Here is a 57,671-nt window from a genome sequence, read left to right on the forward strand (position 1 = left end):
CAAGATATGGAACTAACTGGGGTGTCCCCTATAGTGTAAAACCTAATTATCTAAAAACAGACACTTCTAAAAGCCCTATTTCACTTTTTATTATTGAAAAAGATTTGCGAGATTGGTCACGATATATTAATGGTAATCTTGGAGATAATCTACAATATTGTCCTGCACCTGGTTTTGAGAAAAAAATTACAAAAAAAAGAGTTATTAGGGAATTGCCTCATGATTTTGTCCTTGATGAATCTTGGATAAGACGTTTGTATGATATAGCTGTTTCAAGCAATTACAGATCTGAACTGCAAGGAAGGTGCGGGATTTGTTTCCTACAAAGCCTACAAATGATTGCTGAGCTTCAAGAACACAATGGACAAGGACCCTTACAAAGGACAGGATATTTCTTTGACACAATGCCTGGTGTGAATCCTTTTATTTCATTTAGAAATCGCTTCCCGCTCTTGCATGATAGTATTTCAGAAATATTTGATTGGTACCCACCCATACACCCAGCAGAAACACCTATGAGCATTCTGAGAAGGTCATTTTCTGCAGTGGCAATATCAATGCTACCTCAATACGAATTGATACCTTCAAACATAGCCTATAACCAATCAGATATACTTGCTGAATTGGGTGTGCTTTTAAATTCATCTCCTGGCAGTTTATGGATAGCAGCTTTCAGTCAAATCCTCCCAGATGGAAGGACAAATGGTCATGCAGTACCAATTATTAGAACTACACAAGGTTTAGTCATCTTACAAGCAAATGTGAATATCACTTTAGCACGATACAGAGAACTTGCTCAACCAACTACTGACTTGCAAACTGTCTTAAGTAATTTGGCTCTTCCACGAGCAAGGATAACAACTTTCTTTACTTACCATGTCACAACATTACCTCAAAATAGATTTGATATGATTGTTTCTAATAACAATTGCACAGGCGATGGCGACGACAGAAGAGGAACACTATCATTCCCTTCATCAGCTTCTATTAATCAATGTAAAAGCGGAAGGTGTGCTTGGTAAAATTTTTCAGATAAAACTTACTCAAAGTCTATAAATAAAAAGGCTTGAGTAATTATTATTTTCAAAACTTGCTAAAATTAGCTTATAAAATCAAAGCAAAGAGTATTGATGACAAAAAAATCTTATCTTTTAGATACTTCTATTATTCTTGATGATATAGAAAATATCCTGCATCTATATCAAAATGGTCAAAATCATCTCTTTATCAGTGACATTGTAATAGAAGAACTAGACAAGAAAAAAGAACTTCAGAATGAGACGGGTTATTTTGCTCGTGAATTTTTTCGATGTATTAACAGCGATCAAGTTGTTAAAAAACCTTCCAAAATCCGAAAAATAGAAGGTGATTTTTTCAAAGAAGTGATTTTTTCAAAAAATCCTTACAATATTCCTATCACATTAATTTACCGCCAAAAATACAAGACGCCACAAACTCAACACTCGCTTAATGACAGCAAAATAGCAGAAATTGCTAATGACTATGGATTTGTCCTCTTAAGCAATGATATTTCTTTAAAAATCCGTTCTCTTGCAAGAGGCATTAAAGCACAATCGCTCTTTCGAGACCGTGTCGAAAATCCAAATGATATTGATTTTTGGCATCATTTCAATATCCACAAAAATGAGGATTTTAATTCACTCAAAAAAGATAAAAATTTTTCAAAATTAAAAAGCTGGAGCCTTATAGAGATAAATCAACAAGACAACACTGATAGCTCACTTTATTTTACAGGGAAAAAACATTTTGGCATCAAAATAGATGAGGATTTTGAAGAACTCAAACTAGATGAGATCCTAGAAAATACTGATCCTTATATCAAACCCATCAATTTAGAACAAAAAATGCTCTACACGATGCTTATTCATCCAAAAAACTCAATCACTATTGCGACTGGCTCTACTGGTAGTGGTAAAACCCTCATCGCACTCCAAGCAGGTATTTATTTAGTCAAAAAAGGCATTGTAGATGGTATTATCTATATACGCAACACAGTAACTGCAACCGATAGAGAATCTGAATTAGGATTCCGCAAAGGAGATGAAACACAAAAACTTAGTTATTTTATGTATCCCCTCTATAGTGCAATCAATTTTACTATCAATAAACTCCAAGAACAATCTTTGTCTAAAAAAATTGAATATCACGGGGATGTGAATACTATTGAAAAGAGAGACGCAACCGAATATTTTTTAAAAAAACACAATATTGAAATTATTGATATTGCTCATGCAAGAGGAATCACTATAGGAAAAAAATTTGTGATATTTGATGAAGTGCAAAATGCTTCAAATGCTACAGTCAAACTCATTGGTACACGTATTGGAGAAGAAAGCAGGATTGTATTTCTTGGGGATTGGGCACAAATTGATCATCCTTATTTAAGTAAATTTCGCAATGGTGCAGTCAGTCTTTTACAAAAAGCCTTGAAGGATAATATTTTAGCAGGTATACAGCTCAGACAAACCATAAGAAGTGATATTGCTGCTTATTTTGGAGAAAGCTTTTAATATCACTAAAATCTTTTATCATCAAAATAACGTTGCAAGATTTTACATGCTGCCAAAGAGTCTGATTGACCATTTTTTTGAGCTTCTCTCCTTTTCTTTCTCCCCATATAAAGTAAATCTTCAAATGCCTCTATACTTGAATAATCCTCATTTATATAAACAATTTTTCCCTCAAAATTTACAAGCCCTACAAAATGCCTGATACGATTGGACATGCCTGGATTATGAATTGGCAAACCAACAACAAGCGTGTGAGCATTTTTCAAATGTAAAAAATCAGAAAGTTCTTCACTAGCTTGCCTTCTATTCCTACGCACAATAGGCTCTAATGGAAGAATAATTCTATTGATAGAGCCAGCTAAACCTATCTTCTTTAACCCTAAATCACAAGCAATAATCATAAAATTACTTTCAGATAACCATCTTGACGTTTGATTTTACCCTCAAGCTCATATTCTAAAATCTTATCACCATATTTAGAATAAGCTTCTTCAAAGGTTGGTATTTTTTCACAAAAATTCAAAATTTCATCATTGGTTTTTTCTTGTTTACCAAAAATCATTTCAAGGAATATATCAATATCATAAATAGCCCTTGCCAAAGAATTTTGAAGTAAAAAATTCGTCCCACTACTTTCATCAATACGTTGAGGTAAAACAAAAATAGGTTTTTTACAAAACTCAGCAATCTGAGCACTTTGCATAGATCCACTATTCATATCTGCTTGTGGGATGACTACCCAATCACTTAATGCAATAACAATGCGATTGCGTTCAATAAAAGAATATTTTTTTGGAATATAATTTTTTTCATATTCACTCAAAATCAATCCATTTTTAGCAATTTGAGAAATAATACGAGCATTAGTAGATGGATAGATAATATCTAAACTAGCTGGAGAAACCATAATCGTATCTGGAAATGCTGCACTTTGTGCTACAATATCTATCCCTAAAGCACCTCCACTCACCACAATACCCCCAAGTGCTGAAATTTTTTTTGATAAAGCAAAGGTAAAATTTTTAGCATATGGTGTTGGACTTCTAGTCCCTACAATAGCAACTTTAATAGGCATTTCAAGGAGTTTTTTATTGCCTGTATAATAAAGTTTTTTAGGAATTTTTTTTAAAATATTCAAAGATTTAGGGATAAATTCCAAAATAGAATAATCAAAATTACTTTGCATATCTACCCCTTAACCAAGTATCAATTTCTTTTATATCAACCAAATCTACATCTTGAAACCATTCATTTTTTTTGGCTGTTTTAAGTGCTTTAAAGGTCGTTTGATGGGGGTGACAAATTGCAATCACATAACCATTCTTTTTAGCCATAACGACAGATTTCTTAATTTGTTTTAAAATACTTTCAAGGGAACTTTCATTATCTAAAAATATTTGCCTAGAAAGCAATGTTTTGTTCATTTGAGCATAAATTTCAGGAGCTTTGGTCTGTGGAGTTGTGCGAGAATCAACAAAAGTAATATGATATTTTTCTAAAATATCTATAAAATTTTTCATATCAATATAGCTAGCAGTAAATTTACTACCTGTATGATTATTGATATAAGCTACTGCTGGAAAATCTTCTTTTATTTTCTTTATATAAGCTTCTATTTCCTTCTTACTTTCACCTATTTTCAACCATTTATGAGGAGACTGATAAAAATGCAAGGCTTCCATAGGCAAATGGATCATATAAAAAATTTCATTTTTTGCCATTCTTGGCGTGAGCTTATTGTCTTTATTGTAAGGAAAGAAAGAAGGCGTAATTTTTAATTTTAATTGATGTAAAGATTCTAATTGCCATGGATATGCAATATCATCCATGATAATGGCTAATTTTGGCTTTTTATCTATCATAGAATGGTCAGACAAAGATTGGTTATTATACAAAAAATTAAGATGATGTTCAAAGGGTAGTTTCTCTTGGGGTACATCCAAATCAAGATGATCAGATTTAGAAACATAAAACCAATAACCACTCATCCCCCCTACAATCAGACATATAAAAAAGAATAAAAATATTTTTTTCATTGTCTGCCTAAGACGATTTCAACCTCTAATGTATCAATATTTTGATTAGAATCTGCCTTAATGTCAATCCTTGAAGCATGGGTATATTTTTGTACAACTTCTAAAATTTCACGTTTCATCTCTTCCATATAGGGCAACTTAACACTCCTTTCATGAGCTAAAACAATCTTGAGTCTATCTTTTGCACATTTTGCACTCCCTTGATTTCCAAACCACTTTGTCAATAAACTCATTGGAATAACCTCTTAAATACTTTTAAAAACTTGCCTTCAGTTCTAAATTCTGGGAAAACAACCTCCTGCCCTAAAATTCGTTGTGTAATTCTTCTGTAAGCTTCACCACTAGGACTATTACTATAAATTACAGGTTCTCCAGAATTGGTCGCTGAAACAACTTTGCTATCTTCAGGCACCAAACCTATTAATGGCAAAGCAAGGATATTCAAAACATCTTCATTCGAAAGCATCTCTCCTCTTTCTACAAGTTCAGGCTTTAGGCGATTAATAATGATATGTTTTTGAACTTCTAATCCATTTTTAGATTTATCAGATTTTGCATCAATAATACCAATCACCCTATCACTATCACGAACAGAACTTACTTCAGGGGTAACAATAACAAGTGCACGATCAGCCCAAAAAATAGAATGCTCAAAACCACTCTCTATCCCAGCAGGCGAATCAAGCAAAATATAATCAAAATCTCTTTTAAGATTTTCAATCAAAGTTTTAACTTTTTCTTTATCTAAAATATTTTTATCTTTGCTTTGGGAAGCAGGAATGAAATAAAGATTTTTTGTTTTTTTATCATTAATGAGTGCTTGAGAAAGATTACACTTCCCCTCCATTACATCGACAACATCATAAACAATTCGATTTTCAAGCCCTAAAATCATATCCAGATTTCGTAAGCCGATATCAAAATCTACTGCAACAACTTTTTTGCCACTCTGTGCCAAGCCTACAGCAATATTTGCTGTGGCAGTGCTTTTACCTACACCGCCTTTTCCAGAAGTTATTGTGATTACTTCAGCCATTGATATCCTTAGTTTTTACTTTTATCAACAAGTTTATCTCCTCCAATCCAAGGCATCATAGCCCTTAAACGTTCTCCAACTTTTTCTATTTTGTGCTCACTCAAATTTTTACGCTCTGCATTCATCCTAGCATAACCTGCTTTTCGCTCCAAAATAAAATCTTTAGCAAATCGTGCTTCTTGAATATCCTTAAGGATAGCTTTCATAGCTTTCCTTGAAGCCTCTCCAATAACTCTAGGTCCACTGACCATATCACCATATTCAGCAGTATTAGAAATTGAATACCTCATATCTGCCAAACCTCCCTGATAAATCAAATCAACAATCAGCTTAAGTTCATGGAGGCATTCAAAATATGCCATTTCTTCAGGATATCCTGCTTCTACAAGTGTCTCAAAACCTGCTTTAACTAAAGCACTAACTCCTCCGCACAAGACTGCTTGCTCGCCAAACAAGTCAGTTTCAGTCTCATCCTTAAAGGTTGTTTCAATAATACCACTTCTCCCACCACCAATTGCACTTGCATAACTCAAAGCAATTTCTTTAGCATCTTTTTTGCTTGTATCTTGTTCAATGGCAATCAAATCTGGAATACCTGCACCCTTAAGAAATTCACTCCTCACAGTATGACCCGGTGCCTTAGGAGCAATCATAATCACACCGACACCCTTAGGAGCCTTTATTTGCCCAAAATGGATGTTAAAGCCATGCCCAAAGGCAATAATTTTATCTTCTTTAAGATATGGGGCAATATCCCTTTCAAAGACATCTCCTTGCAATTCATCTGGGATGAGTATCATTATTATATCTGCCCACTTTGTAGCTTCTGCAACTTCAAGGACTTTGAAATTCTTCGCCTCTGCCTTTACCCAGCTTTTGCCACCTTTGTATAATCCAATAACCACCTCAACACCACTATCCCTAAGATTTTCTGCATGAGCATGTCCTTGCGAACCAAAACCAATAATGGCTACTTTTTTCTTTTGAATCAATGCTAAATCACAATCTTTATCATAATAAACTTTCAATGCCATGTTTTCTCCTCTTTTCAATAAATATATAAATATTGATTATACGATTATATGTTAAGAAAACTTAGTCATCTCTTTGTTAAAATAAAATTTGTTTCCAATTTGCAACAAAAATACTTTATGATGCGTATGTTATAATCTTTAAAAATAACCAAAAAAGAATTAAAATGGACAATCGTTTTGAATCTGAATTGAACTTTATCTATGAAATAATGATTGAAATGCTTAGCGAACTCAATCCGAAATGTTTGGATTTTTTCTTAAAACTACGTGAACAAATCTTACAAACACATAAACCTGAAAAAAAAATAAAATCTATCCTCCAAAACATTACTTTATCAGACAATACACTTGAAGTTATCAAAGCTTTTTCGCTTTATAATATTTTGCTTAATATCATTGAAGAACGTCATTATCTCAAAAATCAAGCAACGCTATCTACCATAAAAAAATCTTATAATGAACTTTTGAATGAAGGTTTTGACAAACAAGATATTGATAAAATTTTAAACACCATACAATTTTATCCTGTCTTCACCGCCCATCCAACAGAATCAAGAAGACGAACTTTTCTTGAGGCTCACCACGAGATCAGTAATGATTTGCACAAAATTTTTGAATTCAATGATGAAGAGGCAAAACAACACTTAAAATATCGCCTCAGACTTTTATGGCAGAGCCATCTAGTAAGGAGTGAAAAACTTGAAGTTCTTTTTGAACTTGACAATCTCTTATATATTATAGAAAGCTCTATTTTAAAAAGCAGTCAAAAAGTTTTAGATTACATTCAAAATCTCCTTCAAAAACCACTGCAATCTTCTCCAATACATTTAGGAAGCTGGATAGGAGGGGACAGGGATGGCAATCCATTTGTTACTAATGAATTGATGACTCAAACAATGCGAACCCAACATGAACTCATCATAAAAATTTACTTGAATAAAATCAAAAAACTTAGCCGAGAACTTTCTATCTCTACAGATTTTATACCCATCAATGCAGAGCTTGAAGATTCTCTAAAAAAAGAAAAAAATGAACAAAGCAGGGTTGAAATAAAACTTCATAATCGAGAACCTTTTCGTGCCAAGCTAAATTTAATGGCAAAAAAACTCAAAAATCGCTTGATAGCAGTCAATTCACTAAATTCTATTGATTTTAGTTATAAACATCCTCAAGAACTCATTGCAGATATTGATTTACTTATCAATAATTTGGACAATGTTAGTGCCACCTACCTTAAGGAATTCAGGAACCTCGTACTCTTAGGGGGCTTTCACTTAATGTGCATTGACTTTAGAGAGCATCGTGATGTTTTTGTAGATGCGATCAGTGAAGTTTTTTGTCTTTTGAATATATCAGATAGCGATTTTGGAACTTTCAGAGAAGAAAAAAAGATACAAATACTCAATACAGCACTTGAGATGCCAAAATTAGAACTCAATAGCATTCTTGACAAAGTAAGTAAAAGTACTCAAAATATTTTAGAAGCATTTTTAAGGATTGATTGGGCAAAAAAATATATTTCTGAAGATATTATCAAATCTGTTATTATATCAATGACCACTCAAGCTAGTGATATATTATGCGTGCTTTGGCTTACTAAACAGAGTGGATTGTGGGAACCAAGCAAGAAAAATAATACTCATAATAAAATAAACACCAAAATTCGTATCACACCACTATTTGAAACAATTCAAGATCTAGAAAAAGCAAAAGATATTATCAATACTCTAAGTCAAAATCCTCATTACGCTCATTATCTGCACGATCTAAATATGACTCAAGAAATCATGATAGGTTATTCAGATTCTAGTAAAGATGGTGGCATCTTTACTAGCAACTATAGTCTTTATAAGGCTATATTCGAATTGATGGCTTTGGGGGAAAATTTGGGTATAAAATTTATCTTATTTCACGGCAGAGGTGGAAGTGTGAGTCGAGGTGGTGGCAATCTTGAATCTGCTTTGCTTGCTTCACCTCCAAAAAGCGTTTGTGGCTTTTTGAAAACAACTGAACAAGGTGAGGTTATCAGCTCAAAATACCTTAATCCAAAAAATTCCCAATCCAACTTATCAAACACAATAGGAGCATTGCTAAAAAAATCCGTGCATGATAGTTTCTGTTCTAATACAACATCAAATACCAAGACAAATAAAAATATCTGCCATATTGCTCCTATACATTGGGAAACTATGCAAGAAATTTCACAAACCTCTCACAATACATATCGAAAACTTGTATATGAAACAGATGGTTTTATTGAGTATTTCAAACAAGCCACTCCTATTGATTTCATCCAACAGCTCAATCTTGGTTCAAGACCAGGAAGACGGAAGGATAGTGCAAAAGTTCAAGACCTCAGAGCCATCCCTTGGGTATTTGCATGGACACAAAATCGTAGTATTATTCCAGCTTGGTATGGATTAGGCAGCGGATTAGAATCCATACATAATCAAAACAAAACTAAAATTTGCTATCAAGAATCAGAATTTTTCAAAACCACTATTGATAATATTTCACAAGCTTTATTAAAAGTAGATATAGATATCGCTGGACAATACAATCAGTTCGCTCAAGATCAATTGACCTCACAAAAGATTTGGAAAATGATTCAAAATGAATACCATAAAACAATGGATTTTATATTATGGGTGCGAGACGAAAAAGAACTGCTTGAGAATCAACCTAAAACGAGAGAATCTATTTTATTGAGAAAACCATACATTACAGCACTCAATTTACTTCAAATTGAACTCATAAAAAAATATAAACTCTCAACTGATATGCAACAACAAGACAGACTAATAGAACAAATTCACAGCACTATAGTAGGGATTGCACAAGGGATGAGGAATACTGGGTGATTATTGAAAATCTAATTTTATCTGTTCTTTTTGACTGCCAAAATATTTTAAAACAAATTCTCTTTCAATTCCGTAAAGTTCATAACGAATATTTTTAAAAAGTTCGCTTTCTCCAAAAATTTTCAACTCTTCATATTTTAGATATTCCTCTAAAACCCTACAACTTTCTTGAGATCTTTTAAAATTCGCTGATACGATTTGCTCAATATTATCTCTACATCCCTCAGATAAAGTTGTTTTTCGTAAAATATCTCCATGTGTATTACGCTGGGTCAAAAGGGTGATGGGATGGTTTAAAGAAGCTCTATGGCGTAAATCTTTCAACACTGAAGCAATCATTTTATCATTTTGAAGATACCTTGCAGTATCCTCAACAACTCTAATACCTTCTTTTAAACGATTGAGGTTTGCATCAAGTATCCTTTGTGCATTTGAGGTATTAATCGTCTCTGCCACCCAAAAGACCAATAAGTTGTAAAATTGAGATAAAGATGTTTAAAAAATCTAAATACAAGCTAACAGCAGCCTCTACAGGACTATCATACAAACCTCTGACCATATTTTGAGTATCATATGCAACATAAACACTAAACAATACAGCACAAGCACCTGCAATCACGGCTTGAAAAACAGGTGATCCCAAAAATATATTTACTACTGAACAAACTAAAACAACAATCACAGCAATAAATAAAGTCTTCCCCATATTTGCCAAATCTGCTTTAGTTTTTAAGGCAAAAATACTCATGAGTCCAAAAATAATTGTTGTCATCCCTAATGCTTGCCAAATTGCTCCTACACCAGCTTTTGTAATCACGAATCCAAGCAAAGGAACTAATGTTACACCTGATAAAAATGTAAAAATAAACAACATTGAAATATTCAAGCCTGGTTTATTTTTTGAAAACATCAATCCAAAAAATGCTGCAATCTCCGCAATAAAAAATACCCAACGATATTGAATGACTGCTTCAAAATATTGAAAACCTATCAAAGCTCCTATAGTAGCAAGCAATAAACTGCCTGCGAATAATTTATATGTTGTTTTTACAAAATTGACTAAAGCAGTTTCGCTAAGAACTTGCTTGTATTCTTGGGTTCTTTCGTTCATATAATTCCTATCATACAATCCCATTTTAAACCCCTTTCATTTCTCTAAGATTTCAAAGACTTTTTGAGACTCAGATTGTATATTATTTATGTCAAGAAATTGTAAATTGAGTAAATCACTTTTTGTCAATCTATAAGATAAAATAACACTAAAAATATTTCACATTAATTAAGCCTCATTTAGGAGCGAGTTTATGTCTGAATTAAAAATTGCCATTAATGGTTTTGGAAGACTCGGCAGAACTATTGCAAGAATTATAGCCAACAGGCACAATGTAGAACTTGTAGCTATCAATGATGCAAGTGATTGGGAAATCCTTGCCTATCTTCTTGAATATGATACCACACATGGGCATTTTCCAAAACCCATTTTTTATCAAGATAAAAAACTATTCATTGACAACAAACCTATACAAACTTTTTCCTTTCAAAATCCTCAAGAACTTGATTTTGCTGCCTGTGGTGCAGATATAGTTATTGAATCATCTGGTAAATTCCTGACCCAATCAGAAGTAGAACACCATATAAAAAAAGGAATCCAAAAAGTAATATTTTCTGCTCCTACCAATGATGAAACACCTACTTTCGTTATGGGAGTAAACCACCACCTCTATGCAGGTCAAAAAATAATTTCAAATGCCTCCTGTACAACTAATTGCTTAGCACCAATCTGTCAAGTTATCAATGAAAATTTTGGCATAAAAGCAGGCATCCTTACTACTATCCATAGCTATACCAATGATCAAAATTTACTTGATTCAGCACATCAAAAAGATAAAAGACGTTCCCGTGCAGCAGCAGTAAATATTATACCAACCACAACTGGAGCTGCAAAATCACTTTATAAAATCCTCCCTGAACTTAAAGGTAAACTTCATGGTCATAGTGTACGTGTCCCTGTTATTGATGTTTCAATGGTTGATTTAAACCTTCAACTCAAACAAAACACAGATACTCAAAAAATAAATGAAGTTTTACAAGAAGCTTCTATAGGATACCTTAAAGGTATTTTAGGCATAGATGAAAAATATGGAGTGAGTACGGATTTCCTTCAAGATACTCGAAGTAGCATTGTTGCTAAAGATATGACCTTCAATATCGGAGAAATGGTAAAAATAATGGCTTGGTATGATAATGAATGGGGATACTCTAATCGCATCATTGATTTGGCAACTTTTATCATGCAATAAAATCTAATTGGTTTTATTGCTTAAATCTGACTTTCTGGGAATATCTTAGCTAAAAAATTAATCATCCTAACAAAAAAACTAGTGTCAGGAGAATGTGTTTCACAAACAAGTTTTCCATCTTCATTACCCTCCCAAACAACTTTATGATTTTTTAATACAAGATGCCAAGATTTTTGCATATCTATTTGCATTAATTTTTTAGTCTCTTTGGCAAAATCTGCATTATCAAATATAGCAACAACTTCTGTATTAATGCCTTCAGAGCGAGGATCAAGATTAAAACTTCCTACCCAAGTAATTTTGTCATCAAAAACGATTGTTTTACTATGCAATGATGCCCCAGAACTAATCCTCCCTCGAATCTTTATCTTCCCCTCATTCCTCTTATATTCATAGACATTTACACCCATTTTAACAAAATCATCACGATATCTTTCCCAAGCACTATAAACAACCAAAGCATCAGTAGAAGAAAGTGAATTGGTTAAAATACTAATATTAATACCCTTATCTATAGCCATTTTAAAATATTTTACACCTTTTTTTCCAGGCACAAAATAAGCTGAAGAAATATAAATAGAATCTGTTACATTTTGCCAAATTTTTTTCAGTGCTTCTGATAAAGGGTTTTGTATCTTTTTTTCTATTTTTTCAGGAGAGTCAGCAATGAGTTTTGCATTCCCCCAATAAATAATATTTTGATGATTTTTATATTTAAAAATAAATTTTTCAATCGCTTCATTATATATTTCCCAGTCTTTTTTAGAACCCTCTATTTTGGTTATATATTTAGGATAATTTTTTAAATATTTTTTCATTTTGGACTTTGAAGGCAAAAAAGATGCGGGAATAGATCGATGAAAATTCCAATATTCATCAAAGCTTTTTGTAGCCTCTTGAGCAATTTTACCTAAAAAAAATACATCAGTATCAGAAAAATTAACATTAAAATTATTATCAAAATAATCATCAGCGATATTCCTACCACCAATAATCAAAGCAATATCATCAACAATAAACATTTTGTTATGCATCCGCTTATTGATCCTGCCAAAATCATATATCATCTCAGGATATCTAAAAAATTTTATCCTATTTTTATATGGATTAAAAATTTTTACACTAATATTAGGGTGATTGTCTAATGCGATGACATCAGAAAAATCAGAATCAAGTCCATTATCATCAATTAGGATACGGATTTTTACACCACGATTAGCAGCTGTCCATATCTCATGCATTAAAATACGCGAAGCTACATCATTTTTATAAATATAAGTCTGAATATCAATGCTTTTTTCAGCCATTCGAGCTAAACTTGCACGATGCAAAAGAGCATAAGAACCATCTTCAATAAGCATTGCACCACTTTTTTGTGGCTCACTTTCTAATTTTTTAACATACACTTTTCCAATAGTAGTTTCTAAAGGACTAAATTTTTCAATCAAAACTTTTGTAGGGAACTTATTTTTAGGGATATTCTTTGTAGAAGCAACTATAGAAGAACATCCGCTTAATACAAAAAATGCTATAAATAGCATTACAGCAATATTGGTTTCGCTCAATACAAATACCTAATTTATAATTTATTTAAAGAATATTTATGATTTTACATTACCTTCTATTAACACTAAATTGTCTATATAAAAGCTAAGATTTTTTATACCCTACTGAAAGCATTTTACGTCTCAAATAAGCAATTTTACTCTGTAAGGGCAGTTCTTTAGGACAAGTATCATGGCAAGCTATCAAACTCATACAACCAAAGACTCCATCATCATTACCTATAAGCTCATAAAAATCATCATCACTTCTCTTATCATGTGGGTCAATCATAAACCTTACAGTTCGATTCATACCAGCTGCACCAATAAAATCTTCTCGCATTAGTTTAGTCGCACAGCTTGCGATACAACAACCACATTCAATACACCTCTCAAGTTCAAATATATCTTGAGCAACATCTGGTTCAACTTTTTGCTCAGGCTTAGAAATATCAACAGTTTCATTAGTATGGATCCAACTTTCAACTCGTTTGGTCATACCAGCAAACCACTCCCCAGTATTAACACTCAAATCTTTAATAAGCTTGAATGCAGGTAGAGGCATCAATGTAATGATTCCCTCAGGGAAACTTTTTGTAAGTGTTTTACAAGCGAGTCTAGGACGTCCATTAATCATCATTGCACAACTACCACAAATCCCTGCACGACAAACAAAATCAAAACTTAAATCAGGATCTTGATTTTCTCTAATCATATTTAAAGCAATAAAAATCGTCATTGAATGGGCTTCTTCTAAGCGATACTCTTTAAAATGAGGTTTAGAAACCGCACTTTGAGGATCAAATTTCAAAACTCGAATCGTGATTATTCTTCCCTTTTTTTGTTGTACGCTCATTTTTTATCTCCTAATCGTTGGTTTCTAGCTTTGTATTTAGGTAGCAAATCAAATGGCATTAAAGCTTCTTGAATATCATACCTATCTCCACCATTGGCCTGAATCTCTTGAGTGATTTTTTCTATTTCCTCATCTCGTTTTTGCTTTAAAGGATGAGGGATAAAATTACCTTTAGCACCATAGCCCCTAAAATCAGGAGTTATCTCCATTTTCATGATATCTAAATCTTCATATTCTAAAGTTGGCAATGTTTGCTCAGGATTGCTCCAAGAAGCCAAAGTCCTTTTTAACCAATTTGCATCATCACGTTTAGGATAATCTATCCTAGTGTGTGCCCCTCTAGATTCTGTTCTATCCAGTGCACCTTTTGCGACACAAAGTGCTATTTTAAGCATTCTTGGGATCCTATAAGCATCTTCAAGCTCAGGATTATTGTGCATTTTTTTGTTCTTTACATTGATATTCCTTGATCGCTTATAAAGCTCTTCAAGATCTTTGACAGCTTCTTGCAATAAAGCACCATCTCGAAATACACCAACCTTTTCATCCATAATGATCTTCATTTTATTTTTGATCTCATAGACATCTTCATTTCCACTATTATTAAGCAAAGAAGCAAGATATTTTTCTTCTTTGTCAATAAAAGACTGGATTGTTTTAGTTTCAATATCAATATCTGCTTGCACACAATGCTCAGCAAAATAATCTCCAATAATCATGCCAGCGACCACAGCTTCGCTCACTGAATTTCCACCCAATCTATTAAATCCATGCAAGTCCCAACAAGAGGCTTCTCCTGCACAAAATAGACCTTTTAAATGAGTCTCACCCTTGTAATTTGTCCTGACTCCACCCATTGAATAATGTTGCATTGGCTTGATAGGCACCCAACCTTTAGAACCTTCATCTGCAGGATCAATACCAGCAAAAGTCTTAGCAATATCTTGCACATCTCTAAGATTACGTTCAATATGTGCACGACCAAGTATAGAAATATCCAACCATACATGCTCACCATAAGGGGATTTGACACCTTTGCCATTTTTGATATGTTCTAATATCCTTCTTGAAACAACATCCCTACTTGCGAGTTCTTTTTTTTCAGGCTCATAATCTGGCATAAAACGATAACCATCTTTATCCCTTAAAATACCACCATCACCCCTACAACCTTCTGTCATCAAAATACCACTAGGCACCAAACAGGTTGGATGGAATTGAACTGCTTCCATATTCCCAAGCTTTGCAATCCCTGTTTCCATCGCAATAGCTGCACCCACTCCATCGCAAATTACAGCATTTGTTGTATGTGCATAAACACGTCCATAGCCACCTGTAGCTAAAAGAGTGCCTCTTGAAATATAAGCAGAAATTTCTCCGCTGATTAAATCACGAACAACTGCCCCATAACAGAAACCATTTTCATGGATGATTGACACAGCTTCTTTTCTATCTCTAATATCTACACCATGTTTATAAGCCTCATTAGCAACTGAATATAACATTGAATGTCCTGTAGCATCAGCAGTAAAACAAGTTCTCCATTTCTTTGTCCCACCAAAATCTCTTGATTGAATATAACCGTGTCTATCTGCCTCTTCTGTAATGACAACATGTTCACCATTAATAACAGCTGGACGATCCCCTTTTTTTATCCTCGTCCAAGGCACGCCAAAACTTGCTAATTCTCTAATAGCCTTAGGAGCAGTAGTAACAAACATTCTAGCAACATTTTGATCACAACCCCAATCACTTCCCTTTACAGTGTCTAAAAAATGAAGATCTTCGTTATCTCCTTCACCCATTTTACCATTACCCAAACTTGCTTGCATTCCTCCTTGTGCTGCTGCAGAGTGACTCCTACGAACTGGGACTAAACTCAAAACAATCACATTTAAACCTTTTTTTTTCGCTGCAACTCCTGCACGTAGACCCGCTAATCCTCCCCCTATAATCAATGAATCACAATATGTTACTTTCATTTATTCTCCCTTGCCATATATTTGCACATCAATATGTTTGTAATCAATTGTGGGGTCAGTTTGACTCAATCCTTTTTTGATATAAGCACCATAAGTCAATAACCCTAAAACAATAAAAAATACACTCATAAACCATTTGATACGTCTTAGATTTGTCAGTCCTAATTTTTCAAACCAACCCCATTTTATACACAAGCGATAAAGACCAATAGACCCATGAAGCTCAACTGCAAAAAGTAAAAATATATATAAAATCCAAAAATGTTCGCTGACAAATCGATAAGCTGAACCATTCGGTCCAATAGTATGAGGTTGTGTAAACATTACAAATAAATGGACACTAGCGAGGAAAAACATAGCAAATCCAGTAGCTGCTTGCACAAACCAAAGGCTTGTATCGCTATGTTTCATTAAATGTTTATGTGTTTTTAAGATAATAAATTGCTTATAATTAATAGGAAATTTTCTCATCGCTAATAATGCGTGGGCTATCAATACAATAATAATAATAAATGCGACACCACTAACAATAGCTGGTTCCCCTGCTTTGAATAAAAAACTTCCCTCAAAAAATTTAGCAACTTTATACATCGCCTCATCACTAATGAGTATGCTCGAGACCAAGAACATATGAACTATCATAAAAATAGCTAAAAATAATCCCGTTGCACTTTGCCAAAAATCAAGCTTGGCTGGAACCTTACTTTTTTTACGCTCTGAAGTGATGCCCAAATAACTTTCAATGATTTTGTCTTGCTGCATTTATCTTCTCCTGATGTTGTGTTTGTAAATTTAGACTTTCAAATCCTCTTCCTGATAATCTTAATCAATCATTTTCAAGTCAAATATGAAAATTTTCATATTTGACTTGGATAAAAAGTTTAGAGTTATAGGAAATACCGCTATAAATGAATTTTTGAGACTATCCTTAAAACGAATATATATTCAACCAACATACAATAAAAATCCGATAAACAAGATGTTGTCGATAAAACATTTATTTGTATTCAATCTCCCAAATATTTAAGCGATTGTGTGTATTATAAGACAATTTTTGTTAAAAAATGTCTTAAAAAATCTAAGTTATATAATAAAAAATTCCCACTACAACAAATATGATACTTTTTGTAAATTTTGATAAATAATTGCTACAATAATCTATAAAAAATTTCAAATTAATGGGGTTATATGGAAAAGATTATTGTGGCCAATTTTAAAAGTAACTTGACAAGAGTAAACACTGTTAAATATCTAAGATATCTTGATGCAAAACTTCAAAATCTTCCATCAAGACATATCTACATATTCCCTTCAATGTCATCTCTATGCAAGGATTCATTCAAAAATTTTCAATTAGGAACACAAAATGCCTATCCTGTTTATAATGGAGCTTATACAGGCGAAATAGGTCTAGAAGCATTAGATGAGTTTTGTATCAAAACCATTATGATTGGGCATAGTGAACGCAGGTATATTTTTGGAGAAACACAAAAACTTTGCATTGAAAAATTTGATTTTTTTTCTAAAAAACAATTCACTATTATTTATTGTATTGGTGAAAGTCTATCTATCAGACAACAAGGATTAGAATCTACAATCAATTTCCTCAAAACTCAACTCAAAGGAATTGATTTTTTATATAAAGACCTTATCATTGCATATGAGCCAATATGGGCAATTGGAACAGGTAGAAGTGCAACGATTGAACAAATCAAACAAACCCATCATGCTATCAAAGAAATCTGTTCTGCACCGCTAATTTATGGGGGAAGCGTGAATGAAAAAAATGCTCAAGAAATTTTACAACTCCCTGAAGTAGATGGCATATTAGTAGGAAGTGCATCCCTAAATGCAGAAAACTTTTATCATATAATACAAGGAAAATAAAATGAAACTCTCTACAATGCTTAAATCCATAGGTTTAAATGTCAACCTAAAAAAAGACTTTGAAGTCTCAAATCTCGCACCACTTCAAGAAGCTAAACAAAATGATATTAGCTACATTGATCAAGAAAAATACCTCAATGACCTTTCAGATTCTAAAGCTGGAGCTGTTCTTTTGAGACACAAGCATATTGATAGAGTCCCTAGTCATATTGAAACAATTTGCGTAGATGATCCTCACTTAATCTTTGCACAACTTTCAAGTTTTTTTGCCAAACCTCAGTTTTCACTTGCTGCCTCACACAATGATTCAAAAATACACTTAGAATCCAATCAAAATATAGGTAAAGATACTATTATTATGCCAAATGTCTTTTTGGGGAATGGAATAAAAATTGGGGATAATTGCCTCTTAATGCCCGGCGTAGTGATTAGTGATAATGTAAAAATTGGGGATAATTGTAAAATATACCCCAATGTAGTAATCTATGCAAATACTCAAATTGGTAATAATGTCTTTATCCATGCTGGGAGCGTTATTGGTAGCGATGGTTTTGGATATGCTCATACAAAAAAAGGTGAACATATCAAAATAGAACATACAGGTTGTGTCATCATTGAAGACAATGTAGAAATTGGAGCTAATAATACAATTGATAGGGCAGTATTTGGGGAAACTAGGATAAAAAAAGGTGTAAAAATAGATAACCTAGTTCAAATTGGACACAATTGTATTATTGGAGAAAATTCATTATTGGTCTCACAAGTTGGACTAGCAGGCTCGACAACAACAGGATGTAATGTTGTTATGGGTGGACAATCTGGTACAGGTGGACATATCCACATTGGAGATTTTACCCAAATAGCAGGAAGAGGAGCTGTAGGGAAAAACCTTCCTCCCAATACCAAATGGGGAGGACACCCCCTTATGGAACTTGATGAATGGATGAAATTCTTTGTTATACTAAGGAGATTTGTAAAGAAAAAACTACCTTCTTCAGAAGGTTAAAACACTATCAAATCTCTTGTATTTTTTCATAATAGGCTACTTTATTGAATATCTTTTTTTCAAAAAGCCTTGTCTGAGGTACTAAATCAGCATGCCCTGTATACATCCTACCGTCCATATTCAAAACCTTATAGAATCTCTCAACAGTTTTCAAGCGATAGGTTTCATTAAAATAAATCATCATATTTCTTGAAAAAACAATATCAAAAGAACCCATATCTAAAAATTCATCTTCAAAGATATTCACGCGTTTAAAATCGCTTTCAGGAAGCAAATGTCTCTTGATTGCGTATCCTAAATCTATCTTATCAAAAAATTTATCCTTAAGTGCATTGTCAAGTCTATGTAAAGATCTTTCAGAATAAATACCCTTTAAACTTCTATCAATTGCTTCAGAGTTAATATCAATACCCACAATTTTTATCTTATCTAAATTCATACCTGCACAAGAAATAAGCATCCCTATAGAATAAACTTCTTCGCCACTTGAACAAGGTGCTGAAAGAATCCTAATGGGTTTATTGAATGTTTTTATAAAATCCAATGCAACCTCAAGTTGTGGCAACTCTCTATAAAAATATGTTTCATTCACAGTGATCAAATTGAGAGCCTCTTGTCTGATAAATGGATCTGCCAAAACCTTCTCACTCAAAAGCTTAAATGTCTTTATGTAATGAGCTTGTGCAAAATATGCCAATCTTTTTTTAATCACATCTTGCTTGGGCTTGAGATCGACACCTGAAGTTTTTTTTATTACTTCAATAAATTCCAACAAACCTTCATCATCTTCAGGCAAAGGTATAATTTCTTCTTTTGGACAAACAACTGGAGACTCTTTTTTTCTAAAAAACATTCAAAAACCTCTCAAGCCTCTCTCTTATCTTGTCTAAAGGTAAAACATTGACATTGGGATTAATCTCTCTAGCTCTTTTTGGCATACCATAAACAATAGCACTCTCTTCGCTTTCTGCAATACAAACTGCTCCATGCCTGTACAATTCAAATAACCCTTTTGCACCGTCTTCTCCAATACCTGTTAAAAGTATGGCTAAAATATCAGCATATTCACAAAGATTAACTGCTGATTGGAATAATATATTAATATCAGGATTATAAATACTTTGTGTTTCTTGAGGTTTAATAAAAAAAGGCTCTTTAACTGAAAGCACTGAAGTCTTATCGCAAATAAAAATAGCATTTTTTAAATACTCTTTATCTCCAACTTCTACAACATCTATACTCATTTCCCGCTTGAATTGAGAAACAAAATAAGGAACAAAAACTTCATTCATATGTTGGGCAATAATGATAGGGGCATTATTTTTACTGATACCTTTTAACAATTTAGTAAGATGTCCAGGACCTCCAGTAGAGGCACCTATTAAAACGATTTTTGAATGGCTCAAGTTTTAAACTCTGCCAATTTATTATTGAGTATCTCAGTCATTTTATTTAAGTGCTCTGCAACGCTAGCAATTTCTTCTACACTACGTGCATTTTCTGTAGATATATCATTGATACCAGAAACACCTTGAATAATATCTTCAATGCTTTTTCCTGTATCAATATAATTATCCACAGTTTTATCAGCTGTCGTGATAGCACCACTCATGATTTTATTCATGCTTGTGATTTTATTTTGAACTTCATTAGAAATATGTGTGAGTTCTTCAATTTTTTGAGAATTTTTATTCATCTGATCGCTTGCATCTGCTATTTCTTGTACGATAATATTGATAGTAGAATTAATCTCAGTCAAGCTCTTTTGGGTACGTTCAGCTAGATTCCTAACCTCATCAGCAACCACTGCAAAACCTCTACCATGTTCACCTGCTCTTGCAGCCTCAATAGCAGCATTTAAAGCTAATAAATTGGTCTGATCAGCAATATCATCAATAATATAAAGGATGGATTTTACATCATCAGCATTTTTGCTCAATTGTTCAATTTTACTAGCCAATTCAGATTCTGTCTTCGCAGAAACAACAATTTGGTTAGAAAGATTTTCAATTGCTTCATTAGCAGTTTGCACATACTCTCTAGCTTCTTGCAAATCTTTTTTACTATTTTGAGCAATTTCAATTGAACTCATCATTTCATCCTTGATTGTTTTGCTCTTAGTTGTAACACCTGCAACAATATTGGTAGAATCCTCGACTCTATTTCCTGTCTGCAATGATGTAGAGCTAAGCTCATGTGCAATAGAAGAATTTTCAGTAGAAAGCTGCTTGGCTTCTACAATCAATATCCTTACTTTTTCAATAAAATCATTTATTGCTGCACTTGCTTGAGCAACTTCATCTCTACCTTTGATTTCAAGTTTTCTGGTGAGATCTCCATCGCCACTAGAAAGATTCCTAGCCCGGACAATCAATGTTTTTAATGGATTGATAGTAGACCAACGCACATAGAAAAAAGAAACTACAATGATAATCAATGCAACCACAAAAGCAATAATAAGGAATTTAATCAACCCATCATTTATTGTAGCAGAAACTTCAGTCTTAATCTTTTTGTTAGCCTTTAAAATATCACTAATATAAGCTGTTACAACCACAATATAACCGCCATCTCTATCTATTTGTGCATAAGCTATTTTTTGTTCTGGTTTACCACCACCAATCTTTGGCATTTTGTATTGAACAAAACCTCCTCCATTTTTAGCAGCATTGATATAACCTTTGATATATGCTACACCATCTGATGATAAAGCATTTATAGCATTTCTACCCTGCGTGTCTGGATTGATAGGGTCTAAAAGCACCGTACCATCAGATTTAATAATCAAAGGATAAATTCCATTTTTTCCTTGATTGATATCTTTTAATATTTGAATAATATCATTCTCCAAATAAGGCATTCTTCCATCTCTAGCATATGAATTCCACATTACATGAGTGGCATGATCAATGATATCATAAGCATCTATTAATTGTTGCTTTCTCTCATCAATGGCACTCTGATCAAGCTTTCCAATTAAAAAATTTTCAATCTCGCTATTCAAACGAAAAGAGCTAAAAACTAAAATCCCTGATAGTAAAATCATTGAAACGAATAACATTGCCACAATACGTGAAGCTATTGTCATGAACATCCTTATATCGCAATATTTAAAAATAATAATGACATTCTACCATAAATTCAATTTTTTACCTTTGTAAATATGGACTACAAATCAATATTATCTTTAATAAATAATCATAAAAAATATTTACGACATTATTTTAAATCATCAAAAACGATAACCAACATTAATATTATAAGTCATATTGCCCCTAATATCAGAACTAATATCTGGTGTAATTACAACCCCTTTAGGTTTGTATTTACTTGTAAAAAGCCAAGAAAATCCCCAACCTATAGCACTCCCAACTAAAACCTGCCAAATTGAATGTTTGCGGGCATATACTCTTGAAGCATCAGTAATCAAAGCTAATGCTATGACTGGAATAGCAGGTTTCCATCCATACCGATAAAAAACAAACCCTGCAGCACTAAAAGCACCTCCTGCATGTCCACTTGGCATTCCTTTATAATCATCACAACAAGGACGTTTCGCAAAAGCAATATTATGACCATCCTTATGAGCATAATAAAATCCCCATTTTACACCTTCTATAACCCCCTGAGTGACCAAACTACCTAAAGCAAGTTCTCCAAGACCACGATAGTCTTCCATTCCCAAAGAAACAACCCCGACAAAAACAGGTAACAGCCTAAAAACATCACCAAATTTCTCAAAATCACCCTTTGCAGTCAAATCAATACACCAAAAAATCATTAGAATTAAAATTATTTTCTTCATCAAAAACCTTCTGTTTAGTTATAACCTATCAAAATTATATAAAAAATCTGATTGAGTTTTTTATCTTTTAAAAAAGTCAAAAAGTTTATATAACATTGAAAACATTTTTCAAAGATTCCAAAAACGATATAAAAAACAAAATTTTGAAATATTTTGTTAAAATAGCATTTAAAAGGCTATATAATAATGGAAATTTTAGAAATTTCAAGATACACAGGCATCTTGAATGTCATACTATCTGCATCATTAATTTCTTTTTTCATCACTATAATCATCAAATTTTTTTCAAATAGATTTCATATTTTTATTGACAAAATTGATGAAAAAAAACCACAAAAAATGCATATTATTTCAACACCAAGAGCCGGTGGAGTAGGGATATTTTTTGGATTTTCTTTGGTGTTGTTGAGTCCAGAAAAACAATATTTATATTTTTTTATTGCCCTTACAATTATCTTTTTAAGTGGATTATTGGAAGATTTTTTTGGTTCTTTAGGTCCTAAAACTAGATTATCACTACAGCTTATTGGATGCAGTGTAGCAATATTTGGACTAGATGCCATCATCACAAATTTATCTCCAGTCATCATTTTACCTTATTGGATTGGGATTGTCTTCAGTCTTTTTGGTATCATTGGAGTATGTAATGCAATCAATATTATAGATGGATTTAATGGTCTTTCTAGTGGAATTTGTCTGATGGTATTTACAACTATTGGTTTTGCAGCTTTTAGTGTTGATTCAAATTTTGTTTTGTTTGTCTCTATAATAGCAATTGGATCAACACTAGGTTTTTTTGTCTTAAACTTCCCTAAAGGAAAAATATTTTTAGGTGATGGAGGGGCTTATATGCTTGGCTTTATCATTGCTATCCTTTTAGCAATCTTGACACAAAGCGATTCAAATATTTCAGCTTGGTTTGGATTAGCAGTGATGATTTATCCAGTATGGGAAGTCCTTTTTTCAATCATCAGAAGGATAAAGAACAAACAGCCTGCTATGCATCCAGATAAAAAACACTTGCATACCCTTATTTATCATAAAATTCACAATAATCCTTTGACTGCAGTATTTATATGGTTGCTCAATCTGCCATTTATGATACTTTCTATTATATTTATGCATAAAGCATGGGTATTAATTTGCATTTGTATTGGTTTTATAATTATTTATAATATGATTTATTTATATTTGAAATCTCAAATCAAAGCCATTTAACAGTATCTTCATAAGGCTTTCTATGTTTAGATGAAGCAATACATTTCATGCTATAACCAAAGGCTATCAAACAAACAGGCTCAATACGATCAACGCTCATAAAAGTATCCAAAAGCTTTTTAAGTCCTTTTGCATAAAATCCACCAATAATACAAGAATCTATATCCATTAAAGCAGCTACTTGCGTCATCTGACCAATAGAGATAAAGCACTGTTCCCTTAAATAAGCATTGATCAATTTTTCATCTCCATTCAAACGATTATTACAAATAGAATGAAACATTGATTGTATAGCAAGGAAGGTTTCGTTATCTTTATAAAGCGTTTTTAAATAATTAGATTCTGGTGCAATAAGCTCCGTGATTAAATTGCACACTATTAATAAATGGGAGCAATTTTGTATTTGATTGTGATTCCCAGAAGAATCCTGTGCAATCTTGTTTTTAATATTTTGAGATGTAACAACTATAAACTCCCAAGGCTCTAGTCCTAAGGAACTTGGAGCCAAACGACCAGACTCTAAAATCAATTCAAAATCTTCTTTTTGAATCTTTTTATTCTTATCAAAATCTCTACAAGAATAACGACGATAAAGCAGTCTTAAAATCTCATCTCTTTGCATTTTAATCATTCTTTATACCTTAATATCGCTCCAAAGCTACAGTACCACTACGAATCATTTCTTTAGGATTGAATTTCTTAATAGCCTTTAAAAAACTTGATATCCTGTAAGGCTTATCAGTTACGGTTACAATGATGTATTTTTCATTTGCATTTGCAACATTACCATTATATGCACGGCACAATACTTCAATACTTGCGATATCTTCTTCAATAGGTATTTTTACTAACGCCATTTCTTTTTCTAAAAAATCATCATTCTCTACTACATTTAAAACAGGTATTAGTTTATGGAGTTGCTTGATGATTTGTTCAAAGACTTTTGCATCGCCATCAGTAACGATGGTTACTCTAGAAAGATCGCTTTCGGGTATCGGGGCTACAGTAAGAGACTCTATGTTATATCCTCTACCTGCAAAAAGTCCTGATATTCTTGATAAAACCCCGTGCTCATTAACAACACTCACAGAGATTGTACGCTTCTTCTCCATTTATCTATCCTTCATTCCAATATCATTTTATTCAAAGCAGCCCCGCCAGGTACCATAGGCAAAACATGTTCCATTCGATCAATCACAACATCAAGCATACATACCCTATTGGATTTTATAGCATCATTAAAGGCTTCTTCAAATCCTTCCTTGCTGTCTACTCTATATCCTTTCCCTCCAAAAGCTTCAATAAGTTTGACAAAATCAGGCTGCAAAGAGAGATCAGTATGAGAAAATCTACTTTCATAAAAAAAACTCTGCCATTGCCTGACCATACCCAGATAATTATTATTCAAAATAACATTGATAAGTGGGATTTTTTCTTCTACACAAGTCATCAACTCTTGAATATTCATCAAAATTGAACCATCTCCAGTAATATTGACTACAATCTTATCTCCTTTGGCAAGTTTTGCACCCATACTGGCAGGCAATCCAAAACCCATTGTTCCCAAACCTCCACTTGTAATAAACTGTCTTGGGAAACTAAAAGGATAAAACTGTGCTGCCCACATTTGGTGTTGTCCTACATCTGTAACAATCAAAGCTTCTTTGCCTAAAATTTCTCCAATTTTTTCAATCACCCATTGTGGTTTCAAAATTTCTTCAGAATCCTTATAATTAATTGGATGTAAAGTCATATATTTAATAAGATGTTGTCTCCATTCTTTAATGTTAGAATCATCATAATCTCCAATAAATTCAAAAAGATCTTCACAAACACTTTTTAAATCTCCAACTATTGGAAAATTCACATCAATAATTTTACCAATAGAACTTGGATCAATATCAATATGGATTATCTTTGCATATTTAGCAAACTCACTGACTTTTCCAGTCACCCTATCATCAAATCGCGCACCCAAACAAATCAACAAATCACATTCATACATTGCCATATTTGCAGCATAACTACCATGCATACCTACCATTCCAAGCAAACATGAATGACCATCAGGAAGGATTCCTCTTGCCATCAAAGTTTCAACAACAGGAATTTGAGTTTTTTCTATGAGTTTTGCAATAATTCCTGCAGATCCTGAAATAACAGCCCCACCACCAATATAAAATAAAGGCTTTTTAGCATTTTCAATAACCTGTATAACTTTTTTTATTTGTCTAGAATTTCCTTTTGTAGTTGGCTTATATGTCCTAAGAGAAACTTCTTTAGGATAATCAAAATCCCCATAAGTAGCACTAATATCCTTAGGTAAATCAACCAATACTGGTCCTGGTCTACCACTTTTTGCAATATAAAATGCTTCTTTTAAAATTTTAGGTAATTCAGAAATATTTTTAACCAAAAAATTATGCTTGGTACAAGGTCGTGAAATTCCAACAGCATCAATCTCTTGAAAAGCATCGGTTCCAATTTGCCCAACAGGAACTTGACCACTTATGACAACCAAGGGAATAGAATCTGTGTAAGCTGTTGCAATACCTGTAACTGCATTAGTAAAACCAGGTCCAGAAGTTATGATAGCCACACCTACCTCACCACTTGCTCTTGCATATCCATCCGCAGCATGAACAGCACCCTGTTCATGCCTAGTCAAAATATGTTTGAAATAATCCTGTTTGTAAATTTCATCATACACATTCAAAACAGCCCCACCAGGATAACCAAAAATTACCCTTACTCCTTCCAACCTCAAAGCTTCTATAACCATTTGAGAACCATTCAATCGTTTGGTTGGCATAAAAATCTCCTAAAATCATTAATTCTTTATTATAATATGTTTTGAACTCAAAAAAGACTAAAAATTACTTTTAAAAACACGGAGATTTTCTATGAATCTAGGACTCAATATTGATCATATCGCAACACTTCGAGAAGCTAGAAAAATAAATGACCCCGATCCTTTAGAGGCTGTATTTATTGCTAAAAATGCAGGAGCAAATCAAATCACTATCCATTTGCGAGAAGATAGGCGACACATTCATGAAAGTGATGTGAAACGCATCATAGAATCTTCAATACTCCCTATCAATGTCGAATGTGCTTGCGATGAAAATATCATCGCATTTTTATGTGAACAAAAGCCTCATAAAATTACCCTTGTGCCTGAAAAAAGAGAGGAAATTACAACTGAAGGAGGGTTAAACCTCAATCAAAAAGGGCTAAAAGACATCATCAAAGAGTTTCAAAAATATCAGATTCAAGTAACCACTTTCATTGATCCAAAAAAAGAAACCATATCCATTTCAAAAGACTTAGGCGTTGATGCTGTAGAGTTGCATACAGGTGAATATGCAAATTTACATGCAATGATTTATTCCAATCTATCAAGACATAAAAATTCCATCAAGTCACTCCAACTAAAAAGAGATGTATTAAATTCCTTACTTCAAGAATCTCTAAATAATCTTAAAATCTGTTCGAGCCTAGCCCAAAAACTATCTTTAGGAGTTTTTGCCGGACATGGATTGAATTATTTTAATGTAAGTCCAATTGTCAAAATTGACCCTATCACTGAACTCAATATTGGACAAAGCATCATAGCTCGATCTATTTTTACAGGATTAGATCAAGCTATAAAAGAAATGTTGAGACTTATGAGATGAAGAAAATTGCCATTTCTATTGGAGATTTAAATGGAATAGGACCTCAAATTGCTATAACACAGCATGATATAATTAAAAAAATATGCCATCCTATTTATTGTGTACATAAAACAATACTTGATAATGCTTGTGATATTCTAAAAATTCCTTTGCCTAAATATATGGAATTATCACCACCAAATTCCACTATCCCAGAAATTCATCCCGGTATGATTGAAGCTCAAAGCGGTCGATACAGCTATGAGAGCTTTCTTTTAGCTTGTCAACTGACTGAGGAGAAAAAAACACATAGCGTTTGTACATTACCTATCCATAAAAAAGCATGGAAACTAGCAGGTATAAATGAAATAGGACATACTGAAGTTTTAGCCAAACGTTATAAAAAAAATACAATGATGATGCTTGGATGTCAAGAAATGTTTGTTGCTCTTTTTACAGATCATATCCCATTAAAAGAGACAAATAAATATATCAAACCACAAGCAATTAAACAATTCCTCATCTCTTTACACCAATGCATCAAAATGGAAAAAGCCCTTGTGCTTGGATTCAACCCACATTGTGGAGATAATGGACTAATAGGCAATGAAGATGAATTGATCGCAAAAGGCATAAACCTTGCTAACAAATTGATAAAAAAAGAAGTTTTTATTGGACCTATACCAACAGATACAGCATTCAGCCCAATGAATAGAAAAAAATATAAATTTTTCATTGCTATGTATCATGATGCAGGGCTTGCACCCCTCAAAGCACTTTATTTTGAAGAAAGCATAAATGTAACATTAAATATTCCGATATTTAGAACATCTGTAGATCATGGAGTAGCTTATGATATAGCCTATCGCATACAACCAAACACAAAAAGCTATTTCAATGCAATCACTTTAGCTGCACATAAATGGAGGCTTGATGAATAAAAATAATTTTAAAGTTTTAGAAGCAAAATTAGATGAACAAAAAGTATACATTCAACAACTTGAAAGTCGCCTAAATGCAAAAAGTTCTGAAATCATTGATAATAAAAATTTGCTCATAAAAACACACCAACAAATAAAAAGCCTTAATGAAGAACTCAACCATCTTTTAGATTTTATCTTAATGCTACAAGAAGAAAAATACCTCATCAGACCAAATGAAACACCTAGTTTACAAAAATATATTAGTTCTACAATAATCACTGAAGACAAAGATTTTTTATTTGGAATCAATATTGACAAAAAATTCATTCAAGATAAAAGCATCCCAACCATCAAATATTACCTCTATACATCTGATTGTTTTATTACAGAAGAACACCAACTTCAAAATCTAAAAATTTCACAAAAAAAGGATTTGTCTATCATAGTAAAAACATTCATTGAATACATTAAATTTTGCTTTAAAAGCAAAAAAACTTCTATCAAAGGACTCGTTGAAATCATTCACACTCAAAGTCTTTTCCCTCAAAATCACGAAAATGTAACACTTAGATTCTATGGAAACAAGAGCATAGAAAAAGAAGTTCAAAATTTCATCATACTCTATAGCAAAAAAAATTAATAATCAAAATACTAACAATTCTCTTTTAAGTTTATTAAGATTATCAATTTGTTTTTTGAGGGCATCTATTTGTTCATTAATCTGTGAAAACAAAGACATATTCATATGCTCAGGCATATCCTGGGAACCTCTTTTTATCATAATATAATCAACCAAACTAATATTAGCCATTTTTAGCAAAATTTGTATTTCATCACGAATAGATTCTATATTGATAAAAATCTCATCCATTTTTTCAAACATTTTTTTACCTATTTAATACCTGTACTTATTAAGGTATGCAGGTGAATTGCTCCTTGAATATTTTTATTTTCATCAGTGATGACAAGCAACTGAATCTTATTTTCTTCAATAAACCTTAAAGAATCTACAGCCAATAAATCAGGATTATGGCAATATTTTGGATTATCACAAGCATAAAGCATTATAGGATCATTTAAACTAAAATCTTCCTTCATCATTGCTCGACGTAAATCTCCATCACTAAGAATACCAATCAATTTATTGTCTTGAGCAATAATTGCATTTCCTAGCCTTGATTCACTCATTTTAACAATCGCTTCTTTCAAACAAATTTCAGGACCAACAAGGGGTAAGTTTTGAGTTTGCATTAAATCTTTAACTTTCACAAATAATCTTTTGCCTAAGCTCCCGCCAGGATGGAAAGAAGCAAATTCGTTTTCTCTAAAATTTCTTTTTTTCATCAAACATACCGCTAATGCATCACCTAAAGCTAATGTGAGTGTAGTAGAACTCGTTGGAACAAGGTTTAAAGGACAAGCTTCAGAATCCACATCAATAGAGATAAAACAATCACCGATTTTTGAAATTGAACTATGGCTATCCTTAGTCATTGTGATTATCCCCCCAGAAAGACGTTTTAGATGCGGTAATACTGCTAGCAATTCTTCACTTTCTCCACTATAACTGATTGCAAGGATAATATCATCCTTGCTTACCATACCCAAATCTCCATGTAAAGCCTCTGTTGGATGTAAAAAAAAACTTGGAGTTCCAGTGCTTGCTAAAGTTGCTGCTATTTTAGCCCCCACCAAACCACTTTTACCAACCCCACTCACAATCAATTTCCCTTTTGCTTGCACAATCATTGAAACAATACGATCCCAATCTAAACTTATAGGACTTGAAGCCGCCCTCAAAAGCTCTTTTGCTTCTTTTTGAAGGACTTCTTTAACAATAAAAGAAAATTTTTCCATTCAATTCCTTTAAGATATAAATACATTACTGATAACAGCTGGGTATTTTTTAAGTTTTTTAAATAAAAATTTCCTCACTACATTTCTGATTTCATTTTCTAAAGTTCTTTGATTTGTGAACATCTCTTTTTTTGCTGCTTTAATATACAAATCTAATGTGTTTTCAATTTCTTTAATAAATTCTTTTTCTTCCATAGGGCCAACAATGCCCAAAGTAGAAATCTTGGTATTTTTAAGTAATTTTTGCTCTTGGGCAGAAACAAAAGTTGTAATTATTGCAACACCACAATCTGCAAGATCCTGCCTATCTAAAACTACATTATTATCAATCTGTCGATTCATTTGATTATCAATATAAGTTTTGCCACTTTTAATTGTCCGTACCTTTCTAATATATCCCGGATTGACTTCAACTTGATCTCCATCTTCCATCAGATAAATATTTTTTTCAGGAACTCCACATTTAATAGCGGTATCACGGTGTTTGGACACATGATTATATTCCCCATGAATTGGCAAGAAAAATTTTGGCTTAATCAAACGCAACATTAATTTTTGCTCTTCTTGTGCAGCATGACCACTCACATGGATTTCACTAAAGTCCTGATATGCGACCCTTGCACCAGCTTTCATCAAAAAATTTAACACATTTGAAACAGATCCTTCATTTCCTGGTATTGCTTTTGCAGATATGATTATCATATCAGTAGGCTTGATCTTAATATGACGATGTTCATCAGTAGCCATTCGATAAAGTGCACTCATTGTTTCTCCTTGCGATCCTGTAGTTACAATAAGTATTTCTTCATCTGGATATTTACTGACCTCATGAGCCTCAATAAATAGATTCTGAGGCAATTCAATGTATCCAAGCTCCCTGGCAATATCAAGATTTTTTTCCATTGAACGACCTATGACAGCAACCTTGCGATTATATTTTATACCATAAGTAATAGCCTGATAAACACGATGGATATTGGAAGAAAATGTACTCATAATTACCCTACCTTCAGCACCCTTAAAAAGTGCATCAAATGTAGGTCCTACACTTGCCTCACTTGCAGTAACCCCTGTTTTATGAGAATTAGTAGAATCGCTCAAAAGGAGCATCACCCCTTCTTCTCCATAATGTGCTAATCTATGCAAATCTGTAGGCAAATTGTCAATAGGAGTATGATCAATTTTAAAATCTCCAGTATGAAGGATAATACCAGCCTCCGTACGGATAGCCAATGCAGATGCATCAATAATAGAATGTGTTATATGAATCCACTCCACTTCAAAATCGCCTATCCTAATAGGGTATCTTTTTTGGACAATTTTAAAGAAAGATCGATATTTCTTCAATCCATGTTCATCAAATTTATTGCCTATCATCCCTAATGCAAGCGGAGTACCATACAAAGGAAATTGCAATTGTTTATATAAATAAGGTACTGCACCTATGTGATCTTCATGTGCATGCGTGATAACCACACCCGCAATCTTGTCTTTAATCGCAAACAAATAACTAAAATCAGGGATTAAAATATCCACTCCATGCATATTTTCTTCTGGGAAACTCATACCCACATCAATGACAATAGCAGAGTTTTCTGTCTCCATCACCATCATATTCCCACCTATTTCTCCAAGACCGCCAAGTGGAGTGATACGAACTTTAGCTTTAGTATTGAGATTGAGTTTATAATGAGGATTCAGGCTATTTTTTTGAATGCGATTGTTTGCTTCTACACCTTTTTTAAGGTCTTTATGGAATCCTAAATTGCCTCTTTCATTGACACTTTGAACATTTGTAACACCATTTTTAAACTCAATTGGGTTATCATTTTGAGTCATAGGATTATTGGCATTTTTATTTTTTCCTACCCAACGACGAGGACGGGATTGATGTTGTTGATCTTGTTGTGTCTCTTTATTATTTTCTTTTCTAAATCTTGGTTTAAAAAATCTCTTTTTTTGTCCTTCTACTCCTGTACCCGTTTGGTTAGTGTTGTTGTTGTTATTTTCCATATTCTTTAGCCTTTAGATTTTCAAATATTTGGTGATAAGTCGTTGTTGTAACTTCGTGTGCTCTAATATTTTCTCCAATTGAGAACCTTTCAAACAAAATCTGCAAAAATGTTTTATCATATCTACTTGCAAGATTATTGAATAATTTTTTTCTAGGGGAGCAAAAAGCAACTTTGAGCATCTCTTCAAAACCATCTTGCAATATAGTTATATTTTTCCTCATCATAAATACTGACGAAGTAACCTTAGGTGCAGGATAAAAGGCTTCTTTAGGAACATCAAAAAGCATTTGAGGCTGTCCTAGTGTATGGGTTATAACACTTAAAGCACAAAATTCTCTTTCTTTACTCTTGGCACAAAACTTTTGAGCGACTTCCTTTTGAGTCATCACTACAAAACCTTTACATTGAGGATCTCTCAATACTTTCAGTAAGATATGAGAAGCAATATAATAAGGAAGATTGGAAACCAAAATATATTCTTTTTTATCCAACCAACCTTTATCATAAGATATTTGTAAAACATCCTGACAAATCAGCTCAAGTCTACCAGCAACAATCAGAGGGTCATATTTTTGCACAAGAAGAGAACACAAGTCTTTATCGACTTCATAGGCTTTAAGCTTATAAAGCTCAAGCAACCTATCTGTTAAATCACCCAAGCCAACCCCAATTTCTACTATCTTCTCACCTTGAGATATATTGGGAATGGATTGGATAATCCTATTTATATATGATATATCTTTTAAAAAATTTTGCCCAAATTTTTTTTTAGGAGTATGTTGAATTTCTCTCTCCATATTTCCATATTCTTTGTAATATTTTTAAATTTAAATTCTATCTATTTTTTCTCTATTTGTAAATAGTAAATAAGGTCGGAAAATAATATAATGCTATAAGAATTCTGGAGAAAAAATGTGAATTATTTTGCAAAACGTATCATTCCATGTTTGGATATTGATAATGGAAAAGTTGTAAAAGGTACAAACTTTATCAATATCAAAGAAATGGGCGACCCCACATCAATGGCAAAAAAATACAATGATGAAGGTGCTGATGAATTAGTCCTATTAGATATCAGTGCAACCTATCAAGAACGAAATACAATGATAAATGTTGTTTCTTCTGTGGCAAAAGTTACTTTCATACCCCTAACTATAGGAGGCGGTATTAGGAACCTTGATGATATTTATCGACTCTTAGAGGCTGGTGCTGATAAAATCAGTCTTAATAGCATCGCTATCAAAAATCCAGAGCTTATTACCCAAGCAGCAAAAAGATTTGGCACACAATGTGTTGTTGTTGCGATTGACACTAAAAAAGACCCTTCAAAAGACAATAAAAGAAAAGTATACATACAAGGAGGCAGGCAATATTCAGGGAAAGAGCTTACTGTTTGGGCAAAAGAAGTATACGATCGTGGTGCTGGAGAAATACTACTTACCAGTATGGATACAGATGGTACTAAAAAAGGTTATGATACTCAAGCACTTGAATCCATTAAAAAACTCATAAATATCCCCATTATTGCTAGTGGTGGTGCAGGTAAAAAAGAGGATTTTTTAGAAATTTTTCAAAAAAATATTGCTGATGCTGCACTAGCAGCAAGTATTTTTCATCAGGATGAAATTAAAATCTCAGGACTAAAAAATTATCTTAAAATCAATAAAATACCCATAAGGATATGAATGTTCATTTGTGCAGGAAAAACTGAAAATTTTAATTTTGCAAAATCAGTTGGCATTGGATTGATAGAAAGTGCTATTAATCTAAGTAAAATCTGTAGCTATGATTTTATTGACTCTCTTATCTTTATTGGAACGGCAGGATCTTATGATACACAAAATAAAATCCTTGATATCTACATAAGTACACAATCAACACAAATAGAAGCCAGTTATACAAATCAACAGAGCTATACGCCTATAGACAATCAAATTCAATCTGAACCTAAAAATGTTCCATGTGAAACAAAAAATCTCATCGTCAATTCAAGTAATTATATTCATACAAATACAGATTTTTCTAAAAAAATGTTAACTGCTGGTATAATGCTAGAAAATATGGAATTCTTTTCTGTAATGAAAACAGCACAAAGCTTCAATATTGAGTGTTATGGGATATTTTGCATTACTAATTACTGCAATCCAAATGCTCATCAAGATTTTTTGACAAATCACCAAAAGGCAAAAGAAAAACTAGAATCTTTTGTGCGAAAAAATTATATTTTATGAGACTTCAATGAAAAAAAATATTTATGACTACACACTTAATCAGCTACAAATTATGTTTCAACCTTCTTTTCGTGCAAAACAAATCTATCAATGGCTATATATCCAGTATGAAAATGATTTTTCAAAAATGCAAAACCTCCCAAAATCAATGCGAGAAAATTTGAATAATAATTATATAATCAAAAATTTAGAAATCTTACATATTGAAACTAGTAAAGATGGCAGCAAAAAATATTTATTTAAAACAAAGGATAACTTAACTTTTGAAAGCGTACTGATAAAAATGAGGGATAAAAAATATGACAATAATGGCAAAATTATTGAAAGTGAAAAATGGACTTTTTGCCTCTCTAGCCAAATAGGTTGTAAAGTTGGGTGTACCTTTTGCTACACAGCAAAAGGTGGCTTTGTCCGCAATTTAAGCAGTGGAGAAATCGTCGAACAAGTAGTTCAGCTCAAAAAAGATAATGCAATCCTGCCAGAAAAAAGAATCAATATTGTATATATGGGGATGGGAGAACCTCTCAACAATATTCAAAATGTAACCAATGCAATCAAAATCTTAAGTGAACTAGATGGGTTATCAATATCAACAAGGAGACAAACTATCTCTACAAGTGGTATTACACCTAAAATTAGGGAATTGGGAAATATGAATTTGGGAGTTCAACTCGCTATTTCACTGCATGCTGTTGATAACAATCTCAGGAGTAAACTTATTCCAATGAACAAAGCTTACAATATTGAAAGTGTTATAAATGCTGTAAAAGCATTTCCTATTGATGAACGAAAAAGGGTTATGTTCGAATATTTAGTCATCAAAGATATCAATGATGACCTTACAAGTGCTAAAAAACTCTTACAACTTCTCAATGGAATAAAAGCAAAGGTTAATCTCATCTTGTTTAATCCTCACGAAGGATCAGAATTTCAAAGACCCGAAATAAAAAAAGTAAAACAATTTGCTGATTTTCTAATTCAAAAGGGTCTTTTATGTACAATCAGAGAATCTAAAGGTATTGATATAAGTGCAGCCTGCGGTCAATTAAGAGAAAAAGAATTGGCAAAGACATCCTAAGAAATTGTTCCACGTAGAACATTTAAAAAATAAAAAGGAAATATGATGGATATATTAGATTCTAGTCTGTTAATATTCTTGATATTGGTATTTGTTTTTGGGGTAGGATATTACCTCTGGATTGTCTTAAGAAACAAGGAGTAACAATGTTGGTACATATTTGTTGTTCAGTAGATAGCCACTATTTTTTGAGCGAATTGAAAAAAATCTATCCTGATGAAAATTTTATAGGTTATTTTTATAATCCTAATATCCATCCAAAAAGTGAGCATGACTTACGATTTGCAGATGTCAAAAGAAGTTGCAATATGCTCGGTATTAAACTTATTGAAGGAGAATATGATACACAGAATTGGTTTAAAAATGTCAAGGGACTAGAATGCGAACCAGAAAAAGGAGAACGGTGTACACAATGCTTTGACATTCGTCTGATAAAAAGTGCTTCCATAGCCAAAGCTATGAATGAACAAAAATTTACCACTACTTTACTTTCAAGTCCAATGAAAGAACAAGAAAAACTTTATGCACAAGGGGATGATATTGCACAAAAAAATGGCTTGGAATTCATTAAAGTAAATGTTCGTGCAAATGGGGGGACTCAAAAACAAAATGAATTAGCCAAAGAAGATAAGCTTTATAGGCAAAATTATTGTGGCTGTAAATTTGCTCTTGAACAACAAAGGAATAAACAAAATAAAATTTCTCTTGAAATGATTAGTGATATAGGTTCTCAAATACTTCCAGGAAGTATTGAAGAAAGACGAGAAATTTTTGCCCACAGAGACTATTTAGAAAAAAATAATAAAGAATATATTTTATCACAAAGGAAATATATTGTATGGAGACTTTTGAATGCAAAAATCCTATTAGGTGAAAATCATTTATCTGCATATATTATTGCCAAATCACAAAACAAAAAAGATACCAAAACAGGTTCTGTAATTTGGATAAAACCAAATCTTTTTGAAAATATATCTAAATATTATACACTCAAAGAAAAAATTCAAAAATATGAAAATGAAAAATACCTTGTAGGATATTCAAAAAAAGATGATAGTCTCTTTGTCCATCTCAAATTACTCAACCTTATTTTAGATACTTCTTATCAAAGCATTGAAGAATTATTATATCATCCACCAAAATATGATGAAGAAATATTTTTTAGGAATATTTTATGTGGATATGAAAGTATCAATCCCATTATAATCATTGATAAAATATTTTCTGGGAGTGTTCGCATTAATATTCAATCCATCTTTCAAGAAGAATCAATCTTTAGAGTAATAGAAAATTTGTAATTAGAATATATTTTGCTAAAATTACAAATATTTAAAGAAAGCCAATGTTAAAAAGGTCACAGATGATGGATATCAATAATATCAAAAAAATACTCCCCCACCGTTACCCAATGCTTTTGGTTGATAGGATCACACATTTAGAACCCAATCAAAACATAAAAGCATATAAAAATATTACTATCAATGAAGAAGTTTTTTTAGGGCATTTTCCAAAACAGCCTATTTATCCCGGAGTAATGATTGTCGAAGGAATGGCTCAAGCTGGAGGCGTATTAGCATTTGTGAGTACTTGGGGTGATGATATTAAGGTGGCAGAAGATAAAATAGTCTACTTTATGACAATAGATAAAGTAAAATTCCGCATACCTGTAACACCTGGAGATAAACTTGAATATCACTTAAATGTCATCAAGCATAAAGGTAGTGTATGGCAACTAGAAGGCAAAGCTTTTGTAGATGAAAAAATGGTTGCTGAAGCCGAATTAAAAGCAATGGTGGCAGATAGGAAAAAGGACTAAATTATAATGATGAATCAAAAAATGATAGCTCAAAATGCCATCATCAAAAAAGGTGCAAAAATATCTCAAAATGTTGAAATTGGCGATTTTTGCATTATTGGTGAAAATGTAGAAATTGAAGAGGGTTGTAAACTATACAATAATGTAACGATTCTGGGGAATACCAAAATCGGAAAAAACACAACCATATTTCCTTATGCAGTATTAGGGACAATCCCTCAAGACCTAAAATATGAAGGTGAAGAAGTCGAACTTATTATTGGGGAAAATAATCTTATTCGAGAACATTGTATGATAAATCCAGGCACAAAAGGCGGGATCAACAAAACCATTATTGGAAATCAAAATCTTTTGATGGCATATGTACACATAGCACACGATTGCATTATCGGAAATCAATGTATCCTAGCCAATAATGCAACACTAGGAGGGCATATTACAATTGGGGATTATGTCAATATTGGCGGAATGACACCCGTACACCAGTTTGTACAGATTGGAGATGGGGCAATGATAGCAGGAGCATCTGCGCTTACCCAAGATATCCCTCCATTTTGTATGGCAGAAGGCAATAGGGCAATCATCAGAGGACTCAACAAACACCGTATGAGGAAATTGTTTTCTCACGAAGATATTGACTTTATCAGTCAGCTTTATAAAAAACTTTTTTCAGGAAATGCCCCTATCAGAGAAGTGGCACAAAATGAAATCATAAACGATCCTCAAAATGAATATGTATTAAAAATATGCAATTTTATACTACAATCTCAAAGAGGCATTCCAATCAGAAAAGGTTCGTTAAATGAATAAAAATAGACACTGTAGCTGGTGCGATAAACCGGAAACATTAGAACGAGTAATATTCTCATCAAATACAAATATAAGCGGTATTGAGTCCCATATTTGTCAAGATTGCATAAAAGTCCTTTATGACATTATATTTGGAGAGAAAAAAGCCCATCAAAGCCCATCAAAAGAAATAGCAGATTTTGACAAAATACTTTCTCCAAAAGAACTCAAAAAAACCTTAGATGAATATGTGATAGGTCAAGAAAATGCAAAAAAAGTATTTTGTGTAGCCGTATACAACCATTATAAAAGAATATTATCTAATGATTTAATCGATGAAGAAGATGATATTGAAATTTCAAAATCCAATATCCTACTAATAGGACCAACAGGAAGTGGAAAAACTTTAATGGCTCAAACATTAGCAAGATTCTTGAACATCCCTATTGCAATTTGTGATGCCACAAGCCTCACAGAAGCTGGTTATGTTGGCGAAGATGTTGAAAATATCCTCACCCGATTACTACAAGCTGCAGATGGGGATGTAGAAAAAGCTCAAAAAGGAATTGTTTTTATTGATGAAATTGATAAAATATCAAGGTTATCAGAAAATCGATCTATCACTAGAGATGTTTCTGGAGAAGGAGTGCAACAAGCACTTTTAAAAATCATTGAAGGCAGTTTGGTCAATATCCCTCCAAAAGGTGGACGAAAACATCCTAATCAAGATTTTATCCAAATAGATACAAGCAATATTTTATTTATTTGTGGTGGTGCTTTTGATGGCTTAAGCGAAATCATCAAAAAACGATCCGGCAGCAATACTTTAGGTTTTGAGAGTGATAAAAAAAATATAAATGAAGAAGAAAATGTCCTACACCTAGTCGAACCTGATGATTTGATAAATTTTGGACTCATACCTGAACTCATCGGAAGACTTCATGTCATCACAACCTTAGAAAGTATCACAAAAGAAGCAATGATAGCTATACTAACAAAACCTAAGGATGCTATCATCAAACAATATCAAAAACTATTTAAAATTGATGGTGCTGAATTGATTTTTGAAAAAGATGCTATAGAAAAAATAGCTCAGCTAGCACTAGCTAGAAAAACTGGTGCAAGAGGACTTAGGGCAATTATTGAAGAATTCAGCACTGATATTATGTTTGACCTGCCCGAGCTAGAAGGATATGAGGTTATAATAACAAAAGATTGTGTTACAAAAGCATCAAAACCACTATTGATAAAAAAGAAAAAAATCTCTCAAAATAATAAAGGAGCATAATGATATTAGATAAAATAATAGGGCTATTCTCTCATGATATAGCTATAGATTTAGGTACAGCAAATACTATTGTATTATTAAAAGGGCAAGGGATTATTATTAATGAACCTTCAATAGTTGCTGTCAAGACAAGTAGATATGACAGAGATGGCGAAATACTAGCAGTTGGGCACGAAGCAAAAGAAATGATAGGCAAAACACCCGGGGGAATCCAAGCCATCAGACCAATGAAAGATGGCGTCATTGCTGATTTTGACGTCACAGAAAAAATGATCCGCTACTTCATTGAAAAAGCGCACAAAAGAAAATCACTCATCAGACCTCGCATAATGGTCTGTGTGCCTTACGGTTTGACAGGAGTGGAAAGAAAAGCCGTCAAAGAATCTGCAATGAGTGCAGGTGCAAGGGAAGTATTCCTTATTGAAGAACCGATGGCAGCTGCCATCGGAGCAGGACTACCCATCAGAGAACCACAAGGAAGTCTTATTGTCGATATTGGTGGTGGGACAACCGAGATTGGTGTTATTTCATTAGGTGGGCTTGTTATTAGCAAATCAATACGAGTTGCAGGTGACAAATTAGATGTGGCAATTGTTGATTACATCCGCAAAAAATATAATCTACTTATCGGCGAACGAACTGGCGAAGAAATAAAAATTCAAATCGGTTCAGCCTCCCCTCTAGAAACTCCATTGACAATGCAAGTAAAAGGCAGAGATCAGGTCAGCGGACTTCTCAATACTGTAGAGCTAACAAGTGAAGATATAAGAGACTCTATCAAAGATCAACTCAGAGAAATAAGCAATGCTTTAAAAAATGTCTTAGAATCTGTCCCGCCAGATTTGGCTGGTGATATTGTTGAAAATGGCATTGTATTAACAGGAGGAGGGGCACTCATAAGAGGACTGGACAAATATCTTTCTGATATCGTAAAACTACCTGTGTATGTAGGCAATGAACCATTGCTTGCAGTAGCCAAAGGAACTGGAAAGGCTATTGAAGAACTTGATTTATTGCATCATATTGGTGCGAATGATTGATAAAATAAGTTATTTTGGATGAAATATAAGCCACTTACCCTTATTATAATTTTATTGGCATTGATTTTTATCATTTTCGATTCAAATGATTTTTTACATTCAAAAACACTCCTTCTAGGAGATAAAACAAAAATTTTATTTTTTGAAAGCAAAGAAAATATCAAGCTATTTTATGAAAAATATATGCAACAAGCACATAGCATTGAAGAATACAAAGCAAAGCTTCAAGATTATTCCAAACTCCAACTTCAATTCCAAACTCTTCAGACAAGATTCAATCAACTATCAGAATTTCTAAATCAAAAAATGCCTTATCAAAAACCAGATTTTATACCAACAAGATCTTTTTCATACGTAACCATAGGTAACTATAATCGTATATGGCTAGATTTTGATATTTCTTCTTATCCAAAAAATAAAATTTTTGGGATTGTCCAAGATGGAAATGCTTTAGGTATAGCAACAATAAAAAATAATAGATTAATGGGCTTATTAAATGGGGATGAAAACTCTAGTTATGTAGTCCATATTGGCAAAGACAAAATCCCTGCTATCATCAGATACAATAGCACTGATCCTGAAAAAATATTGGCAGATTTTATCCCTTCTTGGATGAAAGTCAATATTGGTGATGAAGTTATCACAAGCGGTTTAGATGGTATTTTTACACCAAATATCCCAGTGGGGAAAATCACCAACATTATCCAAAACTATGGCTATATCACAGCTGAAATCATCCCTTATGCTAAAAAAAACCATCCTGAATATGTATGGTTAGTCGACACCAAAAAACCACAAACAAATTTTAGTTTAGAAAAAGACAATAAATGAACCAGAACAACTTGATGGAAAATAATCTGATTGAGATCGTTCATTTACTTGAAAATGCCACAAATAAAAATCATATTGACCTAGCCTTCAACCAATACTTAAAGTTATTGGGAAACAATCATCAAATACAAGACAAAACCCAATCAAAAAAACTCATAAACCTATTTAGAGACAAAATATATTCTCTGATTTTTTCAAAAGGTGATATCCTTGATAAAATTTATCTTTACCTCTATGAACTAGTTGATGCGAATAATGAAATAGATTTGAGGTTTGAACCTTTCATAAAAATTGCAGAAAAAAATGTATTTTCTAATAATATTAACGATGAAGAAAATATGATGCTCATTGAACTTGGAAGTATTTGCAAAATACTATCAGGGCATAAGTTTGAAGGCATTACATTCTATATAAAAAATATCTGCCTGATAGACATCCATTCTAATGCTGCCCAACGATCTACAAGCTTTATCATTAAGGTTTTTGAAACACTTATGATCCCAATTGATATTTTTATCCAAGCAATGCAAGAAATTTTAGAAAAAAATTATTTTTTTACCCTACAAACCAAACAAAGACGTTCTATTTTTAACTGGCAACTACATATTTTCTGGAATATAAAACATTTTTTTAATCACAGAGATTGGCTCTTGCTCTACCCCTTATGGAAAGAAATATTTTATGAACTTCTTGATAGTTCTGATACCAAAAAAATTGATGAAGCCCTCTATGTGCAATTTTTCATCTATCATATATGTGGCAATAACTTCACTTCTCAAGAAGAATGGAAAAAATTTAATCAAGATATCACACAAAAAGCTTCCAAAACTTATTCAGAATTTGGAAAAAAATTCAGATTGACACCTTCAAGCAAACATCAAAAACCAAAAAAAATCATTGCATTCTTACGCGATAGGCTAGTAGAAAATTCTCCTTACAAAGTTGAATATAGCTTTCTAAAAACCCTCATACAACAAAAAAAGTTCATGCAAAATTACGAAATCAAAATCTATTTGATGAATTTTTTAGAAAAAAGTGATAATGATCCTTTGATAAAAAAATCTTATGAAGAATTAGGTATTGAGGTCATTGATGTGGTCAGCATTTTCAATCAAGAAGGCTATTACAATTCACACTTTTCTAAAGCACTCAGTATTCGAGAATCTATCATTAAAAATCAAATAGACATTATCATCAGTCCAAATAATGGTTATGGAATCAGCGATTTTATCCTCGCATCTAAAAGTGCACAAAAACAAATATTTTGGAGTCATGGTAATTTTGTGTATGATTTACCTCAAATTGATACCAAAATCACACATATATGTCCACAATCAGGTATCATAAAACACGAAGGGTACGATTTCTTTGGGTTCACTGTGCCAATGGAAGAAAAATTTTACAATCCTCCTATACCTGAAGACATTATCCAAAAAGAAAAATCAAAATACCCACAAAACAAAATCATATTAGGACTCATCGGCAGATTGACAAAAATTGATTCACTCCCTTATCTTGAATCCATCATTAATATAATGATAAAAAAACCCAATAGCATATTTTTAGCTTGTGGTACAGGAAATATACACGAGATAAAACAAAAAATTGCCTCTATTAATATCAATATATTAGAAAGATTTTTTTTCCCTGGATACATTAATCCTTCTATTTATGGACACATCATTGACTTTTGGCCTGACAGTTTCCCGATGGAACAAGGTGAAAGCAAAGTGGAGTTTAATGCCAAAGGAGGGCTTATACTAAACTTCTCAAAAGAGAGTAAAGAATCCTATGAAATCCGTGCAAAAAAATGGATAGAAGAAAACACACATACTATCAAACAAGAATGCGAGAAAATGAATGTTTCATTTGAAGAATTCAAAAAAATTCGCATTCAAGAAACCTCTTGGATTGCTTTCAGTCAAAAAGAATATATCCAAAAAGCACTCAATCTTTTAAGCCTTACCAAAAATGAAAAGCAAATCCTCTCAGACAAAAGACTTCTACTCAGAAAGATTTATGAAAGCACTCGGAAAAACAATGGTTTAGAATCTTTTTTAAAAGCACTTGAAAATGTCTGAAATAGGTATTTTTGGTTTTGGGAATGTGGGGAAGAATTTTTATTCTCTGCTCCTTGATTTAGATTTTAAAAATATTATTATTTGTGATGAATATTTAAATGATTCGACAATCCAGCACAATCCTACCTGTCTCAAAGGTTGCAAAGCTATCATTATCTGTACTGCAAAAAAAGACCTTAAAGAAATATTTTTACAAAAACTCCTAAAATTGTCCATACAAAAAGAAAAAATCCGTTTTTATATGGGATGTTTTTATATCCCATATTGGTTAAAAAATAATATCAAAAATTACTTTGATACCTTGAACCAAATCTTATTTATCAACAATATCTTATCAGATACACCTAACCTCACAAGACTTCAAAAAATACTCAAAACAGCCATCAATTCAACTACAAAAACTCAAAAAAATGCAGCATTCTATGATAGAGTGTATCAAAAAGACAAATCAATAAAAAATTACAAAACAAGCATCTATTATCCAGGTTGGGAATATGCTTGTAAAATCTTGACTGAATATGGTATAAATAATGCCAATATACTTGATATTGGATGCGGGAGTGGTGATTTTGCCCAAATGCTTTATGAAAAAAAATTCCATCAATATAAAGGCATAGACTTCAGCATCCAAGCCCTAAATATAGCCAAAGAAAAAACTCCTCTTTGGAAAAATCATTTTAAATTACAAGATATTTCTAAAATCTCTAAAATCTCTAAAATCTATACCCATATATGTATTTTTGAAGTGTTAGAACATATTGATGAGGATTTTTCTATCTTAGAAAAAATCCCTAGCAAAACCAATATCATTGCCTCTGTGCCTAATTTTTATTCACAAGGACATGTTAGGATTTTTGAAAACCAAGAAACTATTATCTCTAGATATAATCACTTGCTTTTTTTCAAAGATTTTTTTGAACTTGAATTAGAAGGGGATAGGGATAAAATATTTTATTTCAATGCTGTAAAAAAATGAATACCTCAACACAAAATCATCAACTAAAAATCCTTATTCTATGTGCGGCAAATCCAGCTACTAATCCAAGACCAAGTCGGATGATAAGCCTTTTGAAAAAAAAACATAAAGTCTACGCAATGGGCATTTGTGCTTCTGCGATGAAAGACATAAAAGTCTTCAGTTATCCTGCCTTCAAAAAAAGAAATTTGTTTGAAGAAATCAAGCTTTATAAAAATATTGTTTTCAAAAAATACCAAGAACTCATACATACCCCTAATCGATTAAAAATCATACAAATATTGCAAGAACATCATTTTAATCTCATTATATGTCACGATCTTGTTCTGCTCCCTATTGTGCTTGCACACAAAAATAATGCCAAAGTTTTATTTGATGCTAGAGAATTCTACCCTGCCCAAAACAGCACTGATTTTAGATGGAAACTATTATTTTATAAATTCAATGATTTCTTGTGCAAGACTTATCTCCCACTTACTGATTTCAATATCACAGTTTCTAAAGGACTCCAAGAATCTTATAAAAAGCACTATAATATAGATTGTGAGTTATTTTATTCATTGCCAAAATATCATGACATCACTCCAAAGCCAACCAAAGCCAAATATATTAAAATCATCTATCATGGTGCAGCCAACCCTAATCGTAAAATACAAAATATGATTGAAATGTCCCAATATCTCCAAGACAGATTTAAGATAGATTTGATGCTCATCAATACAGACAATAAGTATATGGATTTCCTAAAAAAATTATTAGCAAAAAAACAAAACAAAAATATAAATATCATCCCTCCAGTCCCTTTTGAAGAACTCATACCATTCAGTTCTGATTATGACTTAGGACTATACATTATCCCTCCAACTACACTCAATCTAAAATACGCCTTGCCTAATAAATTTTTTGAATATATTCAAGCACGATTAGGGCTCATAATTGCTCCTAGTATTGAACTAATACCTTTTGTGAAGACCTTTAAAAATGGTATCATCACTAAAGATTTTCACCCCAAAAATATCGCAACAAGCATCAATTCCTTACAAACAGACGATATCAAGCATTACAAACAAAATTCACATAAAGCTGCCAAAATCCTAAATCTACAAAATAATCAAGAAAAACTAGATTCTATCCTCAAACAATTATTTTCAATGAGATAAAAAACATTATGGTTTTTTTCCTTTAGAAAAATCAATCAAATCTTGCGTGCTAAAAACCCAAGCTGGCAAAGAATACAAACAAATTTCAAAAACCCGTAAAGAACTCAAAGCATCTGCATAGGCTCGATGAGATACAGGCGTATTGATACCCAAAAACACATTCAAAAATGCTAAAGAATATCTCGATGATAAAATACTCTTGCGAGCTAAGTCAATAGTACACAATCTTGGGTTGAGCATTTTATTCAACCCAATTTGTTCCATATGAAAACTGATAAAATCATAATCAAAATTCACATTATGTGCAACAAAAACACTATCCTCTAAAAACTCTCTAAAAGAAAATAAAACTTCTTTGTTATCAGGAGATGCCTGAGTATGTTTTGGAGTAATGCCTGTAAGTTCAGTGATTTTTTCAGGGATTTCTTGAGCATAAACAAAGCTTTCAAATTTATCTATTATCTGATTATTACAATATTTTATAGCTCCAATTTCAATGATAGAGGAAGAGGCTGGTTTTGAACCTGTTGTTTCAATATCTACAAAACAAAAAACCTGTTCCTGCCATCGTGTCTTTGTAGTGCTTAGGATAATATCGTCATCTTCTTGTAATAGTGGTAAACCACAAGATTTCAAAATTTCCAATCTAACTTCAAAATCATCACAAACATCTATCATATTATGCAAGTGATTCGAAAAATCAGCCTTTTTTATTGAGGAAACTTTTAGCCGTTCAAGCAATTTAGAAAAATTCATCGCAAAGAACTAATTGCCTTTGCATAATCATTATTAGTAAAAATATAACTTCCAGCCACAACTATGTCTACTCCTACTATTTTAAGTAAATCAATATTTTTGTTATTGACACCACCATCTACTTCTATGAGACAAGAAGGATTGTATTTATCAATCATTTCTTTAAGATTTGATATTTTTTTCTCTATGCCATCAATAAATTTTTGCCCTCCAAAACCCGGATTCACGCTCATCACTAAAACCATTTCAATATCTTTTATGATATATTTGAGGGTTTCTTCACTGCTGTGAGGATTCAAGACAACAGAAGGTCGTATCCCATAACTTCGTATATACTGAATCAATCGATGTAAATGCTTTTCCTCTTCAATATGCACACTCATAAATTCAGGCTTCAATGGAGCAAATAAATCAACAAAAAATCCGGCATTTCGCACCATTAAATGAATATCCAAAGGCTTAGAAGAAATTTCTGCAACTTTTTTGACGACTAAAGGACCAATGGTGAGGTTTGGCACAAAATGCCCATCCATTACATCAATATGGACATAATCACAGCCTGCTTGGCAAATGGATTTTATTTCAGAGCCTAAATTTAAAAAGTCTGCAGACAAAATACTGGGTGCGACCAACATAAAAAACCTTCTTAAATCAGATTCTAAAGAATATCATAAAACGCAATAAGATATAATTTAAGAAAAAAATTTCGGAGTATAAATGCAGCAAAATTTTATCTCGATATTACAAAATTGTTCACTAAAAATACAAAACATCCTTAGACAATCTCATACAAATTATCTAAACAGCACAAATCCAAGTGGTGATACACAGCTTGCTCTTGATATCCAAGCTGATAAAATTATAGAAGAAGAACTTTTAAAACTAGATTTCATAAAAGGTATTTGTAGCGAAGAAAAATCCAAAGCTATTTATAAAAACAATGGTTCTTACCTTGTTGCTTATGATCCTCTTGATGGATCATCAATCATAGAATCCAACCTAAGTGTAGGTTCAATATTTGGTATTTATGAAAAAGAATTTAAAGCCAGTAAACTTATAGGAGCTGCTTATATTGTTTATGGTCCTAGACTTGAACTTATTTTTGCAGGGGATAAACTGCATTATTATGTGCATACTGGAGAAGATTGGCAAGAAAAATCACCTCCTGCACTCAAGAAAAAAGGCAATATCAATGCAACCGGGGGTACGCAAAAATATTGGGAAACCAATCACAAAAAACTGATAGAAAATCTATTTGATGAAGGTTATCGTTTGAGGTATTCTGGAGGGATGGTTCCAGATTTGCACCAAATACTTATCAAAGGAGGAGGACTTTTTAGTTATCCATCGACATCAGACGCACCAAAAGGAAAACTAAGAAAACTTTTTGAAGTTTTTCCTTTTGCTTTCATTTATGAAAAGGCAGGGGGAGAAGCTATTGATGGCAAAAATCGCTTGCTTGAACTTGATATTAAAGATTTACATGAAAGTACAGCTTGCTTTTTAGGCTCTGAATATGAAATCAAAAAAGTAAGGAATTTTTATGAGTGAAGCCCAAACCCCTAAAGATTTATGGCAAACTAAATTGGATGAAAAATTACAATCTTTAAAAGCCTGTCAAAATGAAAAAAATCTTCAAGGCTGTTTTACTTGCAAAGATATTTTGGAATGCCAAATAAGGAAAGATTATGTCAAAGCCGTTTATGAAAGTATGAGCAAAGGACAGAGTGGAGATTTTGAATTTTGATTTGGCTAGATATCATAGATCCAAAATATGTACTGTTTTTTAAAGATTTTATCCCATATTTAAAACTATTAGATGAAGTCCTAATCACAACTAGAAAAAGCCCTGACTATTCTGAATGTGCAAAACTTTTAGATCTTTTTAAAATACCAAATATTGTTATTGGTAGCTATGGTGGACAAAGTTTGGAAGGAAAATTTGAAAAAAGACTTCAACGTCAAAAATCTTTTTTAAAACTTTTTAAAAAATATAAATCCCCTAATCTTTTTATTACGGGAGCAAGTGTCGATGGAACTCAATGTGCGTATGGCTTAGGGATACCTATCATCCAATTTTCTGACACACCTATTAAAGATGAGGTTTTTTCTTTAGAAAAAATCACGCTTTTATCTCGACTTACATTGCCATTAAGTTCACTCATATTCCATCCATTTATAGTCCCTCAAATCTGTTATACCTCCTTAGGTATACCAACAAAAAATATCATCCCTTATGATTTTATTGATGTAGCCCTATGGCTAAAAAACTTCCAACCACAAAAAGATTTTAGAGATAATCATAAAATCCCTAAAAACAAGCCTACAATACTTATCCGTGAAGAAGAATACAAAGCTCATTATGTCGATAAAAAACTCCCAATCATCTATGAAAGCGTTTCTCTACTCTGTAAAAATCTTGATATTAATATCATCATAATGCCACGATATGAAAGTCAAAGCCTCAAAAAAAGCTTCAAATCCTTCAAAAATATCTATATCATTGAAGAAAAACTCAAACCAAATGAATTTTATCCTTATATAGATATTCTTATTGGAGGAGGAGGGACAATGAATTTGGAGGCTTGTTATTTGGGTATCCCTACAATATCAACACGATCTTTGTTTTTATTTCATGATAGATACCTTTTAAAACACAAGCTAATGAAGCATTGCAAAAGTCCTCAAGAAGTTTTCAAAACAGTTGAAAAAATTTTACAAAATCCACAAGTTGAACTAAAAAAATCCAATAAAAAATTATTCGAACCAAAAGAAGCAAATTTTGATGGTATTTTCAAAACCATCAAAGATAAATTTTATGCCTGAATTAATTTTATATTAATTAGAGAATGTTTTATTCATAAATAATATTGTCTTAAAATCAAAAAACTTCACTATTTCAGAAGAATATAAAAGATTATTCTTCAGCTCTCTGAATTTGTCAAAATCTATAAGAGATTTCAAATCTGCCATCAAATCCTGGATTTGGCAATGCTTTCCTTACTTGATTGATAGCATCATTTGCAGATCCATCAGCTTCAACTTTAAAGGGTGAAGCTTGATCAATATAAAATCGATTAAAAAGATTGTTTAATACAATTGAAAATGCTAATCCTTTTATTTTTGGTGGAGTGTAATTTATGTAAATATTATGAATATCATAACCTTGTTTATGGATATGACTAAACTCTTTGTTATAAATATCATAACCTTCATAATCAAGTTCTTGAATAAATCGACTTACCCAAGATAAGTCCAGCCCAATAGAAGCAAAATTATAATCAAGCTTTAAAATATAAGTATTACCTGTTGTAGCTCCAAGTTCATAAGTATCTGCAATCAATTTCCCTCTCACAGTAGGGAAACTTCTAGAAAAACCAAAAGTAGCTAAAAAACTCTTATAATTAAAACTTGCTCCTGCTTCAAATCCATAAATATTAATTTTATCAGTTAAATTTGTCCTCATTCCTCTGTTGGCATCTATATTTCCTGTAGAATCAATAACATTATCCTTTCCATAACTATTGATAAAATCGCTGATGACTTGATAAAATACAGCTCCCCTCAAGCTAAAATATTCTTGTGTATAATCTGCATCAAATTCTACATTTTGTCCTTTTTCAGATTTCAAATGTGGATCAATAATGACATCGGGATCTTGTATCAAAAGAGCATCCCCAGGCAATGCACCACGAGTAACATACGCATAAGAAAGTTTTAAATCAATATCTTCAATTGGATTATATAAAATAGCAACAGAAGGAGAAAAACCTTGTGTAATATGATTTTGAGAGTTTTTGTCAAAATAAGTATACACATCATAACGGGTTCCTGCTCCAATCGTCAATGATTTTACCAGTGAATAATTTGCTTGAATGTAAGCCCCAATTATATTACTGCTTTCTTTTCCCCTTTGTTCTGCATTGACTATTTTTTGATCTTTATCCATAACTGTCATATTTTGATAGTCAATTCCATAATCAAATGTATTACTATAATCTGTAGCGATAGGGTGAGAGATTTTGAGATCCGCTCCAAAATTGTTTAAAAATATATCTCTAGGTGTACTTCCTTCAAAATCAGCATCTTTTAGAGCTTCTCCATCAACGGTCTTTGTGGTTTCTGGATTAAATAATGGTGTAAGGTGAATATTCCTAATACTACCATAAGCATTCAACTTAACCTTAGGACTCCCAAAATTTTCATCACCTTTATGATTGTATTCTAATGAAAAATTGTTATTACTATCAACATGATGAAAAAGCTCTTGAGCAAAATCAACTTTTGCTTCGTGTGCATCAGCTGGTGGATTCGTAACATTAGCACGGAATGGTCTGGTTGCATTGTCTCGAGTCATATTGTAACTAAAAGTAATTTTATCTTTTTCATTGATATAAGCATTTGCCTTAAGAAGAATATTATTTTGCTGAGAAGGAGAACCTAGAACTTTATCTTCTTGGGTTGGATGGAAAAGATGTGAAAAATGATCTCCATCACGATAATAAAAAATATTTTGATAAGTATAATAAGCTAAAGCATCAAAATGTTTTCCCATTTTTCCATAAATACTTACATTTTCTCGGATACCAAAATTCGTATAAAATGAACTACCCAAAGAAAAACCAAAATTTTGTCCTTTAGGCAATAAATCAGATGCATCTTTTGTTGTCATAGAAATAGCTCCAGCTAATGCACCTGGACCAGCAGAAGCATTAGCTGAACCTTTTGTAATCTCTATTTCTTTAAGCATACCAGGATCAATGACGGTATTACCTTGATGGTGAAAAGCATTACCATTTTGTGCTGCTCCATCTATTGTAACGCGTAATAATCTATCTTCTATTCCCCTAACATAAATCTTTTGAGCCATCATTCCCCCGCCACCGACATCAACATCAGGCTGAGTTGCAAAAACATCTGACATCTGATTTGATTGTCTTTGACCTAAATCTTTTCCACTTATTACATCTTTATTATTAAATTGAAATTCCTTATCGCCTAAGGCGGTAACTTTATCTAATGTATAATCCTTTTCATCATCTGCAAATAATACCACTGCAATAAAACAACAACCAAATAAACTAAGTGCTTTTTTAAGCATTTTAAGCCTTTCTTAAAATCATAATATTAATTCTTATTATTAATAATATATACTTAAAAAGAGATTAAAAAAATTTATCTATTTTTACACCTACAATGCAATTACTAATAATATCTAATTTTTTAATTGTTAAAGATAAAGATTCTATCACATTAAATTTTTGTTTTAAATTTTGTGTGATATCAAGTAAAGCCTCTTCTAAAAGCTTATATTTTCTTGTTTTTAGGAGTTCTTCAATCATATCTTTTACAGCCACATAATCAATAAAATTTTTATTTCCAAAAGGATAAATCAAAGAACCCTCTAAAAGTACTCTTTGAGGATGTATCCTCTCAAAATCTAAAATACCAATGATAGTTTCAAGTTCTAGTTTTTCAATGATGAGTGTGAAAGATGCAGACAAATCAAAAGACCTTTTTTTCTTCACCTTTGAATAAACGAATTATATTTGGTATATGCGTGTATAAAATAATTATACCAATGATAATGACTGGAGTATGAGTATGGACTTGATGGAGGATAGAAATAGAATAGGGCAATTTTAAAACATAAGGTGTAATAAAAGTGAATATTATCCCGCTTAAAACTCCAATGAGTGAAGAAAGTGAAGAAACTTTAAATATTTTACCAATAATTCCCCAAATAATAAGCCCTAAAATACCTTCAACTGGCATAAGCAATATCACAGAACCAATGGCTGTTGCTACACCTTTTCCACCATTAAAATTTAAATAAGGGCTATAACAATGCCCTAAAATTGATAAAATAGCGATAGCCCATTGTGTTTCATAACTCAAACCAAAAAGTTTAGCTAAAAGCACAATAATTAAGCCTTTGATAGCATCTAAAATGATTGTAAAGATAGATAAGATTTTGGCTTTTTTAGCATTAATATCTTTAAGTGCTCGGTAAACATTAGTCGCTCCAATACTCCCTGAACCAAAGTTACGAATATTCACACCACAAAAAATTTTTGCTAAAAATAATCCAAATGGAATCCCACCAAATAAGTAAGCCAAAATATAAAAAATCACATTAGGATTAGTGATGATATTTAAAACTATATCTTTCAATTCTTTCCTTTATTTTGATCAAACATCCAAATGTCTAACATCTTTTGCGTGTAATTGGATGTATTCTCGTCTAGGTTCTACCTCATCACCCATAAAAAGTGTAAAAATTTCATCAGCTTTTTGTTCATCTGGCAAAGTAACTTTTAATAGTGTGCGATTTTGTGGAGTCATAGTTGTTTCCCATAATTGTTCAGGATTCATTTCACCAAGTCCTTTATACCTTTGGATATAAGCTCCTTTTTTTGCTGAATCTTCTATTTCTTCAAGTAATGTAATTGAATCTTTATTCTTGAGGAATTCTAAGTTCCTTTCAGAAATTTTATTGTAGATAAAATAAGCCTCTTCAAAAAAATTATCAATAAATAAATTCTCATCAATATTTAGCTCTACTAAACCTGATTTTGTTTGGATATAAAGCATAATTTTATCGTCTTTGATAGTTTTACTTAAAATATTACATTCAATTGTTTCTAAAAATTTTTCAATTTTTTCATACATTTGTTTAAAATCTAAAGAGACATATTCTTTATGTTCAATTAGGAATCTAATAACTTCTATCATTGTATAACGTTTTTCAAGTTCTTTGAGTGTAAAACGATAATGAGAAATGTATTTTAAAACTTCAAATAATTCTTTAGTGCCAATTCCTTCAAATTTAAAGTTTTCGATCCCATTTTCAATCAAATATTCTGATAAAGATTTTTCATCTTTAAGATAAATCTCTTTTTTGCCTTTTTTGAATCGATAAAGTGGAGGTTGAGCGATATAAACATATCCATTCTGAATGAGTGGTTTTAAATAACGATAAAAAAATGTCATTAAAAGTGTCTGTATATGACTGCCATCTACATCTGCATCTGTCATGATAATGATTTTATGATAGCGGAGTTTTTCTATATTAAATTCTTCACCTACACCACAACCAAAAGCTGTGATCATATTTTTAATTTCTTCAGATTTTAGGATTTTATCAAGTCTTGACTTTTCTACATTTAATATTTTGCCTCTTAAAGGTAAAATTGCTTGATAAACTCTATCTCTACCTTGTTTTGCTGATCCTCCTGCACTATCCCCTTCAACAAGATAAATTTCGGATTCTGTAGGGTCCTTGCTTTGACAATCAGCAAGTTTTCCAGGCAATGTCCCTACAGAAAAACTTTCTTTTTTTCTTGTGAGTTCTCTGGCTTTTTTTGCTGCTTCTCTACCCCTAGCTGCTAATAAAGCCTTTTGCATGATCGCTTTAGCGTCATTGGGATTTTCTTCAAAAAATTTTGAAAGTTTTTCATAAGTGAGTTTTTGAACGATTGGTTTTACAAATGAACTACCTAATTTTCCTTTAGTTTGTCCTTCAAATTGTGGTTCCATTACTTTAGTTGAAATGATAGCAATTAAACCTTCACGAATATCATCACCTGTTACTTTATTGTCTTTTTCTCTTGCATTAGCATTAGCTTCAATATAATTGATTATCGCACGGCTTAGACCAGCTCTGAATCCTGCTTCGTGTGTCCCACCATCAGGTGTGCGAATATTATTCACAAAACTTAAAACTTTTTCTTCATAGCTTTCATTATAAGCTAAAGCGATTTCGACTTCTGTCTCTTCTTCATCAGCATTGAAAGTTATGATTTGAGAAATGAAGGGTTTTTTATTGATATCTTCAACAAATTGATATAACCCATTTTCAAAATGATATTTTTCTTCTTTTTGAGTTTTTTCATCTTTGAAAAAAATAGTAACATTTTGATTCAAATAAGCCATTTCTTTGAATCTTTTGGTGAGTATTTCAGTACTGAATTCTAAAATTTCCATTATTTCATCATCAGGGAAAAATTCTATTATTGTTCCATGTTCTTTAGTTTTACCTATTACCTCAAGATCTGTTTGTGGGATGCCTTTTGAAAATTCTTGTCTATAAATGTTACCATTTTTTTTGATAGTCATTATCAAATGTTTTGAAAGAGCATTCACTACACTTACACCTACTCCGTGTAAACCACCTGAGACTTTATAAGTGTCTTTATCAAACTTTCCTCCTGCATGTAAAACTGTCAAGACGACTGTAGCAGCAGGAAGATTTTCAGTAGGGTGTAGATCAACAGGAATTCCTCTTCCATTGTCTTCAATGATTGCACTTCCTTCTTCGGTCAGTGTAACTTTTATGGTATCACAATGACCTGCCATTGCTTCGTCTATAGAGTTGTCTACGACTTCATAAATCATATGGTGCAAGCCATTTATATTGGTATCCCCAATATACATACCTGGTCTTTTTCTAACTGCTTCAAGTCCTTTGAGAACTTTTATATTACTTGCACCGTATTCTTTTTTGTTTTGTTCCATTTAAACTCCAAGTATCAGAATATTATAGGCATTATAATGGTTGAGAAATTATTATCTTCTAGCATAAATGGGGTGTTTGGTTCGTTCAAATATAAAGTAAAATCTGTGGATTCAATTTGTGAAAGGAAATCAAGTATGCTTTTTGAATTTGCTCCAAGTGTTATTTCTTCATTTATATTAGTATTAATTTCTATTTGAGTGGTAGCTTTTTCAGAGTTTTCATTGCTGATGGATTCAAATAATATATCATTTTGTTTGATAATGAATTTGATATTGTTTGATAATGAATTGATGAGTTTAATAGAATCTGTTATAACATCTTTTGGTAGTTTGATTTTGTTTTTTGATTCTTTTGGGATGATTTTTTGATAATCTGGAAATTTACCATTGATGAGTTTGGTAAAAAATGTGTAATGGTTATTTTTGATGATGAGTTGAGTTTGATTGTAGAATATTTCAAAGTCATCATAATTATCATAGAAAAGTTTTAAGATTTCTATGATTCCTTTTTTTGGGATGATAATAGACAGGTTTTCTATAGATTGGGTATCATGTTTGATGATAGCAAGTCTCCTTGTATCTGTAGCTACAAAGTTGTAGCAATAATCTTTTATATCTAAGAGTGCTCCGCTTAATTCCGGTTTTTGATTACTGCTTTCAATAGCTGGGTTGATTTTTCTGAGGGAATAAATAAATTTTGATGCGTCAATATTGATCTTTTTGTAATTTTCAATTTCAGATGATTTTGGAAATTCTGATGCATTATACATTGGTAGTTTGAATTTTGATTTTCCTTGTTTGATGTGAATAAAATCATTCTCTGTTTCTAGTATGATTTCACCATCTTTGAGTCTTTTTACGATATCTAAGATTTTTCTTCCATTTACAGTTGCACTACCATCAGATTCTTTTTTAATGATGTCGATTTTTGATTCAATACCAATTTCATAGTCTGTAGCTTTTAATAATAGTTTAGAATCTATTATTTCAAGGTAAATATGGGAAGTGATTTGTGAAGAGTCTTTTTTATCTAGGAATGCTTGAAAATTATTTAAAATGATTTCAAAATTGTTTTTGGCTAAGCTTAGTTTCATTAGTTCTCCTTATTGAAGCATTATAATTTTAAATTTTAACCGCAGTAGTAAGTTTCAGTGAAATAGTGAAAATACTATCAAAATGCTTTTAGTGTAATGTTTTATATGTGAAAATATTAGATTTTATTTTCACATCTTTTCACATCTTTCTGTGTGATTATACCTAAATTTTTTGGTATTTTGTTAGGTTCTTTTATTGCTTTGCTCATTTTGTATCTTGTTTTTCATTTCATCAATCATTGCTTTGATATTAATGTTTTCATTGATTTGTGTGGTAATCATTTTCATTGCTTTGCTTACAGAACTGTGGTCTTTCATATTTAAAAATTGAGCTAGAGCATACATTGAATTGGGTGCGAGTGTTCTAGCCAGATAGATAACTATCCTTCTGGCATTAGCTGTTATTTTGTTCCTTGATTTTGATTTGATTTCACTAGGCTTAATATTAAGTTCTTTTGAAACTATTTTGATGATATTTTCTAAAGTGATGTTTTCAAGATTTTCTTTTTGTGTATCTTTGATAGCATTTTTCGCCATTGATAAGGTAATATGTTGTCCGATGATAGAAGCTTGAGCATTGAGTTTTAAGATAATACCTTCAATTTGTCTTATATTGTCATTGATATTTGAGGCTAGGTAATGGATGATTTCTCTATCAATTTCAATTTTATTCAAGCTACATTTTTGAATGATGATGGCAATTTTTGTTTCTAAACCAGGTGGTTGTATGTCTGTCATTATACCCCATTCAAATCTGGATTTTAATCTCTCTTCCAATCCTAATATTTGTTTAGGAGCTTTGTCACTTGTCATGACGATTTGTTTTTTTTTGTCGTGGAGTTCATTAAAAGTATGAAAAAATTCTTGTTGTACACCTTCTTTTCCACCAAAAAATTGCACATCATCTATCAATAAATAATCACAATTACGATATTTATCGCGGAATCTATCCATTGTATTGTTGTTGATACGAGTGATAAAGTCATTTAAAAATTGTTCTGCTGTCACATAAATGACGATTTTGTTTTTTTCTGCTACTGCATTGCCAATGGCATTTAAAATATGTGTTTTACCAAGTCCTGTCCCACCATATATGAGCACTGGATTATAAATATTGGCTTGTTTTTGAGAAATTTTTTTAGCAATCTCAAAACTCAAACGATTAGAATCACCTACTACAAAAGAATCAAAAGTATAAGATGGATTCAAAATCGCTTGGGTTTGAAATTTATTCCTATGGATAAAACTTTTCACATCTTTTTTTTGTGATTCTACAATGATGTTGATTTCAGGCTTTATTTTTTTATATACCTCAAATAAATGGGATATTTTTTCGCTGTATTTTGTTTTTATCCAATTAGCTATATAGATATTAGGGACAATGAAAACTGCTAAATCCGATTTAGAGGTATTTTCATCATATTTCATTTTAGAGATATATGTATTATATTCATATTCGCTGATTTC

At 32.2% G+C, this 57,671-nt stretch carries 56 protein-coding genes (2 of these 56 cut by a window edge); 25 read left to right on the forward strand and 31 right to left on the reverse strand.

From position 1 onward, the window contains the following. Both BKH44_RS02455 and BKH44_RS02460 read left to right on the forward strand, forming a co-directional pair. On the forward strand, positions 1–1,022 hold the 3' portion of the coding sequence (locus BKH44_RS02455; RefSeq protein ID WP_095269733.1) for a DUF1561 family protein. Its footprint begins 850 nt before the window's first position; 1,022 of the gene's 1,872 nt are visible here — the last part of the coding sequence; the start codon falls outside the window, past its left edge; the stop codon is at positions 1,020–1,022. A 108-nt stretch (positions 1,023–1,130) separates the two neighbouring features. Next, positions 1,131–2,531 (forward strand): PhoH family protein, encoded by a 1,401-nt coding sequence (locus tag BKH44_RS02460; protein ID WP_095269734.1) that lies wholly within the window; start codon positions 1,131–1,133, stop codon positions 2,529–2,531. Positions 2,532–2,536: 5 nt separating this feature from the next. On the opposite strand, the gene BKH44_RS02465 is transcribed toward BKH44_RS02460, so the two are convergent. Genes BKH44_RS02465 through ilvC form a run of 6 tightly spaced genes read right to left on the reverse strand, consistent with a single transcriptional unit; the run spans position 2,537 to position 6,637 of the window. Further along, the gene (locus tag BKH44_RS02465; protein ID WP_095269736.1) at positions 2,537–2,932 is read right to left on the reverse strand and encodes a RuvX/YqgF family protein; all 396 of its coding nucleotides are present in this window, start codon (positions 2,930–2,932) and stop codon (positions 2,537–2,539) included. After that, positions 2,929–3,717, reverse strand: coding sequence for a DNA-processing protein DprA (gene dprA, locus BKH44_RS02470; protein ID WP_095269738.1), 789 nt, complete (start codon positions 3,715–3,717; stop codon positions 2,929–2,931). Before dprA ends, BKH44_RS02465 begins: the two co-directional genes overlap by 4 nt. Next, positions 3,707–4,567: a divergent polysaccharide deacetylase family protein gene (locus BKH44_RS02475; RefSeq protein ID WP_095269739.1), complete on the reverse strand. Its 861-nt coding sequence runs from the start codon at positions 4,565–4,567 to the stop codon at positions 3,707–3,709. The genes dprA and BKH44_RS02475 overlap by 11 nt, the downstream gene beginning before the upstream one ends. Then, positions 4,564–4,800, reverse strand: coding sequence for a cell division topological specificity factor MinE (gene minE, locus BKH44_RS02480; protein ID WP_095269741.1), 237 nt, complete (start codon positions 4,798–4,800; stop codon positions 4,564–4,566). Before minE ends, BKH44_RS02475 begins: the two co-directional genes overlap by 4 nt. Beyond that, on the reverse strand, positions 4,797–5,603 hold the full coding sequence (minD, locus tag BKH44_RS02485) for a septum site-determining protein MinD (protein WP_095269742.1): 807 nt from the start codon (positions 5,601–5,603) through the stop codon (positions 4,797–4,799). The genes minE and minD overlap by 4 nt, the downstream gene beginning before the upstream one ends. 8 nt (positions 5,604–5,611) lie before the next feature. Then, complete coding sequence (gene ilvC / locus BKH44_RS02490; protein WP_095269744.1) at positions 5,612–6,637, reverse strand: ketol-acid reductoisomerase; 1,026 nt, start codon at positions 6,635–6,637, stop codon at positions 5,612–5,614. 164 nt (positions 6,638–6,801) lie between these two features. Here ilvC and BKH44_RS02495 point away from each other — a divergent pair, with 164 nt between their 5' ends. After that, positions 6,802–9,498: a phosphoenolpyruvate carboxylase gene (locus BKH44_RS02495; RefSeq protein WP_095269745.1), complete on the forward strand. Its 2,697-nt coding sequence runs from the start codon at positions 6,802–6,804 to the stop codon at positions 9,496–9,498. Here BKH44_RS02495 and BKH44_RS02500 read toward each other — a convergent pair whose 3' ends face one another. Both BKH44_RS02500 and BKH44_RS02505 read right to left on the reverse strand, forming a co-directional pair. After that, positions 9,499–9,954 carry a thiamine-phosphate pyrophosphorylase gene (locus BKH44_RS02500; protein ID WP_257842572.1) on the reverse strand — a complete coding sequence of 152 codons (456 nt, stop codon included), beginning with the start codon at positions 9,952–9,954 and terminating at the stop codon, positions 9,499–9,501. It abuts the gene before it with no gap. After that, positions 9,938–10,633: a Bax inhibitor-1/YccA family protein gene (locus tag BKH44_RS02505; protein WP_095269747.1), complete on the reverse strand. Its 696-nt coding sequence runs from the start codon at positions 10,631–10,633 to the stop codon at positions 9,938–9,940. Before BKH44_RS02505 ends, BKH44_RS02500 begins: the two co-directional genes overlap by 17 nt. Positions 10,634–10,802: 169 nt before the next feature. Here BKH44_RS02505 and gap point away from each other — a divergent pair, with 169 nt between their 5' ends. Further along, a complete protein-coding gene (gene gap / locus BKH44_RS02510) occupies positions 10,803–11,798 on the forward strand; it encodes a type I glyceraldehyde-3-phosphate dehydrogenase (protein WP_095269748.1) in 996 nt (331 codons plus the stop codon). 20 nt (positions 11,799–11,818) lie between these two features. Here gap and BKH44_RS02515 read toward each other — a convergent pair whose 3' ends face one another. From BKH44_RS02515 to BKH44_RS02530, 4 genes are all read right to left on the reverse strand, one after another. Next, positions 11,819–13,339: a phospholipase D family protein gene (locus tag BKH44_RS02515; RefSeq protein WP_095269839.1), complete on the reverse strand. Its 1,521-nt coding sequence runs from the start codon at positions 13,337–13,339 to the stop codon at positions 11,819–11,821. Positions 13,340–13,448: 109 nt separating this feature from the next. Next, entirely contained in the window at positions 13,449–14,198 is a 750-nt protein-coding gene (locus BKH44_RS02520) for a fumarate reductase iron-sulfur subunit (RefSeq protein ID WP_095269749.1), read from the reverse strand. Beyond that, a complete protein-coding gene (locus BKH44_RS02525) occupies positions 14,195–16,180 on the reverse strand; it encodes a fumarate reductase flavoprotein subunit (RefSeq protein WP_095269750.1) in 1,986 nt (661 codons plus the stop codon). The genes BKH44_RS02520 and BKH44_RS02525 overlap by 4 nt, the downstream gene beginning before the upstream one ends. Then, complete coding sequence (locus BKH44_RS02530) at positions 16,181–16,942, reverse strand: fumarate reductase cytochrome b subunit (protein ID WP_095269752.1); 762 nt, start codon at positions 16,940–16,942, stop codon at positions 16,181–16,183. It lies immediately after the preceding gene. 426 nt (positions 16,943–17,368) lie between these two features. On the opposite strand from BKH44_RS02530, the gene BKH44_RS02535 reads away from it, so the two are divergent. Together BKH44_RS02535 and lpxD are read left to right on the forward strand one after the other, a co-directional pair. Beyond that, entirely contained in the window at positions 17,369–18,067 is a 699-nt protein-coding gene (locus BKH44_RS02535) for a triose-phosphate isomerase (RefSeq protein WP_095269754.1), read from the forward strand. A gap of 1 nt (position 18,068) precedes the next feature. Next, positions 18,069–19,073, forward strand: a complete 1,005-nt coding sequence (gene lpxD, locus BKH44_RS02540) for a UDP-3-O-(3-hydroxymyristoyl)glucosamine N-acyltransferase (protein WP_095269755.1) — start codon at positions 18,069–18,071, stop codon at positions 19,071–19,073. A 7-nt stretch (positions 19,074–19,080) separates the two neighbouring features. On the opposite strand, the gene BKH44_RS02545 is transcribed toward lpxD, so the two are convergent. The 4 genes from BKH44_RS02545 to BKH44_RS02560 form a co-directional block, all read right to left on the reverse strand. Next, positions 19,081–19,926, reverse strand: coding sequence for a CheR family methyltransferase (locus tag BKH44_RS02545; RefSeq protein ID WP_095269757.1), 846 nt, complete (start codon positions 19,924–19,926; stop codon positions 19,081–19,083). Further along, entirely contained in the window at positions 19,916–20,479 is a 564-nt protein-coding gene (locus BKH44_RS02550) for a CheB methylesterase domain-containing protein (RefSeq protein ID WP_095269758.1), read from the reverse strand. The genes BKH44_RS02545 and BKH44_RS02550 overlap by 11 nt, the downstream gene beginning before the upstream one ends. Further along, positions 20,476–22,161 (reverse strand): methyl-accepting chemotaxis protein, encoded by a 1,686-nt coding sequence (locus tag BKH44_RS02555; protein ID WP_180674086.1) that lies wholly within the window; start codon positions 22,159–22,161, stop codon positions 20,476–20,478. Before BKH44_RS02555 ends, BKH44_RS02550 begins: the two co-directional genes overlap by 4 nt. A 144-nt stretch (positions 22,162–22,305) precedes the next feature. Continuing rightward, entirely contained in the window at positions 22,306–22,878 is a 573-nt protein-coding gene (locus BKH44_RS02560) for a phosphatase PAP2 family protein (protein ID WP_095269762.1), read from the reverse strand. Between the two features lie 186 nt (positions 22,879–23,064). On the opposite strand from BKH44_RS02560, the gene BKH44_RS02565 reads away from it, so the two are divergent. After that, complete coding sequence (locus BKH44_RS02565; RefSeq protein ID WP_095269763.1) at positions 23,065–24,096, forward strand: MraY family glycosyltransferase; 1,032 nt, start codon at positions 23,065–23,067, stop codon at positions 24,094–24,096. On the opposite strand, the gene BKH44_RS02570 is transcribed toward BKH44_RS02565, so the two are convergent. Genes BKH44_RS02570 through BKH44_RS02580 form a run of 3 tightly spaced genes read right to left on the reverse strand, consistent with a single transcriptional unit; the run spans position 24,083 to position 26,908 of the window. Further along, complete coding sequence (locus tag BKH44_RS02570; protein WP_095269765.1) at positions 24,083–24,727, reverse strand: NAD(P)H-dependent oxidoreductase; 645 nt, start codon at positions 24,725–24,727, stop codon at positions 24,083–24,085. The genes BKH44_RS02565 and BKH44_RS02570 overlap by 14 nt on opposite strands. Positions 24,728–24,737: 10 nt before the next feature. Continuing rightward, the gene (gene ilvN / locus BKH44_RS02575) at positions 24,738–25,208 is read right to left on the reverse strand and encodes an acetolactate synthase small subunit (protein ID WP_095269767.1); all 471 of its coding nucleotides are present in this window, start codon (positions 25,206–25,208) and stop codon (positions 24,738–24,740) included. 11 nt (positions 25,209–25,219) lie between these two features. Beyond that, complete coding sequence (locus tag BKH44_RS02580; RefSeq protein ID WP_095269769.1) at positions 25,220–26,908, reverse strand: acetolactate synthase large subunit; 1,689 nt, start codon at positions 26,906–26,908, stop codon at positions 25,220–25,222. 91 nt (positions 26,909–26,999) lie between these two features. Here BKH44_RS02580 and BKH44_RS02585 point away from each other — a divergent pair, with 91 nt between their 5' ends. The 3 genes from BKH44_RS02585 to BKH44_RS02595 are packed head-to-tail and all read left to right on the forward strand — an operon-like array spanning position 27,000 to position 29,315. Continuing rightward, positions 27,000–27,773, forward strand: a complete 774-nt coding sequence (locus BKH44_RS02585; protein WP_095269770.1) for a pyridoxine 5'-phosphate synthase — start codon at positions 27,000–27,002, stop codon at positions 27,771–27,773. After that, positions 27,770–28,693, forward strand: coding sequence for a 4-hydroxythreonine-4-phosphate dehydrogenase (gene pdxA, locus BKH44_RS02590; protein WP_095269772.1), 924 nt, complete (start codon positions 27,770–27,772; stop codon positions 28,691–28,693). The genes BKH44_RS02585 and pdxA overlap by 4 nt, the downstream gene beginning before the upstream one ends. Beyond that, complete coding sequence (locus BKH44_RS02595; RefSeq protein WP_095269774.1) at positions 28,686–29,315, forward strand: hypothetical protein; 630 nt, start codon at positions 28,686–28,688, stop codon at positions 29,313–29,315. Before pdxA ends, BKH44_RS02595 begins: the two co-directional genes overlap by 8 nt. Before the next feature lie 3 nt (positions 29,316–29,318). Here the strand turns inward: BKH44_RS02595 and BKH44_RS02600 are convergent, their stop codons facing one another. From BKH44_RS02600 to rsmA, 4 genes are read right to left on the reverse strand one after another with little or no spacing between them, the layout of a single operon-like run. Further along, positions 29,319–29,558, reverse strand: coding sequence for a DUF2443 family protein (locus tag BKH44_RS02600; RefSeq protein ID WP_095269776.1), 240 nt, complete (start codon positions 29,556–29,558; stop codon positions 29,319–29,321). An 8-nt stretch (positions 29,559–29,566) separates the two neighbouring features. Then, positions 29,567–30,532, reverse strand: a complete 966-nt coding sequence (locus BKH44_RS02605) for a KpsF/GutQ family sugar-phosphate isomerase (RefSeq protein WP_095269778.1) — start codon at positions 30,530–30,532, stop codon at positions 29,567–29,569. A gap of 9 nt (positions 30,533–30,541) precedes the next feature. After that, the gene (locus BKH44_RS02610; RefSeq protein ID WP_095269779.1) at positions 30,542–32,545 is read right to left on the reverse strand and encodes a ribonuclease J; all 2,004 of its coding nucleotides are present in this window, start codon (positions 32,543–32,545) and stop codon (positions 30,542–30,544) included. Next, positions 32,535–33,344: a 16S rRNA (adenine(1518)-N(6)/adenine(1519)-N(6))-dimethyltransferase RsmA gene (gene rsmA, locus BKH44_RS02615; RefSeq protein WP_095269781.1), complete on the reverse strand. Its 810-nt coding sequence runs from the start codon at positions 33,342–33,344 to the stop codon at positions 32,535–32,537. Before rsmA ends, BKH44_RS02610 begins: the two co-directional genes overlap by 11 nt. A gap of 117 nt (positions 33,345–33,461) precedes the next feature. On the opposite strand from rsmA, the gene hisF reads away from it, so the two are divergent. From hisF to BKH44_RS02675, 12 genes are all read left to right on the forward strand, one after another. Further along, on the forward strand, positions 33,462–34,232 hold the full coding sequence (hisF, locus tag BKH44_RS02620; protein ID WP_095269783.1) for an imidazole glycerol phosphate synthase subunit HisF: 771 nt from the start codon (positions 33,462–33,464) through the stop codon (positions 34,230–34,232). Next, complete coding sequence (locus BKH44_RS02625; protein ID WP_095269785.1) at positions 34,233–34,778, forward strand: purine-nucleoside phosphorylase; 546 nt, start codon at positions 34,233–34,235, stop codon at positions 34,776–34,778. A gap of 7 nt (positions 34,779–34,785) precedes the next feature. Further along, complete coding sequence (gene rlmN, locus BKH44_RS02630) at positions 34,786–35,856, forward strand: 23S rRNA (adenine(2503)-C(2))-methyltransferase RlmN (RefSeq protein ID WP_095269841.1); 1,071 nt, start codon at positions 34,786–34,788, stop codon at positions 35,854–35,856. A 146-nt stretch (positions 35,857–36,002) separates the two neighbouring features. Beyond that, positions 36,003–37,154 (forward strand): epoxyqueuosine reductase QueH, encoded by a 1,152-nt coding sequence (locus BKH44_RS02635; RefSeq protein ID WP_095269787.1) that lies wholly within the window; start codon positions 36,003–36,005, stop codon positions 37,152–37,154. A 44-nt stretch (positions 37,155–37,198) separates the two neighbouring features. Next, on the forward strand, positions 37,199–37,672 hold the full coding sequence (gene fabZ / locus BKH44_RS02640) for a 3-hydroxyacyl-ACP dehydratase FabZ (protein WP_095269789.1): 474 nt from the start codon (positions 37,199–37,201) through the stop codon (positions 37,670–37,672). A 9-nt stretch (positions 37,673–37,681) separates the two neighbouring features. Then, entirely contained in the window at positions 37,682–38,482 is an 801-nt protein-coding gene (gene lpxA, locus BKH44_RS02645) for an acyl-ACP--UDP-N-acetylglucosamine O-acyltransferase (protein ID WP_095269843.1), read from the forward strand. Beyond that, the gene (gene clpX / locus BKH44_RS02650) at positions 38,475–39,749 is read left to right on the forward strand and encodes an ATP-dependent protease ATP-binding subunit ClpX (protein ID WP_095269791.1); all 1,275 of its coding nucleotides are present in this window, start codon (positions 38,475–38,477) and stop codon (positions 39,747–39,749) included. The genes lpxA and clpX overlap by 8 nt, the downstream gene beginning before the upstream one ends. Beyond that, complete coding sequence (locus tag BKH44_RS02655; protein WP_095269793.1) at positions 39,749–40,789, forward strand: rod shape-determining protein; 1,041 nt, start codon at positions 39,749–39,751, stop codon at positions 40,787–40,789. The genes clpX and BKH44_RS02655 overlap by 1 nt, the downstream gene beginning before the upstream one ends. An 18-nt stretch (positions 40,790–40,807) precedes the next feature. After that, a complete protein-coding gene (mreC, locus tag BKH44_RS02660; protein WP_095269795.1) occupies positions 40,808–41,620 on the forward strand; it encodes a rod shape-determining protein MreC in 813 nt (270 codons plus the stop codon). Next, the gene (locus tag BKH44_RS02665) at positions 41,617–43,701 is read left to right on the forward strand and encodes a hypothetical protein (protein WP_095269797.1); all 2,085 of its coding nucleotides are present in this window, start codon (positions 41,617–41,619) and stop codon (positions 43,699–43,701) included. The genes mreC and BKH44_RS02665 overlap by 4 nt, the downstream gene beginning before the upstream one ends. Continuing rightward, complete coding sequence (locus BKH44_RS02670) at positions 43,694–44,677, forward strand: class I SAM-dependent methyltransferase (protein ID WP_095269799.1); 984 nt, start codon at positions 43,694–43,696, stop codon at positions 44,675–44,677. Before BKH44_RS02665 ends, BKH44_RS02670 begins: the two co-directional genes overlap by 8 nt. Beyond that, a complete protein-coding gene (locus tag BKH44_RS02675) occupies positions 44,674–45,837 on the forward strand; it encodes a capsular biosynthesis protein (protein WP_095269801.1) in 1,164 nt (387 codons plus the stop codon). Before BKH44_RS02670 ends, BKH44_RS02675 begins: the two co-directional genes overlap by 4 nt. Before the next feature lie 6 nt (positions 45,838–45,843). Here the strand turns inward: BKH44_RS02675 and BKH44_RS02680 are convergent, their stop codons facing one another. Then, positions 45,844–46,593, reverse strand: a complete 750-nt coding sequence (locus tag BKH44_RS02680; protein WP_095269803.1) for a 3'-5' exonuclease — start codon at positions 46,591–46,593, stop codon at positions 45,844–45,846. Next, positions 46,590–47,228, reverse strand: coding sequence for a ribulose-phosphate 3-epimerase (rpe, locus tag BKH44_RS02685; protein ID WP_095269805.1), 639 nt, complete (start codon positions 47,226–47,228; stop codon positions 46,590–46,592). The genes BKH44_RS02680 and rpe overlap by 4 nt, the downstream gene beginning before the upstream one ends. Before the next feature lie 82 nt (positions 47,229–47,310). Here rpe and BKH44_RS02690 point away from each other — a divergent pair, with 82 nt between their 5' ends. Genes BKH44_RS02690 through BKH44_RS02700 form a run of 3 tightly spaced genes read left to right on the forward strand, consistent with a single transcriptional unit; the run spans position 47,311 to position 49,419 of the window. After that, positions 47,311–48,144, forward strand: a complete 834-nt coding sequence (locus BKH44_RS02690) for a class 1 fructose-bisphosphatase (protein WP_095269807.1) — start codon at positions 47,311–47,313, stop codon at positions 48,142–48,144. Beyond that, complete coding sequence (locus BKH44_RS02695) at positions 48,137–48,340, forward strand: hypothetical protein (RefSeq protein WP_095269809.1); 204 nt, start codon at positions 48,137–48,139, stop codon at positions 48,338–48,340. Before BKH44_RS02690 ends, BKH44_RS02695 begins: the two co-directional genes overlap by 8 nt. Beyond that, a complete protein-coding gene (locus BKH44_RS02700; RefSeq protein WP_095269811.1) occupies positions 48,337–49,419 on the forward strand; it encodes a DUF354 domain-containing protein in 1,083 nt (360 codons plus the stop codon). The genes BKH44_RS02695 and BKH44_RS02700 overlap by 4 nt, the downstream gene beginning before the upstream one ends. Before the next feature lie 115 nt (positions 49,420–49,534). Here the strand turns inward: BKH44_RS02700 and BKH44_RS02705 are convergent, their stop codons facing one another. The 6 genes from BKH44_RS02705 to dnaA all read right to left on the reverse strand — a co-directional run. Next, entirely contained in the window at positions 49,535–51,694 is a 2,160-nt protein-coding gene (locus BKH44_RS02705) for a TonB-dependent receptor (RefSeq protein ID WP_095269813.1), read from the reverse strand. Between the two features lie 64 nt (positions 51,695–51,758). Further along, complete coding sequence (locus tag BKH44_RS02710; RefSeq protein WP_180674087.1) at positions 51,759–52,097, reverse strand: dihydroneopterin aldolase; 339 nt, start codon at positions 52,095–52,097, stop codon at positions 51,759–51,761. A gap of 1 nt (position 52,098) precedes the next feature. Next, entirely contained in the window at positions 52,099–52,767 is a 669-nt protein-coding gene (gene plsY / locus BKH44_RS02715) for a glycerol-3-phosphate 1-O-acyltransferase PlsY (RefSeq protein ID WP_095269817.1), read from the reverse strand. A gap of 18 nt (positions 52,768–52,785) precedes the next feature. Then, on the reverse strand, positions 52,786–55,110 hold the full coding sequence (gene gyrB, locus BKH44_RS02720) for a DNA topoisomerase (ATP-hydrolyzing) subunit B (protein ID WP_095269819.1): 2,325 nt from the start codon (positions 55,108–55,110) through the stop codon (positions 52,786–52,788). Between the two features lie 14 nt (positions 55,111–55,124). Continuing rightward, positions 55,125–56,204, reverse strand: coding sequence for a DNA polymerase III subunit beta (gene dnaN / locus BKH44_RS02725; protein WP_095269821.1), 1,080 nt, complete (start codon positions 56,202–56,204; stop codon positions 55,125–55,127). Positions 56,205–56,387: 183 nt separating this feature from the next. Beyond that, positions 56,388–57,671: the 3' portion of a chromosomal replication initiator protein DnaA gene (gene dnaA / locus BKH44_RS02730; protein WP_095269823.1), read on the reverse strand. Its footprint extends 36 nt past the window's final position; only the last 1,284 of its 1,320 coding nucleotides appear in the window; the start codon falls outside the window, past its right edge; the stop codon is at positions 56,388–56,390.

Source organism: Helicobacter sp. 13S00477-4 (assembly GCF_002272785.1).
Lineage (GTDB): Bacteria > Campylobacterota > Campylobacteria > Campylobacterales > Helicobacteraceae > Helicobacter_J.

Excerpts from the sequence above, each read along its gene's own strand:
- BKH44_RS02460 (WP_095269734.1), top strand. The coding sequence starts at position 1,131 with ATGACAAAAAAATCTTATCTTTTAGATACTTCTATTATTCTTGATGAT.
- BKH44_RS02465 (WP_095269736.1), bottom strand. The coding sequence starts at position 2,932 with ATGATTATTGCTTGTGATTTAGGGTTAAAGAAGATAGGTTTAGCTGGC.
- dprA (WP_095269738.1), bottom strand. The coding sequence starts at position 3,717 with ATGCAAAGTAATTTTGATTATTCTATTTTGGAATTTATCCCTAAATCT.
- BKH44_RS02475 (WP_095269739.1), bottom strand. The coding sequence starts at position 4,567 with ATGAAAAAAATATTTTTATTCTTTTTTATATGTCTGATTGTAGGGGGG.
- minE (WP_095269741.1), bottom strand. The coding sequence starts at position 4,800 with ATGAGTTTATTGACAAAGTGGTTTGGAAATCAAGGGAGTGCAAAATGT.
- minD (WP_095269742.1), bottom strand. The coding sequence starts at position 5,603 with ATGGCTGAAGTAATCACAATAACTTCTGGAAAAGGCGGTGTAGGTAAA.
- ilvC (WP_095269744.1), bottom strand. The coding sequence starts at position 6,637 with ATGGCATTGAAAGTTTATTATGATAAAGATTGTGATTTAGCATTGATT.
- BKH44_RS02495 (WP_095269745.1), top strand. The coding sequence starts at position 6,802 with ATGGACAATCGTTTTGAATCTGAATTGAACTTTATCTATGAAATAATG.
- BKH44_RS02505 (WP_095269747.1), bottom strand. The coding sequence starts at position 10,633 with ATGGGATTGTATGATAGGAATTATATGAACGAAAGAACCCAAGAATAC.
- gap (WP_095269748.1), top strand. The coding sequence starts at position 10,803 with ATGTCTGAATTAAAAATTGCCATTAATGGTTTTGGAAGACTCGGCAGA.
- BKH44_RS02515 (WP_095269839.1), bottom strand. The coding sequence starts at position 13,339 with ATGCTATTTATAGCATTTTTTGTATTAAGCGGATGTTCTTCTATAGTT.
- BKH44_RS02520 (WP_095269749.1), bottom strand. The coding sequence starts at position 14,198 with ATGAGCGTACAACAAAAAAAGGGAAGAATAATCACGATTCGAGTTTTG.
- BKH44_RS02525 (WP_095269750.1), bottom strand. The coding sequence starts at position 16,180 with ATGAAAGTAACATATTGTGATTCATTGATTATAGGGGGAGGATTAGCG.
- BKH44_RS02530 (WP_095269752.1), bottom strand. The coding sequence starts at position 16,942 with ATGCAGCAAGACAAAATCATTGAAAGTTATTTGGGCATCACTTCAGAG.
- BKH44_RS02535 (WP_095269754.1), top strand. The coding sequence starts at position 17,369 with ATGGAAAAGATTATTGTGGCCAATTTTAAAAGTAACTTGACAAGAGTA.
- lpxD (WP_095269755.1), top strand. The coding sequence starts at position 18,069 with ATGAAACTCTCTACAATGCTTAAATCCATAGGTTTAAATGTCAACCTA.
- BKH44_RS02545 (WP_095269757.1), bottom strand. The coding sequence starts at position 19,926 with ATGTTTTTTAGAAAAAAAGAGTCTCCAGTTGTTTGTCCAAAAGAAGAA.
- BKH44_RS02555 (WP_180674086.1), bottom strand. The coding sequence starts at position 22,161 with ATGACAATAGCTTCACGTATTGTGGCAATGTTATTCGTTTCAATGATT.
- BKH44_RS02560 (WP_095269762.1), bottom strand. The coding sequence starts at position 22,878 with ATGAAGAAAATAATTTTAATTCTAATGATTTTTTGGTGTATTGATTTG.
- BKH44_RS02565 (WP_095269763.1), top strand. The coding sequence starts at position 23,065 with ATGGAAATTTTAGAAATTTCAAGATACACAGGCATCTTGAATGTCATA.
- BKH44_RS02570 (WP_095269765.1), bottom strand. The coding sequence starts at position 24,727 with ATGATTAAAATGCAAAGAGATGAGATTTTAAGACTGCTTTATCGTCGT.
- ilvN (WP_095269767.1), bottom strand. The coding sequence starts at position 25,208 with ATGGAGAAGAAGCGTACAATCTCTGTGAGTGTTGTTAATGAGCACGGG.
- BKH44_RS02580 (WP_095269769.1), bottom strand. The coding sequence starts at position 26,908 with ATGCCAACCAAACGATTGAATGGTTCTCAAATGGTTATAGAAGCTTTG.
- BKH44_RS02585 (WP_095269770.1), top strand. The coding sequence starts at position 27,000 with ATGAATCTAGGACTCAATATTGATCATATCGCAACACTTCGAGAAGCT.
- pdxA (WP_095269772.1), top strand. The coding sequence starts at position 27,770 with ATGAAGAAAATTGCCATTTCTATTGGAGATTTAAATGGAATAGGACCT.
- BKH44_RS02595 (WP_095269774.1), top strand. The coding sequence starts at position 28,686 with ATGAATAAAAATAATTTTAAAGTTTTAGAAGCAAAATTAGATGAACAA.
- BKH44_RS02600 (WP_095269776.1), bottom strand. The coding sequence starts at position 29,558 with ATGTTTGAAAAAATGGATGAGATTTTTATCAATATAGAATCTATTCGT.
- BKH44_RS02605 (WP_095269778.1), bottom strand. The coding sequence starts at position 30,532 with ATGGAAAAATTTTCTTTTATTGTTAAAGAAGTCCTTCAAAAAGAAGCA.
- BKH44_RS02610 (WP_095269779.1), bottom strand. The coding sequence starts at position 32,545 with ATGGAAAATAACAACAACAACACTAACCAAACGGGTACAGGAGTAGAA.
- rsmA (WP_095269781.1), bottom strand. The coding sequence starts at position 33,344 with ATGGAGAGAGAAATTCAACATACTCCTAAAAAAAAATTTGGGCAAAAT.
- BKH44_RS02625 (WP_095269785.1), top strand. The coding sequence starts at position 34,233 with ATGTTCATTTGTGCAGGAAAAACTGAAAATTTTAATTTTGCAAAATCA.
- rlmN (WP_095269841.1), top strand. The coding sequence starts at position 34,786 with ATGAAAAAAAATATTTATGACTACACACTTAATCAGCTACAAATTATG.
- BKH44_RS02635 (WP_095269787.1), top strand. The coding sequence starts at position 36,003 with ATGTTGGTACATATTTGTTGTTCAGTAGATAGCCACTATTTTTTGAGC.
- fabZ (WP_095269789.1), top strand. The coding sequence starts at position 37,199 with ATGTTAAAAAGGTCACAGATGATGGATATCAATAATATCAAAAAAATA.
- lpxA (WP_095269843.1), top strand. The coding sequence starts at position 37,682 with ATGAATCAAAAAATGATAGCTCAAAATGCCATCATCAAAAAAGGTGCA.
- clpX (WP_095269791.1), top strand. The coding sequence starts at position 38,475 with ATGAATAAAAATAGACACTGTAGCTGGTGCGATAAACCGGAAACATTA.
- BKH44_RS02655 (WP_095269793.1), top strand. The coding sequence starts at position 39,749 with ATGATATTAGATAAAATAATAGGGCTATTCTCTCATGATATAGCTATA.
- mreC (WP_095269795.1), top strand. The coding sequence starts at position 40,808 with ATGAAATATAAGCCACTTACCCTTATTATAATTTTATTGGCATTGATT.
- BKH44_RS02665 (WP_095269797.1), top strand. The coding sequence starts at position 41,617 with ATGAACCAGAACAACTTGATGGAAAATAATCTGATTGAGATCGTTCAT.
- BKH44_RS02670 (WP_095269799.1), top strand. The coding sequence starts at position 43,694 with ATGTCTGAAATAGGTATTTTTGGTTTTGGGAATGTGGGGAAGAATTTT.
- BKH44_RS02675 (WP_095269801.1), top strand. The coding sequence starts at position 44,674 with ATGAATACCTCAACACAAAATCATCAACTAAAAATCCTTATTCTATGT.
- BKH44_RS02680 (WP_095269803.1), bottom strand. The coding sequence starts at position 46,593 with ATGAATTTTTCTAAATTGCTTGAACGGCTAAAAGTTTCCTCAATAAAA.
- rpe (WP_095269805.1), bottom strand. The coding sequence starts at position 47,228 with ATGTTGGTCGCACCCAGTATTTTGTCTGCAGACTTTTTAAATTTAGGC.
- BKH44_RS02690 (WP_095269807.1), top strand. The coding sequence starts at position 47,311 with ATGCAGCAAAATTTTATCTCGATATTACAAAATTGTTCACTAAAAATA.
- BKH44_RS02695 (WP_095269809.1), top strand. The coding sequence starts at position 48,137 with ATGAGTGAAGCCCAAACCCCTAAAGATTTATGGCAAACTAAATTGGAT.
- BKH44_RS02705 (WP_095269813.1), bottom strand. The coding sequence starts at position 51,694 with ATGCTTAAAAAAGCACTTAGTTTATTTGGTTGTTGTTTTATTGCAGTG.
- gyrB (WP_095269819.1), bottom strand. The coding sequence starts at position 55,110 with ATGGAACAAAACAAAAAAGAATACGGTGCAAGTAATATAAAAGTTCTC.
- dnaN (WP_095269821.1), bottom strand. The coding sequence starts at position 56,204 with ATGAAACTAAGCTTAGCCAAAAACAATTTTGAAATCATTTTAAATAAT.